General features: G+C 71.2%; 48 protein-coding genes and 1 pseudogene (2 of these 49 running past the window's edge). 17 read left to right on the top strand and 32 right to left on the bottom strand.

The annotated features are described in order from the left end of the window. The 3 genes in view from ABEA24_RS40175 to ABEA24_RS40165 are tightly spaced (at most 5 nt apart) and all read left to right on the top strand, a layout consistent with a single transcriptional unit that may run on beyond the window. Positions 1–51 carry the 3' portion of an HTTM domain-containing protein gene (locus ABEA24_RS40175; RefSeq protein ID WP_345438471.1) on the top strand. 846 nt of this gene lie to the left of the window's left edge, so the window shows 51 of its 897 coding nt (coding positions 847–897); its start codon lies beyond the left edge, outside the window; it ends in the stop codon at positions 49–51. A 5-nt stretch (positions 52–56) separates the two neighbouring features. Continuing rightward, positions 57–530 (top strand): hypothetical protein, encoded by a 474-nt coding sequence (locus ABEA24_RS40170; protein ID WP_345438470.1) that lies wholly within the window; start codon positions 57–59, stop codon positions 528–530. Next, on the top strand, positions 515–1429 hold the full coding sequence (locus tag ABEA24_RS40165; protein WP_345438469.1) for a hypothetical protein: 915 nt from the start codon (positions 515–517) through the stop codon (positions 1427–1429). The genes ABEA24_RS40170 and ABEA24_RS40165 overlap by 16 nt, the downstream gene beginning before the upstream one ends. A gap of 70 nt (positions 1430–1499) precedes the next feature. Here ABEA24_RS40165 and ABEA24_RS40160 read toward each other — a convergent pair whose 3' ends face one another. Then, positions 1500–1910: a thiol-disulfide oxidoreductase DCC family protein gene (locus ABEA24_RS40160; protein ID WP_345438468.1), complete on the bottom strand. Its 411-nt coding sequence runs from the start codon at positions 1908–1910 to the stop codon at positions 1500–1502. A gap of 80 nt (positions 1911–1990) precedes the next feature. After that, positions 1991–3205 (bottom strand): hypothetical protein, encoded by a 1215-nt coding sequence (locus ABEA24_RS40155; RefSeq protein WP_345438467.1) that lies wholly within the window; start codon positions 3203–3205, stop codon positions 1991–1993. 326 nt (positions 3206–3531) lie between these two features. Here ABEA24_RS40155 and ABEA24_RS40150 point away from each other — a divergent pair, with 326 nt between their 5' ends. Then, positions 3532–4080 carry an RNA polymerase sigma factor gene (locus ABEA24_RS40150; protein WP_345438466.1) on the top strand — a complete coding sequence of 183 codons (549 nt, stop codon included), beginning with the start codon at positions 3532–3534 and terminating at the stop codon, positions 4078–4080. Next, positions 4077–5204 carry a TolB family protein gene (locus tag ABEA24_RS40145; protein ID WP_345438465.1) on the top strand — a complete coding sequence of 376 codons (1128 nt, stop codon included), beginning with the start codon at positions 4077–4079 and terminating at the stop codon, positions 5202–5204. The genes ABEA24_RS40150 and ABEA24_RS40145 overlap by 4 nt, the downstream gene beginning before the upstream one ends. Before the next feature lie 64 nt (positions 5205–5268). On the opposite strand, the gene ABEA24_RS40140 is transcribed toward ABEA24_RS40145, so the two are convergent. Then, positions 5269–5820 carry an HIT family protein gene (locus tag ABEA24_RS40140; protein WP_345438464.1) on the bottom strand — a complete coding sequence of 184 codons (552 nt, stop codon included), beginning with the start codon at positions 5818–5820 and terminating at the stop codon, positions 5269–5271. Positions 5821–5911: 91 nt separating this feature from the next. On the opposite strand from ABEA24_RS40140, the gene ABEA24_RS40135 reads away from it, so the two are divergent. The 3 genes from ABEA24_RS40135 to ABEA24_RS40125 all read left to right on the top strand — a co-directional run bounded on the left by ABEA24_RS40135 (position 5912) and on the right by ABEA24_RS40125 (position 8016). Beyond that, the gene (locus ABEA24_RS40135; protein WP_345438463.1) at positions 5912–6931 is read left to right on the top strand and encodes an aminotransferase class V-fold PLP-dependent enzyme; all 1020 of its coding nucleotides are present in this window, start codon (positions 5912–5914) and stop codon (positions 6929–6931) included. Between the two features lie 81 nt (positions 6932–7012). Continuing rightward, positions 7013–7819 (top strand): hypothetical protein, encoded by an 807-nt coding sequence (locus ABEA24_RS40130; RefSeq protein WP_345438462.1) that lies wholly within the window; start codon positions 7013–7015, stop codon positions 7817–7819. After that, positions 7801–8016, top strand: a complete 216-nt coding sequence (locus ABEA24_RS40125) for a hypothetical protein (RefSeq protein ID WP_345438461.1) — start codon at positions 7801–7803, stop codon at positions 8014–8016. The genes ABEA24_RS40130 and ABEA24_RS40125 overlap by 19 nt, the downstream gene beginning before the upstream one ends. A 73-nt stretch (positions 8017–8089) precedes the next feature. Here ABEA24_RS40125 and thrS read toward each other — a convergent pair whose 3' ends face one another. Together thrS and ABEA24_RS40115 are read right to left on the bottom strand one after the other, a co-directional pair. After that, positions 8090–10051 (bottom strand): threonine--tRNA ligase, encoded by a 1962-nt coding sequence (thrS, locus tag ABEA24_RS40120; RefSeq protein WP_345438459.1) that lies wholly within the window; start codon positions 10049–10051, stop codon positions 8090–8092. Positions 10052–10284: 233 nt separating this feature from the next. Next, positions 10285–12186 carry a PIG-L family deacetylase gene (locus tag ABEA24_RS40115; RefSeq protein ID WP_345438457.1) on the bottom strand — a complete coding sequence of 634 codons (1902 nt, stop codon included), beginning with the start codon at positions 12184–12186 and terminating at the stop codon, positions 10285–10287. Positions 12187–12503: 317 nt separating this feature from the next. On the opposite strand from ABEA24_RS40115, the gene ABEA24_RS40110 reads away from it, so the two are divergent. Beyond that, positions 12504–13568, top strand: a complete 1065-nt coding sequence (locus ABEA24_RS40110) for a sodium:calcium antiporter (RefSeq protein WP_345438455.1) — start codon at positions 12504–12506, stop codon at positions 13566–13568. Between the two features lies 1 nt (position 13569). On the opposite strand, the gene trxA is transcribed toward ABEA24_RS40110, so the two are convergent. Continuing rightward, positions 13570–13929 (bottom strand): thioredoxin, encoded by a 360-nt coding sequence (gene trxA / locus ABEA24_RS40105; protein WP_345438453.1) that lies wholly within the window; start codon positions 13927–13929, stop codon positions 13570–13572. A 451-nt stretch (positions 13930–14380) separates the two neighbouring features. Between trxA and ABEA24_RS40100 the strand changes: the two genes are divergently transcribed. From ABEA24_RS40100 to ABEA24_RS40090, 3 genes are all read left to right on the top strand, one after another. After that, on the top strand, positions 14381–15679 hold the full coding sequence (locus tag ABEA24_RS40100) for a helix-turn-helix domain-containing protein (RefSeq protein WP_345438451.1): 1299 nt from the start codon (positions 14381–14383) through the stop codon (positions 15677–15679). 113 nt (positions 15680–15792) lie between these two features. Then, positions 15793–15936, top strand: a complete 144-nt coding sequence (locus tag ABEA24_RS40095) for a hypothetical protein (protein WP_345438449.1) — start codon at positions 15793–15795, stop codon at positions 15934–15936. Positions 15937–16108: 172 nt separating this feature from the next. Continuing rightward, a complete protein-coding gene (locus ABEA24_RS40090) occupies positions 16109–17362 on the top strand; it encodes a glycosyl hydrolase family 8 (protein ID WP_345438447.1) in 1254 nt (417 codons plus the stop codon). On the opposite strand, the gene ABEA24_RS40085 is transcribed toward ABEA24_RS40090, so the two are convergent. The 3 genes from ABEA24_RS40085 to ABEA24_RS40075 form a co-directional block, all read right to left on the bottom strand. Further along, complete coding sequence (locus ABEA24_RS40085; RefSeq protein ID WP_345438445.1) at positions 17328–21608, bottom strand: nSTAND1 domain-containing NTPase; 4281 nt, start codon at positions 21606–21608, stop codon at positions 17328–17330. The two genes, ABEA24_RS40090 and ABEA24_RS40085, sit on opposite strands and share 35 nt — an antisense overlap. Beyond that, positions 21605–21970 carry a CU044_2847 family protein gene (locus ABEA24_RS40080; protein WP_345438444.1) on the bottom strand — a complete coding sequence of 122 codons (366 nt, stop codon included), beginning with the start codon at positions 21968–21970 and terminating at the stop codon, positions 21605–21607. The genes ABEA24_RS40085 and ABEA24_RS40080 overlap by 4 nt, the downstream gene beginning before the upstream one ends. A 242-nt stretch (positions 21971–22212) precedes the next feature. Next, on the bottom strand, positions 22213–24321 hold the full coding sequence (locus tag ABEA24_RS40075; RefSeq protein ID WP_345438429.1) for a glycoside hydrolase family 31 protein: 2109 nt from the start codon (positions 24319–24321) through the stop codon (positions 22213–22215). 312 nt (positions 24322–24633) lie between these two features. On the opposite strand from ABEA24_RS40075, the gene ABEA24_RS40070 reads away from it, so the two are divergent. Next, positions 24634–27771 carry an alpha-N-acetylglucosaminidase gene (locus ABEA24_RS40070; RefSeq protein ID WP_345438427.1) on the top strand — a complete coding sequence of 1046 codons (3138 nt, stop codon included), beginning with the start codon at positions 24634–24636 and terminating at the stop codon, positions 27769–27771. A gap of 70 nt (positions 27772–27841) precedes the next feature. On the opposite strand, the gene ABEA24_RS40065 is transcribed toward ABEA24_RS40070, so the two are convergent. Together ABEA24_RS40065 and ABEA24_RS40060 are read right to left on the bottom strand one after the other, a co-directional pair. Then, entirely contained in the window at positions 27842–28762 is a 921-nt protein-coding gene (locus ABEA24_RS40065) for a DUF1963 domain-containing protein (protein ID WP_345438425.1), read from the bottom strand. A gap of 250 nt (positions 28763–29012) precedes the next feature. Next, on the bottom strand, positions 29013–30089 hold the full coding sequence (locus tag ABEA24_RS40060) for a hypothetical protein (protein WP_345438423.1): 1077 nt from the start codon (positions 30087–30089) through the stop codon (positions 29013–29015). 448 nt (positions 30090–30537) lie between these two features. Between ABEA24_RS40060 and ABEA24_RS40055 the strand changes: the two are divergent. Next, positions 30538–30630, top strand: a pseudogene (locus tag ABEA24_RS40055) (glyoxalase/bleomycin resistance/dioxygenase family protein); the annotation flags it as partial. Positions 30631–30763: 133 nt separating this feature from the next. On the opposite strand, the gene ABEA24_RS40050 reads toward ABEA24_RS40055, so the two are convergent. The 14 genes from ABEA24_RS40050 to ABEA24_RS39985 form a co-directional block, all read right to left on the bottom strand. Continuing rightward, positions 30764–31072, bottom strand: a complete 309-nt coding sequence (locus ABEA24_RS40050) for a 3'-5' exonuclease family protein (protein ID WP_345438421.1) — start codon at positions 31070–31072, stop codon at positions 30764–30766. Further along, on the bottom strand, positions 31069–31875 hold the full coding sequence (locus ABEA24_RS40045) for a hypothetical protein (RefSeq protein WP_345438419.1): 807 nt from the start codon (positions 31873–31875) through the stop codon (positions 31069–31071). Before ABEA24_RS40045 ends, ABEA24_RS40050 begins: the two co-directional genes overlap by 4 nt. 179 nt (positions 31876–32054) lie before the next feature. After that, entirely contained in the window at positions 32055–32561 is a 507-nt protein-coding gene (locus ABEA24_RS40040) for an NUDIX hydrolase (RefSeq protein ID WP_345438417.1), read from the bottom strand. 215 nt (positions 32562–32776) lie between these two features. Further along, positions 32777–33712 carry a Ppx/GppA family phosphatase gene (locus ABEA24_RS40035; RefSeq protein WP_345438415.1) on the bottom strand — a complete coding sequence of 312 codons (936 nt, stop codon included), beginning with the start codon at positions 33710–33712 and terminating at the stop codon, positions 32777–32779. A gap of 10 nt (positions 33713–33722) precedes the next feature. After that, positions 33723–34574: an HpcH/HpaI aldolase/citrate lyase family protein gene (locus ABEA24_RS40030; protein WP_345438413.1), complete on the bottom strand. Its 852-nt coding sequence runs from the start codon at positions 34572–34574 to the stop codon at positions 33723–33725. A 111-nt stretch (positions 34575–34685) separates the two neighbouring features. After that, positions 34686–35873 carry a CaiB/BaiF CoA transferase family protein gene (locus ABEA24_RS40025; protein ID WP_345438411.1) on the bottom strand — a complete coding sequence of 396 codons (1188 nt, stop codon included), beginning with the start codon at positions 35871–35873 and terminating at the stop codon, positions 34686–34688. Further along, positions 35873–37222 (bottom strand): ADP-ribosylglycohydrolase family protein, encoded by a 1350-nt coding sequence (locus ABEA24_RS40020; protein WP_345438409.1) that lies wholly within the window; start codon positions 37220–37222, stop codon positions 35873–35875. The genes ABEA24_RS40025 and ABEA24_RS40020 overlap by 1 nt, the downstream gene beginning before the upstream one ends. Beyond that, positions 37219–38355 carry an ADP-ribosylglycohydrolase family protein gene (locus ABEA24_RS40015; RefSeq protein WP_345438407.1) on the bottom strand — a complete coding sequence of 379 codons (1137 nt, stop codon included), beginning with the start codon at positions 38353–38355 and terminating at the stop codon, positions 37219–37221. Before ABEA24_RS40015 ends, ABEA24_RS40020 begins: the two co-directional genes overlap by 4 nt. Continuing rightward, a complete protein-coding gene (locus ABEA24_RS40010; RefSeq protein WP_345438405.1) occupies positions 38352–39377 on the bottom strand; it encodes an ADP-ribosylglycohydrolase family protein in 1026 nt (341 codons plus the stop codon). The genes ABEA24_RS40015 and ABEA24_RS40010 overlap by 4 nt, the downstream gene beginning before the upstream one ends. 18 nt (positions 39378–39395) lie before the next feature. Beyond that, positions 39396–40451 (bottom strand): ADP-ribosylglycohydrolase family protein, encoded by a 1056-nt coding sequence (locus ABEA24_RS40005; protein WP_345438403.1) that lies wholly within the window; start codon positions 40449–40451, stop codon positions 39396–39398. After that, positions 40448–41746, bottom strand: coding sequence for an ABC transporter substrate-binding protein (locus ABEA24_RS40000; protein WP_345438401.1), 1299 nt, complete (start codon positions 41744–41746; stop codon positions 40448–40450). The genes ABEA24_RS40005 and ABEA24_RS40000 overlap by 4 nt, the downstream gene beginning before the upstream one ends. A 13-nt stretch (positions 41747–41759) precedes the next feature. Further along, positions 41760–42578 carry a carbohydrate ABC transporter permease gene (locus ABEA24_RS39995; protein ID WP_345438399.1) on the bottom strand — a complete coding sequence of 273 codons (819 nt, stop codon included), beginning with the start codon at positions 42576–42578 and terminating at the stop codon, positions 41760–41762. Then, positions 42575–43516, bottom strand: coding sequence for a carbohydrate ABC transporter permease (locus ABEA24_RS39990; RefSeq protein WP_345438397.1), 942 nt, complete (start codon positions 43514–43516; stop codon positions 42575–42577). Before ABEA24_RS39990 ends, ABEA24_RS39995 begins: the two co-directional genes overlap by 4 nt. Next, positions 43513–44520 carry a LacI family DNA-binding transcriptional regulator gene (locus tag ABEA24_RS39985; RefSeq protein WP_345438395.1) on the bottom strand — a complete coding sequence of 336 codons (1008 nt, stop codon included), beginning with the start codon at positions 44518–44520 and terminating at the stop codon, positions 43513–43515. The genes ABEA24_RS39990 and ABEA24_RS39985 overlap by 4 nt, the downstream gene beginning before the upstream one ends. A 524-nt stretch (positions 44521–45044) precedes the next feature. Here ABEA24_RS39985 and ABEA24_RS39980 point away from each other — a divergent pair. Together ABEA24_RS39980 and ABEA24_RS39975 are read left to right on the top strand one after the other, a co-directional pair. Continuing rightward, positions 45045–45860, top strand: a complete 816-nt coding sequence (locus ABEA24_RS39980; RefSeq protein ID WP_345438393.1) for an SAM-dependent methyltransferase — start codon at positions 45045–45047, stop codon at positions 45858–45860. 79 nt (positions 45861–45939) lie between these two features. After that, a complete protein-coding gene (locus ABEA24_RS39975; RefSeq protein WP_345438391.1) occupies positions 45940–46812 on the top strand; it encodes an ADP-ribosylglycohydrolase family protein in 873 nt (290 codons plus the stop codon). Between the two features lie 437 nt (positions 46813–47249). On the opposite strand, the gene ABEA24_RS39970 is transcribed toward ABEA24_RS39975, so the two are convergent. From ABEA24_RS39970 to ABEA24_RS39940, 7 genes are all read right to left on the bottom strand, one after another. After that, positions 47250–48407: a glycoside hydrolase family 5 protein gene (locus ABEA24_RS39970; protein WP_345438389.1), complete on the bottom strand. Its 1158-nt coding sequence runs from the start codon at positions 48405–48407 to the stop codon at positions 47250–47252. Between the two features lie 162 nt (positions 48408–48569). Further along, positions 48570–50279: a glycoside hydrolase family 6 protein gene (locus tag ABEA24_RS39965; RefSeq protein WP_345438387.1), complete on the bottom strand. Its 1710-nt coding sequence runs from the start codon at positions 50277–50279 to the stop codon at positions 48570–48572. Between the two features lie 118 nt (positions 50280–50397). After that, entirely contained in the window at positions 50398–53319 is a 2922-nt protein-coding gene (locus ABEA24_RS39960) for a glycoside hydrolase family 48 protein (protein WP_345438385.1), read from the bottom strand. 80 nt (positions 53320–53399) lie between these two features. Further along, the gene (locus ABEA24_RS39955) at positions 53400–54425 is read right to left on the bottom strand and encodes a LacI family DNA-binding transcriptional regulator (RefSeq protein ID WP_345438383.1); all 1026 of its coding nucleotides are present in this window, start codon (positions 54423–54425) and stop codon (positions 53400–53402) included. Between the two features lie 242 nt (positions 54426–54667). Beyond that, on the bottom strand, positions 54668–55453 hold the full coding sequence (locus ABEA24_RS39950) for a CPBP family intramembrane glutamic endopeptidase (RefSeq protein WP_345438381.1): 786 nt from the start codon (positions 55451–55453) through the stop codon (positions 54668–54670). Next, the gene (locus tag ABEA24_RS39945) at positions 55441–56193 is read right to left on the bottom strand and encodes an enoyl-CoA hydratase-related protein (RefSeq protein ID WP_345438379.1); all 753 of its coding nucleotides are present in this window, start codon (positions 56191–56193) and stop codon (positions 55441–55443) included. Before ABEA24_RS39945 ends, ABEA24_RS39950 begins: the two co-directional genes overlap by 13 nt. A 159-nt stretch (positions 56194–56352) precedes the next feature. Further along, on the bottom strand, positions 56353–56973 hold the full coding sequence (locus ABEA24_RS39940) for a class I SAM-dependent methyltransferase (protein ID WP_345438377.1): 621 nt from the start codon (positions 56971–56973) through the stop codon (positions 56353–56355). Positions 56974–57198: 225 nt separating this feature from the next. Between ABEA24_RS39940 and ABEA24_RS39935 the strand changes: the two genes are divergently transcribed. Further along, positions 57199–57671, top strand: partial view of an MFS transporter gene (locus ABEA24_RS39935; RefSeq protein WP_345438375.1) — the start only. 796 nt of this gene lie beyond the right edge of the window; only the first 473 of its 1269 coding nucleotides appear in the window; the start codon lies at positions 57199–57201; its stop codon lies beyond the right edge, outside the window.

Raw genomic sequence — 57671 nt, 5'->3', positions numbered from 1 at the left:
GTGTCCCCTGAGCCGGTCACACCGGTCCCCTCCTCCGATTCGGCGACCTGACACCCATGAACACACCCCCGGATCCGCCGGTGACATGGCACGAACGCCTGCGCCCCGGCTCACGCGCCGCCCGCCTCCTGGTCACCGCGGCCGCCGTGACGCTGCTGCTGACCGGCACCGCCTTCGGCGACGATGACGCCTTCCCCTTCGGGCCGTTCCGGATGTACTCGACGAGCACGCCGCCCAACGGCGACGTCCACGTCCTCGCGCTCGCCGCCCGGCTGCCGGACGGCACCTGGAAACCGGCGCAGCTGGACGCGGGCGTCGTGGGCATCACGCGGGCCGAGGCCGAGGGACAGGCTCCACGCTTCCAGGCCCATCCGGAGCTGCTGCGCCCGCTCGTCGAGGCGCACGACCGCCTGCGGCCCCGCGAACCGCGCTGGACCGGCGTCCGGCTGATCCAGCAGTACTACATGCTCCGGCACCGCCTGTACGTCGGCAAGCGGGAGTTCACGATCGCCGAATGGACCCGCTCATGACCGTCCAGCAGGCCGGCAAGGGGGCGGCGAACGCCTTCCTGCGCTGGTGGTTCAGTCCCGTCCCGAAGGCCCGCATCGCGGTGTTCCGTACGGCGGCCTACCTGTTCATCCCGCTCGACGTGCTCGTACTGCGCCCGGTCAGCAGCGCGCACGCCTCGGCGACGTCGCTGTACCAGCCGCTGATCGTCGGCAGGCTGCTGCACCTGCCGCACCCGACGGCGGCGCTCATCGAGGTGCTCCGGTGGGCGCTGCTGGTCCTGTCGGTGGCGGCGGCGACCGGCCGGCTGCCCCGGCTGCTCGGCGTGACGGTGGCGCTGCTGTACTTCGAGTGGATCGTCATCGCCTTCTCCTTCGGGAAGGTGGACCACGACCGGTTCGCCTATCTGGTCGCCCTCGCCGTGCTGCCCACCGTCGGCAAGGCGGCGTTCCGGGACCGTACGCCGTCGGAGGCGGCCGGCTGGGCGATGCGCTGCGTCCAGCTCGGGGTGGTGGCGACCTACTTCCTCGCCGCGTGGGCCAAGGTGCGGTTCGGCGGCTGGGAGTGGGTGAACAGCGCGACGCTCGTCCGCGCCGTGCTGCGGCGCGGGACGTTCATCGCCGATCCGCTCCTGCACCACGCCGAGCTGCTGCACTGGGCGCAGTGGGGCATCATGGCGTTCGAGCTGGGCTCACCGCTGATCCTCTTCGTCAAGCCCCGGCACCAGTACCTGATGGTCGTGGGCTTCGTGCTGTTCCACCTGTCGGTGCTCGCCACCATCACGATCATGTTCTGGCCGCACGTGCTCTGCCTGATCTTCTGCTTCCTGCCCACCGAGCGGCTGGTGCGCGGCGGCGGGCGCGTCGCGGCGCCGGACGGGCGGACGAAGTCGCCCGACGCCGCCGCCGTGTCCTCCGGATAGGCCCGCGAACGGGCGAGCGCGGCGACGGCCGCGATGCCCGGCGCGCTCGGCGGCCGGGATCAGCCAGACGTCACCCGGCCGCGCCGGGCCGCTCGGCCACGGGCAGCGCGCATGCGGGGGTGCCACCGGGCAGCCGGTGCCGGTTGTTGGCGATGAGGCGGTACATCCCGTGCGCGATCCACCGGAACGGCGGGACCCTCGTGATGAGGCCCAGCGGCCGCCAGAACCCTCCGGCGTCGATCAGCAGCTTGGCCACCGCCTGCGCCCCACCGTAGATCCGCCCGTCCTCGACCCACAGCAGTTCGTACTCGGCGCGTTCGGCGGTCGTGCCGAGCGCGGCCAGGTCCGCGAACTGGAACGCGACGACGTCGGCGTCAGCGGGGACCCGCAGGCGCCGACCCACGGCCCTGTCCCCTATCAGGCGGACGGCCTTCGTGCAGATCCCGCAGTCCCCGTCGTACACAAGAGTCGCTCGCTTCATGATCCCATCCTCCCGCATGGCACAACCGCGCCCGCGCCCGAGTGCTTCCCGTATGGGGTGAAGATCACGGGCGAGGTCCGTCACCAGGCGAGGTCGTAGGTGTCCTCGGCCCCTCGGGGGACGGGGATCGCGTGGAAGCGCCCGTCGTCGATACGGCCGTATCCGCCCAGGTCCGACGGCGCACTGGCAAGGCTCGCGTCGTGGTAGAGCAGATGACGCCCGGAGGTGTCGCTTCGCAGGGCGACGCCGGGGCCCAGGCCGGGCACGGCGGAGATCGCCTCGTTGTCGGACCCCTCGCGGTGCAGCATCCGGAGCACGCGCCCGTCGGCGAGGGAGACCTGACAGACCGCCAGCGCACCGCCCGCCCGGGAGTACTCCGCCACCACGGCCACCCGTGTCCCGTCGCCGTTGATCACGGCCGCCCAGATGTTCGTGAGCTCCCGGGACCGGCGCAGCAGGACCTTGGCGGCGCCCAGATCCGTGGACCGCTTCGATCCGATGTCCAGGAGCCGGACGACGCCGTTCCTCGACGGCAGGACCGGACCGTCCGCCGGTGTGTGGACCGGCTCGCGGAGCAGGAAGGCGACCTGGCGGGCGTCGGACGTCCACGAGAGGCTGGAGACGATGCTCTCCCGCGAGTCCGTCCACTCGCGCTGCGCGCCGGTCACCGTGTCGGCCACGCCGAGCTTGTAGTACGTCCGGTCCGCGGGACCACCGCAGCGACGCACCGCGTACGCGACCTTGGTGCCGTCCGGTGAGGCGGCCAGTCCTCCGGGCGCCCCCTCCCTGCCCGCCGTCGCCCCCTGGATGCGCGCTCCGAGCGCGGAGAAGGCCGTGATCCTCCCCTTGCCGGACACCTTCATGCGGTAGACCCACAGGGTGTCGCAGGCCGTCCGGCGGGCCGGCGCCGCCATGACGAAGAACACCCTGTTCGCGGCGGCGGCGACGTACTGGAAGGCCAGACCGCGTGACGCGGCTCTCGTGTCGTACACCCGGCCGCTCTTCGGGTCGCGGACCTCCACGCGCGACTCGCCCGCCGAAGACCTCCCGAATCCCGTCGTCGCCACGACGAACGCCGGGGCTCTCCCCGTGGCCGGCGGCCCCGAGAGCGCGGTCCGGCCGACCAACGCCGTCAAGGCGACCGAGACGGCCACCGCCGACGCGGCGATCACCGGCATCAGCCAGCGCAGTCGCCTGCCGCGCGCCGGGAGGGTCAACCGGCGCGCCGACCCGGACCGCGCCGTGCGGGCCTCTTCGGCGAACGCGTCCCGGAGACGCGGTTCGGTCGCCGCCATGCGTCCTCCCCCAGTTCGTCGGCGAGCGCGGTGAGCGCCCGGGAGGCGGTCGACTTCACGGTGGCGCGGCCGCCCCACCACTCGGCGATTCGGTCTCGGAGCCGTGGTCCGCGGCCGACGCGACGTCCTCCGGTGTCGCCGTGCCGCCGGAACCACCGGCGAGGGCGTCGCACCCCTCCGCGATCTTTGCTCTCCTATCTTTTACATGTCATGAGGGCCTGTTTGGTTGCCCGCCGAACGAAAACTTATCCGGAAGGAAAGACGCCGGCGCCGTAGGAAGGCCCTCGGACGAGGCAACCGATCGGCCGCTCGCGCATTCAAGGAGCGTGGAAATCAACATCGTGAGCGTCCTGACCGGCCGGTCGGCCGACCCTCCGGAGCCCGCCGATCCGACGGAGGATCTCACCGCGCTCTTCCGGGATCACCACGCGGGGTTGGTGCGTCTCGCCCTGCTCATGGTCGGCGACCGGCCCACGGCCGAGGACGTCGTCCAGGACGCCTTCACGGCCCTGCATCGCCGGATGCCCCGGCTCGGCCCGGACGTCCGTCTCCTGCCCTACGTCCGCGCGTCCGTGCTGAACGGCTGCCGGATGGTGCTCCGGCGGCGGAAACTGGCGAGCCGGTTCCGTCCCGAGCCGGAGCCCGCCGTCTGGTCCGCGGAGGCCGCCGTCCTGCTCAGCGAGGACCGCCGCGAGGTGTTCGCCGCGCTGCGCACCCTGCCGCGCCGGCAGCGGGAGGCCCTCGCGCTGCGCTACTTCCTCGAACTGTCCGAGGCCGAGACCGCCGAGGTGATGGGCGTCAGCCGCGGCACCGTCAAGTCGACCACCTCCCGGGCGCTCGCCGCGCTCGCCAAGAAGCTCGGAGGCACCCCATGACGGAGATCGAAGATCGGCTCCGCGACGCGTACACGGCCGCGACGAGCACCGTACGACCGGAAGCCCTTCGCCCCCTGACCGCTCCCCCGGCCCGGCGCGCGAGGTCGCTGTGGGCGATTCCGGTCGCCGTGGCCGCCGCCGTGGCGCTCATCGTGACCGGTGCCGTCCTTCTGGGCAGTGAGGAACAGAAGTACCGCACCGATCCGGCCGCGGCGGCCGGCGCACCGGCGTACGCCGTCGCCCTCGTCGACAAGGGTGAGGACAAGCCGTACCGCGCCGTGGTGCTGAGCACCGCGACCGGTCGCCAGGTCGCCACGATCGCCGGAGCGTACCTGCAGGCATCGGTGGCCGCCGCCGGTGATCGGCGCACCTTCTTCCTCACCTCGCGGGTGGGCGACTGCGCCACCCGGATCTACCGGGTCCGCATCCGGGGTGACGGCTCGGTGACCTCGCCCGAGGCACTGCCCGGAGCTCCGATACCCGCCGACGGCGGAGAGGGCCATGGTCTCGCCGCGAGTCCGGACGGGCGGCGCGTCGCGTTCGGTGGGGACTGTGGGGACCTCGGGCGTCTCGTCGTCGTCGACACCGAGACGGGCCGGCAACAGGTCTGGACCTCGCAGACCGGTGACCCGGCGGATCGTGGGGTGAAGCAACCGACGTGGGCGCCGGACGGCCGCACAGTGGGCTTCCGGTACCACGCGCCGCCGAACGGCGAACTCCGCCTGCTCGACACGGATCACGCGCCGACCGGGGACCTTCTCACGGAATCCCGCGTGCTGCGGTCTCAGGACATGACGAAGGATCTCAGAAACGGTCACTTCGAAGACGGGCAGATCGAGTCGTTCATCTTCAACCCGGACGGCTCCCTCACCGCCATCGTCCAGCGGACGAATCACTCCTCCGGCGACGACCAGTTCGGGTTGATCCGGCTCACGGCAGCGGGCGTGCCCACCGGCCACGCAGACTGGCTCCCATCGTCGGCGCTCGTGTTCTACCTGCGCGTCGATCCGTCCGGCGAGCACTTCCTCGGCGGCGAAGGCGGCCGGATCGCGCGGGTGGACAACGGCCGGTTCTCCTGGCTGCATCGTCCTTCGGAGCCCTACTACTACGACGTCGCCTGGTAGTCCTCCACACGCGATCGTGCCGGTCGGCCCGCGCCATCGGCGGTCGACCGGCACGGATCGACGTTCAGTCCTGGGGCCAGGCGTCCGCGATGATCTGGCGGGTCTCGCGCAGGAGCTGGGGCAGGACCTTGGTCTGACCGATGACCGGCATGAAGTTTGTGTCCCCGCCCCAGCGGGGGACGACGTGCTGGTGGAGGTGCGCGGCGATGCCCGCGCCGGCGACCGTGCCGAGGTTCATGCCGACGTTGAACCCGTGGGCGCCGCTCGCCTTGCGCAGCGCGGTGATGGCGCACTGGGTGAGCCGGGAGAGCTCGGCGGTCTCCGCCTCGTCGAGCTCGGTGTAGTCCGCGACGTGCCGGTAGGGGCACACCATGAGGTGACCGGAGTTGTACGGGTAGAGGTTGAGGACGGCGAAGACGCTCTCCCCGCGCCGGACGATCAGGCCGTCCTCGTCGCTCATCTTCGGAATCTCGCAGAACGGGCACCCGTCGTCCGCTCCGGCGCCGGTGGGCTTGCTCTCGCCCTTGATGTAGGCCATCCGGTGAGGCGTCCACAGGCGCTGAAACTGGTCGGGATCCCCGACTCCGTACTGTTCCTCATGGTCGGACTCGGTCATGCCAGCAGCATAGGGCCGAGCCCCCGCAGGGCCCGCGTGCGGGTGCCGAACGAGCGCTAGGTTGCCGACGGCCACCGCTAGTCTCACCAGGATGAATCTTGACGAGGCGGTACGGCTCTGGGACCCGGAGCCGGGATGGCTGAACACCGCGAGCTACGGCATACCGCCGGAGCCGGCGTTCGAGGCGCTGCAGAGCGCGCTGGCCGAGTGGCGTCGCGGGGCCAACGGCTGGGACAAGTGGGACCGGTCCACCGATCGCGCGCGCAGCGCGTTCGCGCGTCTGGTCGGCGTCGCGGCCGACGACGTCTCCGTGGGCGCCTCCGCCTCGCAGGTGCTGGCCCCGGTCGCGGCCTCGCTGCCACCCGGCTCGCGCGTCGTCGTCCCCGACATCGAGCAGACGTCGAACCTGTTCCCCTGGCTCGTGCACGACCTCGACGTGCGCACGGCCCCGCCCGCCGACCTGCCCGGCGCGATCGACGAGCGTACGGACGCGGTCGCCTTCAGCCTGGTCCAGTCCGCGACGGGTGAGGTCGCCGCCGTGGACGAGGTCGTCACGGCGGCGCGGGCGCACGGCGCGCTCGTCGTCGCCGACGCCACCCAGGCGGTCGGCTGGCTACCGGTCGACGCGACGCCCTTCGACGTCCTCGCCGTCTCGGCGTACAAGTGGCTGATGTGCCCGCGCGGCACCGCCTTCTGCTACGTGAGCCCGGCCGTGCGCGACCGCATCCGGCCGATCGCCGCCAACTGGTACGCGGGTGACGGCGACGCCTCGTACGGGCCGCCGCTGCGGCTGGCGAAGGACGCCCGGCGATTCGACATCGCCGCCCCATGGTTCTCTTATGTCGCGGCCGCTCCAACGCTGGAACTGCTCCTGGAGATCGGCATCGGTCCGATCCACGACCATGACGTGCGGCTGGCCAACCGGTTCCGGGCCGGCCTCGGCATGCCGCCCGGCGACAGCGCGATCGTCAACGTCACCCGCCCCGGCGCGGCCGAGCGGCTCGCGGCGGCCGGCATCCGCGCATCCGTCCGCAACGGCGCGTCACGCCTCGCCTTCCACCTCTACACGACGGAAGCCGACGTCGACACCGCCGTCGCGGCGCTGATCTGAGCCCGACGATAGATGATCATCTGTCGGCGGACACTGTTACCCTCCCCGGCATCTCATTCGATCGTGCGGTGGAGGCGGTTCATGGACGTGGAGTCGGCCGGATCGGTTTCGGCGGATGCCGCCCTGGAGAGCGAGGACGTCGCCGAGGCGAGCTGCTACCTGCTGGAGTTCTCGGTGGGTTCGGGCGGCTCGCGCCTGGGAGATGTCTTCGTCGCCGCCGACCTCGCCGGGGTGCGGGAGATCTTCGAGCGACGCTACAAAGGTGCGACCGACCTGATCCCCTACCACGTGATGTGGTACGGAGCGGTCCTTCACCTTTGGGTGGTCCAGGGCGGCTCGATCGTGGAGGGTATCGATCTGCGGACGCAGCTGCGCAGTGGCGACCCCGCGTGCGACCGAACGCTGGCCCGGGTCGTCGCCCTCCAGGAGCGTGACCATGACGACGAGCGTGCCGAGGAGATCTGGGAAGACGTGGACGCCGTCATCGAGGAGAACAACTGGGACGCGGCCCCGACTCTGCCGCTGCTGGGCCGGGTGTTCGAGTTGCACGACCGGATCGACGAGGATCCCGATGGCGCGGAGACGGCACAGGACGAGCTCGATGCCATCAGAGAGGCGATCGACGAAGGCACCCTGCCTCGCCCCGACGGGTCCGCGCCCCAGACGCTGACACTGGACTGGGACGCCATGGCTGCGTCGGCTCCCGCACTGGCGGATCCGCTGCTGGCCTCCTCATGGGTGACCGTGGCGTGGGCCGGCGATCCGATTCGGGTCAAGGACAGCTATCTGTGTCATGACCTTCGCGGGAGCGACAGCGGCCGCATCGCCCTCCACGTCGGCTGCAACGACCTGGAGAGCGGCGAGGACGAGTGGCCGCAGGACGGCTGACCTCGGCCGCAGATCGGCAAGAGGAAAGAGCAGCGTTCGCACTCGTACGTGAGGAGGCAGACGGCACCGAGCACGTCGCCTGGGGCATGGCCCTGCCCGACGGGCGGGCGGTCACGTTCGGCACAGACAACGTCGGGGAGTGGTCGAGTCCGGCGGGCGCCGCCCGCCTCATGTTCGCGGATCTACGGTGGCTGTGATCGGCGAAGACGAATGATCCCCGGCGCGTGCTGTGTGCTCAGGCACGGCACGCGCCGGGGATCATGGACGGTCTCAGACCTGGACGCGGCTCTCCACGGCCTTGACGATCTCCTCGACGGCCTCGTCGATGGGGATGCCGTTCTTCTGCTCGCCATTGCGGTAGCGGAACGACACGGCGTCCTTGGCGACGTCGTCGTCGCCGGCCAGCAGCATGAAGGGCACCTTCTGCTTCTGCGCGTTGCGGATCTTCTTCTGCATCCGGTCGCCGGAGGTGTCGACCTCCACCCGGATGCCCCGGTCGCGCAGCTTGGAAGCGATCTTCTGCAAGTGCGGGACGTGGTCGTCGGAGATGGGGATGCCGACCGCCTGCACCGGGGCCAGCCACGGCGGGAGCGCGCCCGCGTAGTGCTCGAGGAGCACGCCGAAGAACCGCTCGATCGACCCGAACAGCGCGCGGTGGATCATCGCCGGGGTCTGACGGGTGCCGTCGGCCGCCTGGTACTCCAGGCCGAAGCGCTTGGGCTGGTTGAAGTCGAGCTGGATGGTCGACAGCTGCCAGGTCCGGCCGATGGCGTCCTTGGCCTGCACGGAGATCTTCGGGCCGTAGAACGCGGCCCCGCCCGGGTCGTCCACCAGCTCCAGCCCGGACTCCTCGGCCGCCTGGCGCAGCGCCTCGGTCGCCTCCGCCCAGTCCGCGTCGTCGCCGATGAACTTGTCGGAGTCGTCCTTGGTTGACAGCTCCAGGAAGAACTCGGAGAGGCCGAAGTCGCGCAGCACGCTGAGCACGAAGCCCAGCAGCGACTTGATCTCGTCGCCCATCTGCTCCTTGGTGGTGTAGATGTGCGAGTCGTCCTGGGTCATGCCGCGCACGCGGGTGAGGCCGTGCACCACGCCCGACTTCTCGTACCGGTACACCGAGCCGAACTCGCACATCCGCAGCGGCAGCTCTCGGTAGGACCGCCCGCGCGCCCGGAAGATCAGGTTGTGCATCGGGCAGTTCATCGGCTTGACCCGGTACTCGACCTCGTCCACCTCGAAGGGCGAGAACATGTCGTCGCCGTAGTACGGCAGGTGGCCGGAGATCTCGAAGAGCGACGACTTGGTGATGTGCGGGGTGTTGACGAACTCGTAGCCCGCCTCCTGCTGCCGCCGCCGCATGTAGTCCTCCATCTCCTTACGGACGATGCCGCCCTTGGGGTGGAAGACGGGCAGCCCGCTGCCCAGCTCAGGCGGGAAGGAGAACAGGTCCAGCTCGGCGCCGAGCTTGCGGTGGTCGCGCTTCTCGGCCTCCTCCAGGAAGCTCAGGTACTCGTCCTGCTTCTCCCGGGACTCCCACGCGGTGCCGTAGATGCGCTGGAGCTGAGGGTTCTTCTCGCTGCCCCGCCAGTACGCGCCGCCGGACCGCATCAGCTTGAACGCGGGGATGACGCGGGTGGACGGCAGGTGCGGGCCGCGGCACAGGTCCTTCCAGCGCAGCTCGCCGCTCTTGGCGTCGAGGTTGTCGTAGATGGTCAGCTCACCGCCGCCGACCTCCACGCTCTCCTCGTCCGCCGCGGCGCCCTTGAGGCCGATGAGCTCCAGCTTGTACGGCTCGGCGGCGAGCTCCTCGCGGGCCTCGTCGTCGGCGACGACCCGGCGCGAGAACCGCTGCCCCTGCTTGACGATCTCCCGCATCTTCTTCTCGACGCGCTTGAGGTCCTCGGGCTGGAAGGGGTGCTCGACGTCGAAGTCGTAGTAGAAGCCGTTCTCGACGGGCGGGCCGATGCCGAGCCTGGCCTCGGGGAACAGCTCCTGCACCGCCTGCGCCATGACGTGCGCGGCAGAGTGACGCATGATGGCGCGGCCCTCGGGCGAGTCGATCGCGATCGGCTCGACGACGTCGCCGTCGCGCAGGACGTACGCCAGGTCGCGGGCCTGGCCTCCGACACGGGCGGCGATCACGGTGCGGCCGTCGGCGCCGAGCGCTTCTCCGGCAGTGGTGCCGGCCGCCACCACACGCTCGCTTCCGTCGAGGGTGATGCGCAGCTCAGACACGGAAACTCCTCGATGGTCAGGGATATCGGGTTCGAATGCTATCGACTGTGCGGGTCCAGGGGACGCCATCGACTCCATGGTCGCTCCTTTCGCGTGGCGGGAGCGAGCCGGGATACGCGAAGGCCCCGGGATCGCTCCCGGGGCCTCGGCTGTGAAGATCAGTGCAGACAGCCGTCGCGCCGGGGCTTGCCCGGCGTCGTCGTCTCGAATATGGCCGCCATGGGCGCAGTGTATCAGCGGCCTATCGCCCGCCAGGCGACTTTCGTGCCGCCGGAGCGGGACGCCACGTGCAGCCGTCCGTCGGCGCCCAGAGCGCACAGTTCCCCGCCGCCCGGCAGCGGCGCCGGGACCCCGACCAGCTGTACCCGGGGCGGTCTCCCGGTGACGGGCGGCTCGCCGTCGAGGCCTCGCGCGGCGCTGACGACCGCCGGGCTGTCCCAGAGCTTCGCCGCGACCTGACGGGAGATCGTCAGTGTCCGCGCGGTCCACGGCTCGCGGAACAGCACTCTGATCCGGCCGTCGGCCTGCTCGGCTGAGAGCGGCGCGATCGCCCCGGCCACCGGGAGGGCGCCCGCGAAGACGAGGGGCTTGCCCTGCGCGCGCTGACGCCACCACAGGATCTGCGAGCGGGTCGCGGCGAACAGCTCGATCAACCCGCCGTCGGTGACGACCGCCGCAAGTCCGTCCTGGACGTCCCCGTACCGCAGGTGCTTCTTCTTCTTCGGCTGAGGGGAGGCGACCTGCTTCAGGTCGATGCCCGGCAGGTCCGTCCACGCGTGGCTCCAGCCGCTCGCGCCGAGGAAGCGCGCGCTGACGCCCCCGCGCCCGTTGCGGACGAACGCCGCGACCATGCCCGAGCCGTCGACCACGGCCACCGGGGTCCCGGCCTGGTTGCGGATCTTCGCCGGGTCCGGGCGGCCGAGGGACCGCCAGCCCCGCTGGTCGTACGCGACGATCTCCCCGGTGTCGGAGCGCAGGCCGAGCACCACCGGCCCGGCGGTGGCCACCGCCGGCGCCAGCGGGCCGCCCGGATCGCCGAGGAACCGGGGTGCCGACCAGCGGCCGCCCGTGCGCCGCCAGGCGACCAGGCGGCCCCCTCCCACCGCGTACACGGTGTCCGTCGCGGTGAAGCCGGTGCCGCGCGGCCACCGGTAGACCATCCGCGCCTCGTAGGCGTCCCAGTGGGGGTTCTCGGCGTTGATGCGGTAGTCGTGCGCGGAGTAGGCGGCGAACACGCGCTGCTTGAACTTGTTGTCGGCCTCGCTGAGGTTCACCGCCAGGTTGCGGATGTTGTAGTCCCGGTAGTTGACCTGCAGCACGAGCCGGTCGGGGTGGCGTGCGACGTAGCGGCGCACGGCCTCGCCGGCGAAGCGCGCGGCGGCGATGTGATCGGGGTGGTCCGCGCTGTACCGCTCGTCGGGGGCGGTGTCCTGGGCGCGTACGACGGTCGGCCGGAAGCTCTGGATCAGGTCGGTGAGCGCGGTGAGGACGTCCTCCCGGCTCAGACATCGCCGGTACGGCGAGCCCTCGGGCGCCTGCGTCCAGCCGCACCGCTCCGGATGGCCCTCGGCGCTCCACAGCTTGCCCAGGGTGTGCCAGCTAAGGCTGGCGCGCGGGTCGCGCCCGTCCGGCAGGAGCATGAACACCAGCCGGATGTCGGGCCGGTCGACGAGGGAGTACGACTGCAGCCGCAGCGAGCCGGCCGTGAGGGTCTCCTGCCGCCACCGGTCGCGGACGCCGAGCATCAGGGCGTACGCCGTCCGCAGGCCGGTCTCGCGTTCGGCCACGTAGGCGTTCACGTCGTGGGTGTCGGGCGGGACTCCGGCCTTGCTCTCCCCCGCGCTGAGGTAGACGGTCAGGTGCGCCGATCCGGCGCGCAGCGACTCCGACAGGTCCGGCGTCATGAACAGCAGGTCGTCGTCCTCGTGGGCGACGATCTGCAGGTAGCGGGAGCGCGCCGCGGGCGTTCCCGGGGCCGCCGCGCCGTGGCGGTTCACCGACGCGCGCGTGTTGCTCTCGGAGAGCAGGCCGATGCCCGTGCCCAGCCCGGCCGCGGCGACCGCACCGACCAGGAAGAACCGCCGCCGATCGGGTCCGAACAGCGGAGCTCCGGACGCGGACGGTTCGTTGGACATGCGGCGGACACTCCCATGTTCGGCGCGGATGAGTGGGAACCAAATGAGTATCGCGGAACGCCGGACCTGTCCGTGCGCGGAAACGGGACACCGGACCTGTACGTGCGGAAACGGGACGTCGGTCCGTCAAGTAAGCTGGACCCGGCGAAGGGGAGTAGTCCCGCCTGCCGGTCGTCGACATGCTGGAGCGCTCAGCGCTCCCGGTGCCCGGGCCCCGTGACAGGGGTGGACGAGACCTTCGGCTGTCGGTGACCGCTGATCACCGTGAGCCGAGGTCTCTTTTTCTTGTCTCACGGTGCCCGATCGATGAGGAACTCATGCTGCACGTCGTGATCCTGCTGGCATGCGCCGTCGCGATCTACTTGTCCTGCGAGTGGTTCGTCAACGCCGTGGAATGGCTGGGCGTCCGGCTGAAGGTCGGCCCGCTCGCCGTCGGGACCCTGCTCGCCGCGTTCGGCACGGCGCTCCCGGAGAGTGTCGTGACGTTCGTCGCCGTGGTGTTCGGCTCCGGCGGGGCGCAGAAGGACATCGGTGTCGGAGCCGCGATGGGCGGCCCCCTGGCCCTGGCCACCGTCGCCTACGGCGTGACCGGCTTCATGATGCTGACCAGCCGCCGGAAGGTCCAGGCCGCCGCCCGTACGGCCGCCCCCGTCGGCGGCGGAGCCGGAGCGGCCGCCGAGGACACGACGGGCGGCTCACCGGGCGACGACCTGGGCGACACCGGCAAACTCGCGCGCGACCAGCGGTGGTTCCTCGCCATCTTCGTGGTGAAGGTGGCGCTGGGCCTGGTGGCCTTCGCGTTCAAGCCCTGGCTCGGCCTGCTCTTCTTCGCCGCGTACGCGGTCTACTTCTGGCGGGAGCTGCGCGACGGCGGAGAGCACGGCGACGGCGCGGACCTGGAGCCGCTGCTCCTGCAGCGCCGCCGCCAAACGCCCGCGACCTGGGCCGTCATCACGCAGAGCGTCGTCACCCTTGCGATCATCTTCTTCGCGTCACAGCTGTTCGTGCACCAGCTCGACGCGATCGGCCCCATGATCGGCCTGCCCGCGGCGGTCACCGCGCTGCTGCTCTCCCCCATCGCCACCGAGCTGCCCGAGATCATGAACGCCGTGATCTGGGTTCGCCAGGGCAAGACGCCGCTCGCCCTGGCCAACATCAGCGGCGCGATGATGATCCAGGCGACCGTGCCGTCCGGGCTGGGCATCCTGTTCACGCCGTGGCGGTTCGACGGCGCCCTGCTCCTGTCGGGCGTGGTCACGATGGCGGCCATGGTGTTCCTGCTGGCGATGCTCAGGACGGGCCGCCTCACCGCCCGGACCCTGACCCTGGCGGCCGGTTTCTACGCCGTCTTCGGGCTCTGCCTGATCCCGATCCTGGCCTAGGTCAGGCCTTCTTGGCCAGGCGGGTGCGCACGTCCTCCATGTCGAGGGCGCGGACCTGCTCGATGAGGCTCTCGAGGGACTCGGCGGGGAGCGCGCCGGGCTGGGCGAACACGATCACCCCGTCGCGGATCGCCATGATCGTCGGGATGGACCTGATGTCGAAGCGCATGGCCAGGTCCTCTTCGGCCTCGGTGTCGACCTTGCCGAAGACGATGTCCTCGTGGGTGGCGGACGCCTCCTCGTAGATGGGCGCGAACATCTTGCACGGCCCGCACCAGCTGGCCCAGAAGTCGACCAGCACGATGCCGTCGCCGCTCGCCGTCTTGTCGAAATTCTCGGAGGTCAGCGTCGTCGTCGCCATGTCACAGCTCCTCGATGTCGGGGTCATCGGGTCCCGTCAGGTCACCCGCCCCCAGCACAACAGAGGAGTCACCCCGGTAATTCCGGTGGCATGCCGGCGCTCGGCCCGGCGATGTGGCCACGACCCTCGGCGTCGCATCCCGGCTCCCGGTCATGCCGGGGGCATCCGGGATGTGCGGCTCCTCGAGGGTCATCGCCGGACCGGCCGCGGAACGCGCCTGTCCCGGCGCGCCGCGGAGTCGGGACGGGTCGGTCAGCAGCACCTGATCGTCGTGTCGATCTCAGAACCCGGCGAGGCGGTCGAGGCGGAGGCTGAGACGACGCTGACGGCCTGCACGCTGACGAGTGAAGTGACTATAGCCAACAGGAACAGGGCGATGGCCCTGCGAAGATGTGACATTGTTTTCTATCCTTTCGCATGGTTCTGTCATTTTCTTGTAGAGGCGGGCGGGATGCCAGGTCAAGAATCGCTCGGGGAACGGGTTCGTAACTTGCGGCTGCGCAAGCAGCTTTCTCAGGCCCAGCTGGCCTGGCCGGAACTCTCCGACAGCTACGTGTCACTCATTGAAAGCGGCAAGCGCACCCCCGCACCGAGCATGGTGGCACTTCTGGCGCGCAAGCTCGGCTGCTCCGAGTCGTACCTGCTCACCGGCGTCACCGAGGAGACGATCAGCGGGCTGCGGGAGACGCTGGGCTATGCGGAGATCGCCCTGCAGAACGGCGCCGCCGCCGAGGCCCGCATCCGCTTCGCGGAGGTCCTCACCGACCCCGCCCTCGCTGATCTGCCCGCGCTCGCGCACGAGGCCCGCTGGGGTCACGCGCTGGCCCTCGAGGCGACCGGAGCGCTCGAGGAGGCGATCAGCGACCTCGAACTCGCGACCGAGACGCTCTCGCCGCTGTCGGAGCCCGAGCGCTGGGCCGAGGTCCACACCGCGCTCAGCCGATGCCACCGCGAACGCGGGGATCTGGCCCACAGCATCCGGGTCGGCGAGGACGCGCTCGATCAGCTGACCGCGGCGGGCGGGCCGTGGACCGACACGATGGTGATGCTCGGCTCCACCATCCTGGCGGCCTACGAGCAGCGCGGCGATCTGGCGTACGCGCGGCAACTCGCCGAGATGCTCATCGAGCGCGCGGAGGCCATCGGCAGCCCGCGCGCGCTGATGGCCGCGTACTGGAACGCCGCCTGGGTGGCGGACCTGCGCAGCGAGGCCCGGGAAGCGCTCAGGCTGTCCGAACGCGCGATCGCGCTCCTCGGCGAGGAGGACGATCCCCGCAACCTGCCCCGGTTGCGGGCCGTGTACGCGCACTTCCTGCTGCGCGTCCACCCCGACCAGGCCGAGCGCGCCCTCGAGCTGATGCACCGGGCCGAGCGCGAGATGGACTCCAGCTCCGCGAGTACGGTCGACATCGCCTACTGCCTCATGTACCAGGCGCGGGCCGAGATCGTGCTCGGGCGGCCGATCGAGGCCGCGGCGCTGGCGCGGCGGGCGACCGACATGCTCACCGACACGGCCGGCATGGCCATCGCCGAGGCCTACACCGTCCTGGGCGACGCGCAGGTGCGCCTCGGACTCCGAGAGGAGGGGGTCGCCGCGTTCTCCCAGGCGGTGGAGTACCTGGAGAAGATGGAGGCGCACCGGCCCGCCGCCCGCGCGTGGTTCGACCTGGCGGAGCTGCTCGGGGCCGCGGGGCAGGCCGACGGGCAGAAGGCGGCCTTCCAGCGGGCTCTCGCCTGCATGGGGCTCTGAGTCCGAGTTCGAGGGAACCGATCGGCACCGCCTCGCGTCTGTCTTGTCGTTCATGGAAGGCTTGCTCCAGAAAAGCTGGATAGAGCCTGAAGTACGACTCTCGGAGGAATGACGTGACGGTTCGGCGGATCCGACTGGCGGCGGTCGTGGCACTCACCCCCGCGCTGCTGACGCTGTCGGCCTGCGGTCACTCTCATCACCACGTGGTGCACCACCACGTCGTCCACCATGTCGTGGTGCACCACCGCCATCACTGACCGGAGCCCGCCGGCCGGAGTCCCCGGCCGGCCACCTCCACCGATTCGCCGACCCCTCTTGACTCGCGCGCGAAGCGGACTCATCCTCGGAGCTTGTTAGGAAACCTTCCTAACACCCGTCGGGTGTCGGCGTGCCGCCCCGGCGGCGCAGTCCCCCGCCGAGGAGGCCCGCATGTTCCACAGAAGGGGCCGGTCGACTGCCCTCACGACCGCGGTCGCCGCCGTCTCGCTCCCCCTCGTCGCCGCGACCGGCCAGGCCGGCGCCGCTCCGGCGGCCATGGCCCGGCCGGCCCTTGCGGCCGCCGCCCCCGCCCACCCGTTCCCGGCGCACGTGACGTACAAGACGGGCGTCATGCCGTCCGCGAGCCAGTCCGCGCGGGACGCCGCCGTCACGAAGCAGTACGACTCCTGGAAGAGCAAGTACCTGCGTGCCGCCTGCGGCGGCTACCTCGTCTACGCGACCGGGGACGCCCCGAACAAGGGCACGGTCTCCGAGGCGCAGGGCTACGGGATGAACATCGTGCCGCTCATGGCCGGCTACGACTCCGACGCCAAGGCGGAGTTCGACGGGCTGTGGCACGTGGTGTCCACCCACCGCGACTCCCAGGGCATGATGCAGTGGAAGATCGACGGCAAGTCGTGCAAGTACGCCGACTCCGGCACGCCCGACGGCGCCACGGACGGCGACCTGGACGTCGGGTACGGCCTGGTCCTCGCCGACAAGCAGTGGGGCGGCTACACCAGCGCGGCCAAGGACTGGCTGGCCAAGCTCTACGCCGCCGACGTCGCCTCCGACGGGCACCTCAAGTGCGAGGACGACGGGCCGAACACCGACACCCGCCCGTCCGACCACATGCTCGACCACCTGCGCGCCTTCGCCGCCTACGACACCGCCCACGACTGGAACAAGGTCGTCACGCGCACCGAGGCGGTCATCCAGGCGTTCACCGCGAAGTACTCCCCCACCGCGAACCTCCTGTCGGACTTCGTGGTGAACGCGAACACCAGCAGCCCGAAACCGGCACCCGCCGACTACCAGGAGAGCCAGCCGGACAACATCGTCGGCTACAACTCCGTGCGCGTGCCGTGGCACATGGGCACCGACGCCCTGGTGTACGGGTCGTCCGTGAGCACCGGCGTCGCCACGAAGGAGTCGGCGAGCTACAAGAGCCACGCGGGCGGCGACCCGGCGAAGATCTACCCGCACACCAAGCTCGACGGCACCCCCACCCAGACCGACGACCAGTCCGAGGCCGCCAACGACCCGGTCGGCGTGGCCGCGATGGCCGCCGGCGACCAGGCCTGGACCGACAAGCTGTGGAACTTCCTGGCCACGAACCCGTACGGCGACACGTACTACGGCGAGACGATCAAGATGCTCGTCTACATCGTCATGGCCGGTGACTACTGGTCCCCCGCGAGCTGACGTCGGCGGCGCCACCCGTGGAGGGGCACGCGGGCCGGCCGGGCAGGGGCACCGGCAGGCCCGCGCGCTCATCGGGGGTGAAGTCGCGGTAACCGATGACCTGGCACAGCCGGCGGGCCCAGGCCTCGGGATCGAGCACGAGCGGTCCGCCGGCGTCGTCGCCGTTGGCGTACAGCACCGTCCGGCCGTCCCTCGACGCGTCGATGAACTGGTAATGCGGGCCGGAGATCGTGTCCGACGCGCCCCCGAAGTCGTACGACTGCTCGTAGGCGCGGGCGCCGACCCGGTAGACGCGTACGGCGTTGTTGGAGGCCAGCAGAAACCGGCCGTGCGTGCCGAGGAACCGGGCGACGAAGACGTCATCGCCCAAGCTGGGCAGTGGACCGAGTTCCCGGCGGAGGGGATGGCGCCGCCACAGTTCGACCACGCTTCCGTGGCGGAGCACGGCGAAGTAGCGTCCGCTGGGGTCGTACAGGATTCCGATCGTGTCCGTTCCGATCGTCATGTCGGGCCTGAGCCGGCCGGTCCGCAGGTCGAGGACGCGGACCGTCCGGTCGCCGCCGGCGAGGACCATCACTTCGTCGCCGGTCGTGTATCCGCTGACGTAGAGCTGGGGAACGCCCCCGGCGACCGTCGGATGCAGCGACGTGGCGTCGAACTCGGCCAGTCGCCGCCCGTCCCGGGGGTCCCACAGCTGGATCCGGGTGCCCGACACGGTGACCAGGCGATCCGCCCGGTCGAAGAAGTACGTCAGGAGGCTCGAGGACGCGGTCCCGGCCGGCGGTGGCGGGACGGTGATCCGCGCCGTCGGCCGCAGCGAGGCGGCGTCGCGCACGGCGATGAGGGATTCGCCCTCCCGGTCCGCCAGCAGCCTCCCGGCCCGGTCGAACCGGATGACGTCGGTCTTGTCGGGGACGTGGTACGGCTTCGCCAGGGCGGCGTCGGCCAGCAGCCTCTCGGTTCCCCCGGTGGTGCGCAGCTGCAGGCGGGACCCGTCCTTGGCGACGTAGACGATGCGACCGCCGTCGGGTGTGAGCGCGGCACCGCCGACGTCGAGGCTTCCCGGCCCGGACGGCAGGAGCGTGTAGCTGATCTGCGTGTCGGCGGTGCCGATTAGCATGGGCCCGCGGGCGGTCGCCGCCAGGCGCGGGTAGTAGGAGGCGTACACCCCGTCGGGCAGGTGGATCTGTGAGATCTGCCGGCCCTCGTCCAGGTCGATGAGGCTCATCGAGGAGGCCCCTCCGATCGCGACGCGGTGCCCGGTCACGTCGGTGGCGGCCAGCTGGCAGACGCTCTCGCCCTTCTGCGTGTACGGCCGGCCCAGCGGCGCGCCGTCGGAGACGCGCCGCGCGGCCACGGCCGCCCCGCCGCTCCCGGTCCGGCAGAAGGACACGACGCCCCCGTCACCGGACACGCCGAAGCCGCTGACACCGGTCGCCACGGTCCGCTTCGCGCCCGTCAGCAGGTCGACGGCGACGACGCTCTCGGTGTGCGACGAACCCGAGTCGTACACGCCGGTCAGCACCGTCCGGCTGTCGGGACCGAACCACACCGTGCCGTCGTTGTGCGCCGGGGCGGGCACGCGCCGGGGCCCGCCGCCCGTCCGCAGGTCCCACCAGACGACGTGGGCGCTGGACTCCGAGGCGAGCAGCTCGCCGTCCGCCGACATGTCCGCCCTGTTGTCGGCGAACGAGTCCTCGGCGACCTCGGGCGCCGCGGGCAGCCGATGCGGCCCGCCGACCTGGCCGCGGCCGGCGTCGCGCACGTCGTACCACTCCACTGAGCCGTCGATATTGACGAACGCGACCCGCTCACCGCCGGGGGCGACCACCGGGAAGTCCACCTGGGTGTCGGAGTCCAGCCGCCGCTGCCGCACGCGGCCGTCGGCGGCGTGGGTGAACAGCGTCGCCGTGCCCTGCCGCGTGCGCGCCAGCAGGACGCTGCCGTCGCGGCTCGCGTGGATCCTGCCGACCTGCCCGAGCAGCCCCGAGAGGGTGCGGTCGGACCAGGAGTACTTGAGGTACGCCCGCAGCAGCGCGTTGCGCGCCTCCTGCGTGGGCGAGGTGCGGTACGCGGCGAGCGCGAGCATCACCGACTGCGCCGGATCCAGGTAGGCCTCGTCCGCCGAGGCCTGCACGAGCGCCCGCGAGTCGGCCAGCGCGTCCAATTCGGCGCTGACATGCCGCTGGTAGGCGAACAGTGACCCCAGGACCAGGGCCAGCGCGACCAGGCCCGCCAACCCGGACAGCAACGCCCGGCGCCGGCGGACGCGCGTACGGCGGTGCAGCCGCCCTTGGCGCAGATAGTCGCGTTCGGCGTCGCTCAGGTAGGCCGCGCGTTCGCCCGGCCAGCGATCAGCGAGCTCGAGGGCGGACGACGTCGGCAGCAGGTCAGGCGTCCGGCCGGCGCCGTTCCACCGGTCCACGTCATGCCGGAGCGATTCACGCCAGGCGAGGAACGAGCGGTCGTCGGCGACCCAGGCGCCCAGCCTGTCCCAGCCGCTGATCAGCGCCTCGTGGGCCAGCTCCACGGTTTCGACGCCCTCGCCGTCCCGGTCGGTCACGAGAAGCCGGGTCGCGGCGAGCCGCCGGGCGATGTCCCATTCCTCCGCGCTCATCTCGGAGCGCAGGGCGGTCCTTCGCGTCGCGGTGGTGGATCCGATCGGGAGGCCGATGAGGCGGGTGAATAAACGCTTGGCGTCGGGTTCCTCCGACACGGGAACGCTTTCGGCCCATACCCTCTCGGCGTACGCGCTCAACGCTCCGGGGACTTCGCCGAGCTCCTCGTAGGCGGCGTGGGTGAGCCGGCCACCGCTCTGCTGTCGCCACAGCAGATCGAGGGTGAAGCCGAGCAGGGAGAGCGCTCCGGGCTCGGCGCCGGTGTCGGAGAGGATGCGGTCGACGAGCCGGGCCTCATAGGCGACTCCGGGAATCGCCGCGACCGGTGCGGTGACGACCCGCCGGAGATCCTCCTCGGACATCGCGCCGAGGACGTAGACCGGGCTCCGTACGACGGGGGCGATCCGGGGGTGGGCGAGCGCGGTCTCCAGGAAGTCGGCGCGCAGGGTGGTGAGCACGCTGACGGCGTCCGGCAGCGCGCCGGTGAACAGCACGTCGGCCAGCGCGTCCACCGCCTCGGTCTCCTGGGCGAGCAGTTCCTCGAACTGGTCGACCACGATCAGCAGACGGTTCCGCCCCGTGTCCCGCAGCACCTGTGGCACCAGATCGGCCAGGCCGCCTTGGGCCAGCGCGTCCCTGAGCCCCGGGAGCCGCAGGAGGCGTTCGGTGGCGCCCAGGTCGGGCTCGATCAAGGGCAGGAGCGCGGACGCCAGCGCGGACAGCGGACTGCTGCCGGAACCCGGCCGCAGCACGGCCACCGCGAAGCCCTCCGCCCTCAGCCGCGGGACGACGCCCGCCAGCGCCAGTGAGGACTTGCCGGAGCCGGACGGGCCGACCAGGCACACCCGGCGTTCGGCGCGCACCATGGCCGCGAGGTCGTCGCTCTCCTTCTCGCGGCCGTGGAACACCCCGGCGTCGGCCTCCTGGAACGCCGCCAGGCCCCGGAACGGCGACGGCGGGAGGACGAGCCCGCGAAGCGGCGGCCAGGCCGCCATCAGGGCCTCGGTCGGGATGAGGTAGCTCACCGGCGGCTCACCCGCTTCGGCGACCGCCATCATGCCGACCGCGCCGACCAGGCTCTCGTCCCACACCGCGCCGCCGCTGAAACCGCCGGAGATCCGGTAGCCGGCCCCGGCGAGGTCGACCTGCACCCAGCCGTCGGCCTGCCGCGACCGGAGTACGCCCGAGTGCCACACCCCGCCGGGACGCCCGAGGGGAAAGCCGAACGCACGCGCGGGATGCCCCCACAGGTCCCGGGCCTCCACCAGGCGGATCGGCCGGGCACCGGGCGGCGATCCGTGGAGCCGGAGCACGGCGACGTCCCCGGGCGTCCCCGTCGCCCTGCCCTGCTCGGCCGCCGGCACCCAGTGCTCGACGCTCGCCTCGGCCGACGGCGCGGTTGGCAGCAGCGGCAGGTCCAGCCGGAGGCGGGCGGACGCGTCGGGCCGCGTCCCATCGTCGGTGCCGAGGGCGGCGGAGACGACATGGGCGCAGGTCAGCGCGAGCTCGGGGGTGACCAGGAAGCCCCCTCCGACCGGATCACCGTTCGCGTCGTGGATCCGGAGCATCGCCGCGTCCAGGGCCGTGGGCCCCAGCCCCGTCGCCGCCTCCGGGCCCACGGAGGTCATGAGGAGACGGCGGCCGGATCACCAGGGTCGGAGCCTGCGGGTCTCCACTTCAGCGACACCGAGAAGGCCGCCTCCGCGGCCGTACTGGTGATCATCACGTCGGCCTCCGCGGACAGCGACAGGCCGAACTCGACGGCGATCTCATCGGGGGCGTCGACCATCTCGCGGAAGCTGCTGACGAAATTCTCCGCGACGGGCCGGATGCCGGCGAGCATCTCGCCGAGCGAGCGGGTGGCCCGCGCGACGACCTGACCCGGCCGGGCCGCCTTGACCAGGCCGTCGGCGGACTCGGCGATCTGGACCTTGACCACTTCCGCCGGTTCGCCGTTCACCGTCACGGGCAGCTCGACCAGATACGCCATGATCCTCTTCCGCTCGTCACCGCTCTTCGCGGCATCCCCGTACCCATCCGGGACATCCGCCCCGGACCGCCGTACATACGGCGCCGCGCTGCCGAACGTACAACAGGAGCGGCCGATGCAGAAGGTGATCGCGGGATGACCGTTCCATCGCCGGAACGCCCACTGGCCGCCGCGGGCCCGGAGCCGCGAAGGCCGCCCGGCCGGTCGTCTCGATCACCGGCCGGGCGGCCTTCGCGTCGGCCTCAGCCGGCCGCGGGTGCGGTGCCCGTGCGGTTGAGGGCGCGGATCGCCGCGGCGGCGCCCGGGGCCTTCAGGTCGACGAACGCCGGGGTGACATCCAGGGGCGTGCGGTAGCCGCGGAGCGTCTTCGGGCCTCGGATGACGGTGCCGTGGTTGACGTCGAACCACTTTCCGGACGGCAGGAACACGTCCCGGGCCGTGCCGCTGGTCAGCTGGGGCGCGGCCAGCACCGCCGGGCCGAGCATCCACTCGTCGTTCACCGTGTAGGCCGGGGCGTCCTTCGGGAAGTCGAAGAACAGCGGGCGCATGATCGGATCGCCGGTGGCGACGCTGTGCTTCACCTGCTCCCAGATGTAGGGGGCGAGCCGGCCGTGCGCTTGGACGGCGTCGCGGTAGCGGTCGATCGTCTCCTGGTCGTAAGAGACGGGTTTGCCGGTCTTCACGTCATTGGTGCCGGCCGGCGACGCGGAGGAGTACATCAGCGGCATCAGCGCGGCCGACTGCGCCCAGCGGATCAGGACGTCCTTCTTGGGCGCGGGCTGGCCACCGGAACCACCGATCATGTCGGTCTCGACGAACGGGTAGCCGATCGTGGAGATGGCCAGGTTCTGGGTGACGGAGGCGGCGAGGGAGTTCCAGCCCGTCCCCTTGTCGATCTGGCGGATGACGAAGCCGGTCTTCTGCGATCCGCTCCAGTGCGTCCGGATGCCCGCGCCCTGCAGGTCGAAGCCGTCGGCCAGCTCGGCCCCGAGCCGCTGGTAGTCGGCGCGCTTGTAGCCCTTGTCGGGCGCGCAGCTGTCGTCGAAGAAGCGGGTGTCGAACTTGAAACCGTCCACCCGGTAGGTGCTCATCAGCTTCTTGAGGTTCGCGACGTACCACGCCTTGGCGTCGGGGTTGGCCAGGTCGACGATGCCGGCGGTGCCGTTCCACCAGGTCACCTTGCAGGGCTTGGTGCCGTCGGTCTTGTCCTTCAGCAGGTAGCCGTGGTCGGCGGCGTACTGGTAGTTCGTGGAGTCCAGGTTGATCCACAGCGTGACCCAGATGCCGAAGTCGTAGCCCATCGCATGGATCTTGTCCGACATCGCCCGGGCGTCGGGGAAGGTCTTCGGGTCGAAGGTCAGGTTGCCGTAGTTGGACTCCCACTTGTCGTCGAGCTGGATGGTGTGCCCGGGGATGCGGTTGTCGTGCAGCTTCTGGGCCCAGTCGAGGATCTTGTTCTGGTCGACCTTCGTGTAGAACTGCGCCCAGGAGTTCCACAGCGGCTTGGTGTACTGCTCGTAGGTGGCGTCGCTCTTCGCGGGCTTGCCGACGACGCCGGTGTGGTCGCGGTACACGTCACGGGGGTTCGCCTCGACGAACACCGTCGCGTTGTACGTGCCGCCCGAGTCGACCGTGAAGCGGCCGAGACCGTCGCCGCCGTCGTTGATGGCCACGTCCATGACCTCGCCGGTGTCGACGAGAAGGCCCGTGGCGCTCGAGGTGTACCAGAACGGATCGACCATCTCGTACGAGGCGGGGCCGAACGCGTTGTCGTGCACGTGCCCGGTCTCCAGCGGCCAGGGTTGGTCGACGCCGGGGCCGCCCTGCGGGGTGGCCGTCTCGCCGTGGCCGTACCAGTGCCCGCCCGACTTCAGGTCGTACGCCAACCCGAGCTGATCGGGGCTGCCGCCCTTGACGCTCCAGGACAGAGAGTACCGGTCGGCCTTCGGAGTGAGCAGCGCCTCGGCCGTGACGCCGTTCTGCGTGGTGGCCGCGTGGAGGCGCAGGACACCCTTCTTCCAGGTCCAGCCGGTGACCTTGGTCGCGCGCTGCCAGGCGCCGCCCGCGTGGAAGCGGAGGCCGCCGGTGGCGCCGCCGGCCGTGGCGAGCACCGTGCGCCCGCCGCGCGCGGTCGTGACGGTCAGGGACGCGGTGGCGATGTCGACCGAGTAGCCCGGCGCCCCGGACGACGCGGGCACGGTGACGGTCACGGAGTGAGAGTTGTGGGTGACGCGCGGGCCGCCGGCCGATCCGATGTCGGCCTGGGCCGGTGATACGGCGACGATCGCGCCGAGCGCCGGCGCCGTGAGGGCGAGGCCGATTCCGGCCATTCGATCATGCCATGACAGCACGCGATGCCTCCTCGTGAGGTTCAGCAGGGCTGGCACCCCGAATCCCGGCCCGTGCAACGCCATGATTTTTTCTGCTCATACTTGGATCCAAGCGAGCACATGTCAACACCCCTCACCGGGATCGTCGCCCACGCCGGTGGCTCGTTTATGCCGACCACCTCCCAAAAAGCGCCAAATACGGCGATTTGAGACTCTTCATGGTTGACGGCATGGTTGCTCAGCGGCGTACGATCGTGCGCGATACGGCGCTACATCAATCACATATGAGCACGGCAGCGGGGGGCCGGGCCCTGAGACTCCACAGGAGCTTCGATGCGTGCGTCACCGTCCCCCTCGCGGACCGCCGTCGTCCTCACGGCCCTGCTCGCGCTGCTCCTCGGAGTCTCGTCTCCCGCCGCGCGCGCCGCGCCGCCCGGGCGCACCTCCACCACGTCCGTGGCGCCCACCGACGGCTCGTTCGACGTCGGCCCCGCCCGCGCCGCGCTGGCCCGCCTCATCCCCGGACGCGACCGGCAGGTCGAGCTCATCGCCACGGCGCGCGCCGGCCAGGACGCCTTCCGCGTCTCCGGACGGACCGGGCACGTCGTGATCGAGGGCACCAGTTCCGCCGTCCTGCTCACCGGCTTCGGCTGGTACCTCAAGAACGTCGCCCACGCGGACATCTCGTGGAACGGCGAGCAGCTCACCCTGCCACGCCTGCTGCCCGCGCCGTCCGCGCCGGTCACCCGTGCGGCGAACGTCCCCCACCGGTTCGCGCTCAACGACACCGACGACGGCTACACCGGGCCGTTCCGGACCTGGGCGGACTGGCAGCGGGAGATCGACGTGCTGGCCCTGCACGGCATCAACGAGGTGCTCGTCTACACGGGCGCCGACGCGACGTACTACGACACCTTCCGCGACTTCGGCTACTCCGACGCCGAGATCCGCGCGTGGATCCCGGCTCCGGCGCACCAGCCGTGGTGGCTGCTGCAGAACATGTCCGGCTTCGGCGGCCCCGTCTCCAAGGGCCTGATCGAGCGGCGCGCCGCCCTCGCCAAGCAGATCGTCGGACGGCTGCGTGAGCTCGGCATGACGCCGGTGCTTCCCGGCTACTACGGCACCGTGCCGCCGGGCTTCGTCGCCAAGAACCCGGGCGCCCGGGTGGTTCCCCAGGGCACCTGGGGCGCCTTCACCCGGCCCGACTGGCTCGACCCGCGCAACCCGTCGTTCGCTCAGGTCGCCGCGGACTTCTACCGGCACCAGAGCGAGCGGTACGGCGACAGCACGATGTACAAGATGGACCTCCTGCATGAGGGCGGCCTGCCCGGTGACGTTCCGGTCGGCGAGGCCGCGCAGGCGGTGCAGGCGGCGCTGGAGAAGGCGCACCCCGGGGCGATCTGGACCCTGCTCGGCTGGCAGTCCAACCCGCGCCCCGACATCCTGTCCGCGGTCGACCGGAGCAAGGTGTTCATCGTCGACGGGCTGTCGGATCGGTTCCCGTCGGTCACCGACCGGGAGAAGGACTGGCAGGGCACGCCGTACGCCTTCGGCAGCATCTGGAACTTCGGTGGCCACACCACCATCGGCGCGAACACCCCCGACTGGGTGAGCCTGTACCCGCAGTGGCGCGGCAAGCAGGGCAGCAGGCTGTCGGGGATCGCGATGATGCCGGAGGGCGCGGACAACAACCCCGCGGCGATGGCGCTGTTCACCGAGCTGGCCTGGACGACCGACCCGATCGGACTGGACGCCTGGTTCGCCGGCTACGCCAGGGCGCGATACGGCGGCGACGACCCGCACGCGGCCGCCGCCTGGCAGGTGCTGCGCCGGACGGCGTACGGCACGACGCGCGCCGACTCCTGGAGCGAGGGTCAGGACGGTCTGTTCGCGGCGCGGCCGAGCCTGAGTGCCGCGACCGCCGCGGCGTACTCGCCGCAGCAGATGCGCTACGACAGCCCGGCGTTCGACCGGGCGCTCACCGAGCTGCTGCAGGTCGCGCCTGCGCTGCGGAACAGCTCGGCCTACCGGTACGACCTCATGGACGTCACGCGGCAGGTGCTGTCGAACCGCAGCCGCCTGCTGCTGCCGCAGATCAAGGCCGCGTACGATGCCGGGGACCGCGGCCGGTTCGAGGAGCTGACGTCGGTCTGGCTGCGCTGGATGACGCTGATGGACCAGGTGGTCGCGACGGACGGGCAGCACCTGCTGGGCCGCTGGCTCGCCGCCGCCCGCGCGGCCGGATCGACTACGGCGGAGAAGGACCGGCTGGAGTACGACGCCCGCTCGATCATCACGACCTGGGGCGGCCGCGACAGCAGCGAACAGGGCCTGCACGAGTACGCCAACCGCGAGTGGGCGGGCCTGGTCGGCGGGCTGTACCGGCAGCGCTGGAAGACCTACTTCGGCGAACTCGACGCCGCCCTCGCCGCCGGACGCGCCCCGAAGAGCATCGACTGGTTCGCGATCGACGACGCCTGGGCGCACGGGCACCAGCGGTACGCCACCCGGACGACCGGCGGCATCGGCGGCGTCGCGCGGACGGTGGCGGCGACGCTCGCCCGAGACCCGCACCAGGCGGCGCTGACCGCGTCGGCCGACAGGACGGCCGTCGCCGTCGGACAGACGGTCACGCTGACCGCGTCCTTCACCGATCGCAGCGGCTTCGCCGCGGCCCAGAACGTGAAGCTCTCCCTGGCCCTCCCGGCCGGGATGACCGCCGAACCGCTCGGCGCGGTCACGACGGCCTCGGTCGGTCCCGGCGAGACGTTCACCGCCCGCTGGAAGGTCACCCTGACCGGCGCCGGCGACCAGGTGGTCGCCGCCCTTCCGGTCACCGCCACCTACACCACGGGTGGGACCAGGGGCTCGACGTCGGGGGCGGCGAAGGTCATGACGGCCACCGGCGTACGACCGCCGCTGAAGACGGTCTCGTTCAACGACGCGGTCTTCGGGCAGGCCGGCGACGATCTCGCGATCGAGGGCACCGGGGCCGACCTGTGGGGCGGCACCAACGAGTTCGGCGCCGCCTACCTCAACGACTCCCTCGGCGCGGACGGCACCGTCACCACGAAGGTCGTCACTCAGGACCGGACCGGCGGCTGGGCCCGCGCCGGGATCATCGTCCGCGACGACCTGACCCAGAACGGCGCGGCGGGCTACCTGAACCTCGCGGTGACCCCGGACAACGGCTGCGTCCTGTCCTGGGACTCCGACGGCGACGGCCGGTTCGACTCGGTGAAGCAGGACACCTCCATCGCCGCCCCGGCCTACCTGCGGCTGGTCCGCAAGGGCTCGGAGTACACCGCGCAGTGCGGCACCGACGGGACGACGTGGCGGACCCTCGGAACGGTCACCGTCGCCGGCGCGACCGCGACGCAGGACGCCGGAGTGTTCATGACCGCCGCCAACGGCTGGACGGGCACCCGCGGCATGGCGCAGTTCCACGGCCTGAGCGTCACCGGCGGCTGATTGCGCCCGCCCGGGCTCTGTCGTGGCGCGTCGCCGGCGTGCGTCGGGACGTACGCCGACGACGCGCCGCCTATTCGGTGAATGCGGTGAAGGAGAGTGCTTTGTCGAATCGACCGGCGGCGAGGTCGTCATGGCGGATCATGAAACGCCCGAGGTAGACGTCGTCCGGCACGAACTGGGCAAGCGGCACCCACTCGCGCATCACCCGAAGAGCCTCCTCCTCCAGGCGCAGATCCCGCCCGTCCGGCGAGATGAGGAGTTCGCCGGCCTTTTCGCGTGCCTCAAGAATGTCCTCCGCCATCCTGGTCTCCGGGGTGGTGTACATGTAGTCGGTGGAAAGCTCGCCGGTGCCCATGGAGTACCCGCCGAGGTAGACGGCGGCGCCGTTGCTTTCCGGCCAGAGCTCTCCGGCCAGGGCGCGGAGTTCCTTTATGTGTGGCAGGTTGCGAGCCAGGTGCTCCTGGTTGTCGGACCGCGAACCCTCGTCCTCATCGTCGTCCTCGAACCAGCTGGGCAGGTCCGCGTTGACCGTGGCGAAGAGGTCGTACTCCCGGCCGACGAAGTCGAGCGTCATATTGCAGAACATCTCCTCGTCGTGGTCGGGCTCCTCCGCTGTTGCGGTGTTGGTGCCGGCCGGCACATGTACAACCCGCGCGAACTCCTGCTCGTCGGCGATGGAACAGGTGTCGTCGGCCCACTCGTGGTGCAAGAAGAAGAGCAGCGAGCCGTCCGCCGGCAGGGCGAGGCCGTCGACTCTGGGAAGCGCCACACAGTCGAAGGAGGCGACGAATGGCAGCGGCCCGTACTCGGAGGACGGCCACCCCATGCCCACCGGCAGCCGGGGCAACCCGCCGCTTCGCCCGACCGGAACGCCGTTGGGGCGCCCACTTGTCCAGATCGCGAATCGCAGGAACTCGGTAAACTTGCTGACCTCATCCTCCGGGATGCCCCGTTCGATCGCCGCGCGATGGAATTGCCGGTGATAGTCCATGGCGGGCATGATGCCAGATCAAGGCAAATGGCGGGCCGTGGAACTCACCCCCGCCGGGAACGTCTCGCGTTTCGCCCCCGATCATTAAGGATGGAACTCGGCCGGCGCACTCTCATGCCGCCTACCGAGCACGCGAGAGATGCGGCCCAAGATCCTCGCGGAGGGACGCCAAGATCCCCGCCGCAGTGCCCCCCGCGAGGGGGAACGGGGACACCCTGCCCCGCTGCAGCAGCAGGCTGCCGATCATCCACTACCAGCGGGCAAAATCGTTCTTCACACTGGACACCTTCATGTCCCCGTAGCTTCTCGTCCCGTCCTCATGCATATGTATCACGCATACCTCTGCGCCATCTGACATAGCGATCCACCGATTCTCCTCTCCTCCAGAGAAGGATTGGTTCCGAAATATACCCTCCTCGGTGAACACACAGCCCATTCGTGGAGTGTCATAGTTCCCACTGGATACCTGTATGCCACCCGCAGGAAAGCTGATCCATCCGTCGGTCGTGCTTTTTCCCTGGACCCGTTCGGCGTTCACCCGGTTGACTTCGATCTTGTCGGCGAGGAGCCTTCCCTGGCCGCCGGAGTTGTTGGAGACCTTCACCCCGTCGGCGGTGAAGGTGAGGCCTCCGGTGTTCGCCGTCCCCTGGACCTGGGAGGCGTGGATGCCGGTCTCGAAGGTGGGGTTGCGCAGTTGGACGGTGGTGGTGAGGAAGTGTTGCCGCGTGGTGTTGGGGTCGGTGGCGATGAGGGTGTAGGTGGTGTCGCGTTTCGGGCCGGTTCCGGGGTCGGGTTTCCACTCGCCCTTGGTGGTGACGCCGGGTGCCGGATTGCCGTCCGACGACCTGATCTTGTAGTCCAGGTCGCCGGGTCCGTCCCAGCGCAGGACGATTTTGTCTCCGTCGTCCACCATGGCCTTGTCGGGGTGGAAGTTACTGGGCGCCGGGGCTTGCTTGGCGGTCTTCACCAGCGGCACCGCCGCGACGGTGGTGCTCGGGCTCGCGTTCTGTGTTCTGCTGGCGGCCTCTGTCACCCTCAGCACGGCCAGCCCGGCGGCTGCGGCGACCGGAACGTCCTCCAGTTTCAGCACCAGGTAGTCACCGGGGGCGAAAGGGATTCTGTGGCCGGCCGGGTCGGTGACCTGGAAGGACCCGGTAGTGACCTGGGGCTGGACCTTCAGCTTCCGCACGCGCGACTGGTCGTGGTACTCGCCTGTGGCCTTGATCTTGGTGATGTCCGGCGTGAGGTGGTCGGCGCCGTCGCCGACGGGCACCTTCACCTCGTTTTTGGACCAGTACGCCTTGTCCCTGCCGGTGTTGGTGACCATCAGGTACACCGTCCCGATGGAGCGGGACTGCCCGGCCCTTGACGCCTCCAGGGGGGCCGGGTCGGTGAGCAAGGTGTAGGTCAGCAGGGTCATGGTCACCACTCCTTGGCTGGGAGAACGGCACCGGGCGACGACACACCCGCCACAAGCGGGCCGGGCCGGGCGGGAACAGGCCGGGCAGAACAGACGGCGACACCGGCGAAGTTCCTGAAACCCGCCCACCCATAGAAGAGCACCACTAGATCCAAACAATGGCGGCAAAGCGCGCCAAGAGCTTAAAGGAGCCCATAAAAGGGCGATCCGGCAATATAGTCAGCGTCTTGACGAACAGTTGAGCTACGCGTCCCAGCCGCTTTCCGCCAGCCCTTGCCGCGATCTGCCGCTCGGCGTCATGCACACCCCGGCCTGCGGCGGGCGTTCTGCGCGCCGGCCGCGGCGAGCACGCGCCGAGCCCGCCAAGCGCCGCCCTGGCTACGCCAACTTCGCCATCGCCGAATCCCCGCTCAAGCTGGTCCTGACCGAGGGCACCGGCGCGGAGTCCCGGGAGCAGGCCCTCCGCTCCCGAAGCTACGGCGAAGTGAGAAGTAACTCAGCGTGTCGTTAGGGCTTTGGCCTCTGTGCGGGATTCAGGAACTTCGCCGCCGGCGAGGGCGACAAAGTTCGCGTGCGCCTGCTCAACGGCTTCGGGGTACGCCGCGCGCTTGGCGTGCTCCGAGGGCGGCCGGCTCGATGACGGCGTTCGGCTGCACGTACTCGTTGAAGACCAGGGCACCGCGGCGGTCGACGGCGGCGATCTGTACTGCGTACGCGTTCTCCAGTCCCGTCGTCTCCACATCGACGACCAGAACCAAGTCGTCGGTGAGCAAGCGGCGGGCCCAGCGGGGGACCTGCTCGCGCTCGCGCGACCGGGAGGCCGGGCGGCGCAGGGCGCGGACTGCGCCGGCGAGGGCGAGCAGGTCGCCCGTGGTGGTCGCGTGGCTCACTCGTCGGTCTTGCCGCCATACTCGGAGGCGACGGTCACCGCCGTGACCGTGAAACCGGTGTCCAACCCCACGCCCGCGACGGACAGCGCCTCTACCGCCTCATCGGCGTCGTCCGGGTACCAGACGAGGGGCTCGTCGTTTTGCCCACCGCGTGCGTAGTCCTCGCAGTGGGCGCGGGCGGCCTCCCGGTTCGTGTACAGACCGAGAATAGCCCTCCCGTGCCCGGCGTCGGCCCGGTAAATCGTCAGTTCGGAAGGAGCCTCGGTGGCCGCCGTGTCGCCCTCAAGCTTCTTTTCCACGAGTTGCCTCTTCTTCTGGTGTCGCGGGGCTTTGGTGATTCGGGGGCGGCCCGCCTCGCGGGCATAACCCTGTACAGCGCCTGGGGCAGGAAGAGCCGTCGCGGAAGGCCGTTGAGCAGCCGACCTGCCGAGCCAGCCCTCACTGACGGCGCGGTCGCGACGCTGGCGCAGATCTGCCTCGAGCTCATCCAGGCGAGGCAGCATTTTCGGGTTCATCTGGAGCATCGGGCATCGGATGCTGGCGTGTTCGTGCTGGCAGGGGGTCTGATACGGCCGGCCGCAGGAGCCGAGTTCGACCTTGCGTTTGTCGAAGTGTTCCTCGAACTCCGTCATCTCCTGCTCGGTCGCCGGGCGGTACTCCGCGTGCGGGCGGCCGGTGCCGCGCCCGTCGTCGCCACTACGGCCGGCGGGCTTGCCGAGCTCGTCACAGAGCGCACCGGCTACACCGACCGACCCGCCATCCTTGGCCGCCGCGATCGCACACGCGCTGGCCGCCGACACCACCCAGCGCGCCCGGCTCCGTGCGGCGGGGCGTCGCCTGGCTCTGACCCACTACAACTACGACACCACCGTCCGGCGATTCCTGCATCAGGTAGCGCCGTGGGCGATCAGCCCGACCCCGGCAGCGGCCGGGCAACCCATGGCTCACTCGGCCACACCACCGGCGATATGAGTTCCACCTGTCAGTCCACGTAACCGGATGGTTCGGGAGAGGCAACCTGCAGATCCCACCTCTGCTCGGCGGTAAGAGCCGCGGCCTTGGCCTGAGCGACAGCGGGTTCACCCCAACCCAGGACTCCCGGTGCGGCTGCCAGCGGCGTCATCAGTCGACGGTACGTTCGCCCGCCATCCGGATCTGGCCGACGTTCCTTGAACGAGCCGATCAGGCCGACCATTCGAACCTGGGCGTAGGGCTCGCGGTGCGGCCGATTAACCTCCTGGTATCCGAGGTACACGGCGTCGCTGACCACGACCTGGCTCTCCTCGAACGCCTCCCGTACCAGTGTGTCCGTAAGGTCGGCGTCGAACGGCTCGGGCGTGCCCCCCGGCAGATTGAACTTCCCGTCGTCATCCTGGATCAGGACTCGGGCGGTCCTGGGGCAGAGCAAGAAGCCATAGACCTGGGTGACTTCCAGTCCGCCGGGGACGGGTGCCTCATGCCAGAAGTACTCCACCGCCTCTGCAGTCACGCCAGGCACGTTAACCACCCACTGGCTGAAGTGTCTGTGAATACCAGAGGCCGGACGTGAACGTTACATCCCTGGTGCGCCCTCGCACCGAGTAAGGCGAGACCCCAGACCGGAGACGAAGACTCGCGCACGTGTGCTTTCGCGGCTCGTCCTGCGCCTTCACCGAGCGCACCGGCTACTACGATGGCACGCTCGGTGAAGGCTCGGCGGCCGGGTCAGGACGGGTCGGGCAGCGCGTCCAGGTGGCGCAGGATGACGCCCTCCCGCAGCGCCCACGGGCAGATCACGACCTCCGACAGCTGGTACAGGTCCATCGCGGCGTCCGCGACGATCGCCCCCGCCACGAGCTGGGGCGCCCGGCCCTCCGAGACGCCCGGCAGCTCGGCGCGCTCCGCGACGTCCATCTCGGCCAGCCGCCCGGCCCACTCGGTCAGATCGCGGTGACTGAGCACACGCCGGACCAGAGTGCCCTGGCCGGTGGGGGCTGCGCCGGCGATCCGCGCAAGCTGCTTGAACGTCTTGGAGGTCGCCACCGCGTGGTCCGGCATGCCGCGCCGGGTCACCCCGGACACCTCGCGGGCGATCGTGGCGCGGACGTACTTGCGCAGGGCCCGGACCTCGTCGGGTGGCGGCGGGTCGGCCGTGAACCAGTCCCGGGTCAGCCGCCCCGCACCCAGCGGCACCGACGTGCAGAAGTCCGGGTCCTCGTCCGCGCCCGCGGCGATCTCCAGGGAGCCGCCTCCTATGTCCAGGACGAGCAGGCGCCCGGCCGACCAGCCGAACCACCGGCGGGCCGCCAGGAAGGTCAGCCGCGCCTCCTCCTCCCCGGACAGCACCTGAAGGTCGACACCGCTGTCGGCGCGTATCTTGGCGAGGACGTCCTCGCCGTTGGCCGCCTCGCGCACGGCCGAAGTGGCGAACCCGATGAGCCGCTCAACGCCCTTGTCCTCGGCGATCCGCATGGCCTCGTCGACGAAGCGCCCCAGCAGCCCCGCCCCCTCCTCGGACAGCCGGTCGCCGTCCTCCAGATGCGCGGCGAGCCGCATCTCCTCCTTGTGGGAGAAGGCCGGCAGCGGCGCGGCTCCGAGGTGCGCGTCGACCACCAGCAGATGGACCGTATTCGATCCGACGTCCAAGACACCCAGTCTCATGGTCCGCACGCTATCCAACCGTCGAGGCGGTGTGTCGCCCGCCGTTCACAATGCGGTCATCTTCGGCCAACACGGCCCGCGCCTGGCGGACGACGGCGATGTCGACGAAACCGCCGTCGGGGAGGGCGACGGCCCCTGTTCCCGTGGCCTGTCCCTCCTCGTAGGCGGCGACGATCCGCCGGGCGGCGGCGACCTCCTCCGGGGTCGGGCGGTACGCCTCGGCGATCACCGGCAGCTGGGCGGGGTGGATCGCCGCCCGGCCGCGGAAGCCCAGGGCGCGGCCGAGCCGGCAGGAGGCCGCGAGCCCGTCGAGGTCCCGAACGTCGGGGTGGACGGACTGGACCGGGGCCGGCAGGCCGGCCGCCCGCGCGGCGACGACGATCCGCGACCGTGCCCAGGCCAGGCCCGCCTCGTCGGTCACGCCGAGGTCCGCCTTCAGGTCCGCCTCGCCGAGCCCGACGCTCGCCACCGCCGGATCGGCGGTCGCCAGCTCGTGAGCCCGCTCGACGCCCAGCGCGGACTCCAGCAGCAGGTGCAGGGCGGTGCCCGGGACGAGGGCCGCGATCTCCCGTACCTGCTCCATGGACTCGATCTTCGGCAGGCGGACGCCCTCCGTCGCCGGGAGCAGCTCACGCAGGGCCGCCAGGTCGGCGCGGCCCCAGAGGGTCCGGACGTCGTTGACGCGGACCTGGACCGGGCGCGGCGGGTCCGCCAGCAGATCGGCGACATGCTGCCGCGCCTCGTCCTTGCGAGCGGGTGCGACGGCGTCCTCCAGGTCGAGGATCACCACGTCGGCGTCGGTGGCGAGCGCCTTGGCCACCCGGTCGGGCCGGTCCGCCGGAACGTACAGCAGCGTCGGCACCTCAGACCGCCCCCGGTCCCACAGCTGGGTCGACCCCTCGATCGCACGGCAACGTTGGCATCTCAGATCACTCCCGATCCCACAGCGCTCGGTCGCGGCAGGCTCGGCATCTCAGATCACCCCGCGGGCGCGCAGCGCGTCGATCTCGTCGGTGGTCAGGCCGGCCGCCGCGAGGACGTGGTCGGTGTCGGCGCCGTGCGCGCGCCCGGTCCAGCGCAGCGACCCCGGCGTGGCCGACAGTCGGAACAGGACGTTCTGCATGCGCAGCGGCCCGAGGTCCGGGTCGTCCACGGTGGTGATCGCGTCCAGCGCGGCGAGCTGCGGGTCGGCCATGATGTCGCGCACGTCGTAGATGGGCGCGATCGCCGCCTCGGCCTTCTCGAACGCGGCGAGGACCTCGTCCCGGGTCCGCGCACCCACCCACCCGGCGACCGCCGCGTCCAGCTCGTCCGCGTGCTCCGCCCGCCCGGCGCCGGTGGCGAACCAGGGCTCGTCGACGACCTCCGGCCGGCCGACGAGCCGCATGACGCGCTCGGCGATGCTCTGCGCGGAGGTGGAGACGGCGACCCAGGAGCCGTCCGCGCACCGGTAGGTGTTGCGCGGCGCGTTGTTGACCGAGCGGTTCCCGGTGCGCGGCGGGACGATGCCGAGCTGGTCGTACGCTGTCGGCTGGCCGCCGAGCACCGTCAGGATCGGCTCGAGGATGGACAGGTCGACGACCTGGCCCCCGCCGGTCAGGTCGCGGGCCCGCAGCGCCGTCATCACCGCGTACGCCGTGGCCAGCGCCGCGATGCCGTCGGCCAGCCCGAACGGCGGCAGCGTCGGCGGGCCGTCCGGCTCGCCCGTCATCGCGGCGAACCCGCTCATCGCCTCGGCGAGCGTGCCGAACCCGGGGCGCCGGGCGTACGGGCCGAACTGGCCGAACCCGGTGACCCGGGCCAGGACGAGGCCCGGGTTGGCCTCCCGGAGCCGCTCGTACGGCAGGTTCCAGCGTTCGAGGGTGCCGGGCCGGAAGTTCTCGATCACGACGTCGGCGTCGCGGACCAGGCGGAGCAGGACCTCCTGCCCCTCGGGCGCGGACAGGTCGAGGGTGATCGTCTGCTTGTTGCGGCCGAGCATCTTCCACCACAGGCCGATGCCGTCCTTGGCCGCGCCGTGCCCGCGCGCGGGGTCGGGCCTGCGGGGGTGCTCGACCTTGACGACCTCGGCGCCGAAGTCGCCGAGGAACATCGCGGCCATCGGCCCGGCGAACAGCGTCGCCAGGTCCAGCACGCGGACTCCGTCCAGCGGGCGGGTCATCACCGGTCCCTTCGTGTCGGTGCGAGCGCGGCCGTACGGGCGGCGAGGTCGCTGAGGCGCACGCCGTCGAAGCCGGTCAGGCTGCTGGCCACGCGGTCGCGCAGCGGCCGGGTCCACTGGCCGGGCAATTCCCCGGCGCCGAGCAGGGCCCCGGCGACCGACCCGACGGTCGCGCCGTCGGAGTCGGTGTCCCAGCCGCCCGCCACCGCCGCCGCGATCGACCGGGTGAAATCCCCGTCTCCGTGGACGAGGGCGGCCGCGACCAGGGCGGCGTTGTTGATCGTGTGGACCCAGTGCAGGTCGCCGTGGCGTTCGTGCAGGCCGTCGGCGACCCGCTCGAAGTCGGGCTCCGCGTGGGCGGACGCGACGGCCTCCCGTACGGCCCGGGCCAGGCGGGAGCCCGGCGGCACCACCGCCAGTCCCGCCTCGATCACCTCGTCGACGCTGCCGGCGACGAGGGCGGTCGCGCACATCGCGGCGGCGAACATCGCGCCGTACACGCCGTTGGCGGTGTGGCTGAGCCGCGCGTCCCGGTGCGCCATCGACGCGGCGGCGGCCGGGTCGCCGGGATTCACCCAGCCGTACACGTCCGCGCGGATCTGCGCGCCGATCCACTCCCGGAACGGGTTCCGGTACGACGCGGTCCGGGGCGGCGCGACGCCGAGCAGCAGGTTGCGGTAGGCGACCCGCTCGGCGGTGAACACCCGCCCGCCCGGCAGCTCGTCCAGCCAGGCCTGCGCGACGTCGTCGGTCGTGAATCCGCGCCCGTACCGCTCGAGGATCGCCAGGGCGAGCATCGGGAAGTTGAGGTCGTCGTCCTCCGGGGTCCCGTTGAGGTTCTCGGCGAGGCTGGTGGCCGCGCTCCGGCGGTTCCACGGCCAGCGCTCGGCGACCTCCGCCGGCAGTCCCTTGGCGGTGAACCAGCCGTGGATCGGCCAGTTCCCGGTCGCCTCGGCGATCTCCCGGATGCCCTCGCGCGGGATCTTCTCCACGGGCTTGCCGAGGACGCACCCGGCTGCGCGGCCGAGCCACGCGCCGTGCACCCGCTCGTACGGGGCGGGGCACGGGTCGCCCGCGGGCCAGTCCGGGCACGCGGCGACGATCTCCGCCAGCTCGGTCGGCTCGTCGTACGGCGACGGCACCGCCGCGAGCTCGTCGAGCAGCTGCTCGGCCAGGGTGCGCAGCTGCGGTGACGCGGGCTCCGGCGAGGCACCGGCGCGCGGCGGCGCGTCGTGGCCGCCGGCGGCGTGCCAGCGCGCCGCGATCCCGGCGACGTCCCGGCCGTCCTGGGCGGCCTGGCGGAGTTCGTGCCCGATCAGGTCCTCGGGCTGGACCCAGGTCAGCCTCATGACAGCAGCTCCGCGAACGCCTGCTCGTGCGCACGCCGCCGGGCCAGGTCGGCCGCGTGCACGCGCTCGGCCACGGCCGCGATCGCCAGGCCGGGCGCGTCCAGGTCCAGGCGGCTGGCGACGGCGACGTCCTTCCGCCAGTCGGCGGGCACGGCGGCCGCGCCGCCCAGCGCCCCGGCGATCGCGCCGCCCATGCTCGCGATCGAGTCGGCGTCGCGGCCGTAGTTCACCGCCCCGAGCACGGTGTCGCGGTATCCGCCCTCCGCGATCAGCAGGAAGGCGAGGGCGAGCGGCAGCTCCTCGATGCTGTGCGTGCGGCTGGGCCGCCGCGCGCCCAGGCCCTGGTCGCGGTAGGTGTCGGCGACCGTGTCGAACGGCCGGACCGCGTCGCGCAGGCCCTCGAACGAGCCCTCCCAGTGCGCGAAGCCGCGGGCCCGCTCGCACACCGCCTCGATCGCCGCCTTGGTGCCGTCCTTGGCCAGCCGCACCGCCGTCGCGGCGACGGAGTCCGGTGTCGCCCCGGGCCGCATCGCCTCCGCCACGGCCGCCGCGAGAACCCCCGCCGCCTCCCGGCCGTAGCTGGACTGGTGCGCCCCGGCCAGGTCGATCGCCTCGGCGTACGCGCCGTCGGGGTCGGCCGCGTTGACGACGCCGACCGGGGCCATGTACATCGCCGCGCCGCAGTTGACGATGTTGCCGACACCCGCCTCACGCGGGTCGACGTGGCCGTAGTGCAGCCGCAGCGCCAGCCACTTCTCGGCGAGGAACACCCGCTGCAGCGGCAGCGCCTCCGCCTCCAGCTCGGGGATCCAGCGCTTCTCCCCCATCATCTCCGGCACGAGGTGCTCCGCGGCCGAGTACGCGTCCAGATGGCCGCCCGCCCGCTCGTACACCCGGACCAGGGCGTGCGTCATGAGGGTGTCGTCGGTGACGTGCCCGTCGCCCTTGTGGTACGGCGCGATCGGGCGCGCGTTGCGCCAGTCGGCGAAGTACGGCGGCACGATCCCGGTGACCCGGCCGTCATAGCGCTCCCGGATCTGCTCGGGGGTCCATCCCTCCGTCGCCCCGCCGAGCGCGTCCCCGACCGCCGCGCCGACGAGCACGCCGACGGCCTTGTCCTGCAACGGAGTCATCCCAGTCCTTCCTCGGTCCCGGCCGGTCCGGGGTCGATGAGTCGATCGGCGATGGCGACGAGGTCGGCGCCCCGCAGCTCCGGCAGGCAGCATCCGGCCAGGTGCCGGGCACGCTCCCGCCAGGTCTCCGGCAGGTCCGCCCAGCCGGTGGCCGCGCCCGTCAGCGCGCCGGTCAGCGCGGGCGCCGAGTCGGCGAGCGAGGCGAGGCAGGCGGCGGCCGGCACGGCCTCGGCCAGGTCGCCGCCTGCGGCCCGGGCGAGGGCGAGCGCCACCGGCACGGTCTGCGCGGCCGCGACGCCGTAGCTGTACACGTGGTCCTGCAGGGCCGCGTCCAGGCCCGGGACGAGCGCGAACGCGTCACCGGGCAGGTCGAGCGCGAGGGCCGCCGCCCGGTGGATCGCGGTGCCCTCGGGCAGCTCCGCCAGCGCGGCCGCGACGGCGTCGCCGACCGGCACCCCCGCCACCGCGACGGCGACCGCGGCGGCCATCGCCCCGGCCCCGTGCACCCCGTCCTCGGCGTTGGTGATCTCCGCGTCGGCGCGGGCGGCCCTGGCGGCCTCATCCGGATCTCCCGGGTGCGCGGCCCCGAACGCGACCGCCCGCACGGCGGCGGCGTCGTCGAAGAAGTGCGGGTTGTCGTGGCCGCTGGCGGGCGGGCCGACACCGCGTGCCAGGTTGTCCAGCGCGGTGCGCACCGAGATCCTCGCCCGCACGTCCTCGCCCAGCGCCGCGAACGCCGCACGGCGGTCGGTGCCCAGCGTGCGCGCGGTCCAGGCCAGCCACTCGGCGTCGTCGGACGGGCCGATCCCGAGGGCGGCCACCGGCTGGTTCAGTGCGAACGGCACCGGCAGCGTCGTGACCCGATGGTCCTCGGCGAAGCCGTCGAGCTCCCGGCCGAGCCGGCGGGTCCACGGCGCCAGCAGCGCCCAGCGGTGACGCCCGGCGGGCCAGCCGGCGGCGTCGCCGATGGCCAGGCCGGCGAAGGCCCCACGGATCCGATCGCGTCGATCCCCCGATGACATCCGTCTCCTCCGTTTCGTCTAGCCGTTCCGCCTGCGGGAGTCCGCCTGCGCGTCGGCGACCTTCCGGGCGTACGCGGGCGTGTCGGCGGCCTCGCGGGCGTCGGCCAGTTCGTCGGCGACCTCGCGGACGTCCCGGCCCGCCACGAACGGCAGGCAGGCGCCCCGGACCGGGCCGATCGCCCGCGCCCAGCGCTCCGGGACCCCGCCCTCGCCCCGGCCCGCGCCCGCCAGTGCCCCGGCGATGGCGGCGGTGGTGTCGGCGTCGCGGCCCAGGCTCACCGCCGTCACCGCGGACTCCTCCACGTCACCGCCGCCCGCCAGGTACGCGGCGAACGCCAGGGCGACCGCCTCGGGGGCCAGGTCGGTCCAGGGGTAGTGGCGCGCGACCACGGCGTTGTGCAGGTCGGCCGCCAGCCGGTCCCGGTCGGGGTCCGCCGCGATCCGCACGGCCGTGCGAACGCTGCGGGCGGTCCAGGAGTCGTCCGGGACCGCGGCCAGGCCGGCGGCCACGACCTCGCCGGGCGCGGCGCCGGTCATCGCGACGGCGACCGCCGCCGCGACGGCCCGGCCGCCGTGGACGCCCTCGCCGCTGTGGCTGACCGCGCCGTCGACGGCCACGAGACGGGCCGCCTCGGCCGGATCACCCGCCGCGAAGATCCCGTACGGCGCGGCGCGCATCGCCAGCCCATCGGACCAGCCGTGCTGATGCCAGCGTCCGGTCAGCGGCGGAAGCAGGCCCCGCCGCAGCGCTTGGACCGTTCCCAGCTCGGAGAAGCCCGCGCCCTTCATCGGCCCGTCGATCGGCAGGACGTGCTCCCGGTAGGCGGCGACGACGTCCTCGCCGGTGAGCGCCGAACCGTGCGCCCGCAGCAGTGTCGCCGCGAAGATGGCGTACTCGGTGTCGTCGGTGCCCGCCGGGCCGCCGTCCGGCCCTGGTTCGAGCTCGGTGAGGCGGCCCCAGCGCCGGGTGATCTCCTCGGGCGTGAGGTTCTCGGCGGGCCGCCCGAGGGCGTCGCCGGCCGCCAGGCCGAGCAGGCACCCCCGGGCGCGATCCCGGAACTCCCCGTCGCTCACTTGTTGTAGCGCTCCAGGACCTTGTTGCCGTCGTCGGTCAGCTTCTTCGCCAGGTCATCGATGCTGATCTTGTTGGCGAAGTAGGACTGCAGCGCCGGCGTGGCGACCTTGCTCTTGAACTCGTCGTACCCGTTGACCTTCAGGTAGGGGGCCAGGATGAGGCTCTTGGCGGAGGCGGTCGCGATGTTCCAGCCGTCCTTGTCGGTGGTCAGCGACGGGTCCTTGGCCGCCGTCAGGCTCGTCGGGATCAGCCAGTCGCCCTTGGCCAGCTCCACCTGGTGCTGCCCGTTCAGGAACCAGGAGATGAACTTCATCGCCTCCTTGGGGTGCTTGCTGTCGGCGGCCACCGAGAGCGTCTGGGAGATCGCGCCCTGCTGCGTCGTCTGGCCCTTCAGCGGCGGGATCGTCACCCACTGGAAGTCCTTGGGCGCCTGCTCGACCACCTGCTGGCGCAGGTAGATCCCGGCGGGCACCATCGCGTACTTGCCCGCGTAGAAGCCGGGCAGCGGGTCGGTGGTGCCCATGCCGAGCGTCGACGGGTCGGCCGTCTTGTCCTTGTACAGCTGGTCGTGGATCCGCTGCAGGACCTCCTTCTCCTGCGGCCCCACCTTGACGGTCGTCTTGCCGCCGGAGGTCTGGAAGAAGGTGCCGCCGAAGTTCAGCGACAGGTTGAGCACCTTGTTCACGGGCGCCTTCAGCGGCCAGGCGATGCCGTACCGCTTGCCGACGGTGAGCTTCTTGGTGATCTGCTGGAACTCGTCCCACGTCCACGGGTTGTCGACGGTGGGGATGCGCACCTTCGCGTCGTCGAGCATCTTCTTGTTGGCGAGGATGACCTGCGACTCCTGCAGGAACGGCACCCCGTAGATCCCCTGCCCGCCCTTGCCGTCGAAGGTCGCTGTGCCCCAGGCGGCGTCCGGGATGTCGCTCTTCAGCTCCGTGGGGATGAGCTTGGTCAGGTCCGTGAGGTACCCCTGACCGGCGAAGCCCGCCAGCGCGGAGGAGTCGTCGTGGATGACGTCCGGCGGGTCGCCGCCCTCGAAGGACGTCACCAGCTGGTCGTTGACGTTGTCCCAGCTGCCCTGGACGTACTGCACCTGGATCTTCGGATTGGCCTTGTTCCACTCGGCGACGAGCCGCTTGTTGGCGGCCAGGGAGTCCTTCTGCCAGGCCAGGCTCAGGAACTTCAGTGTGACCGGCTTCCCGGAGTCGTTGCCGCCCCCGGAACACCCGGCGGCCAGGCCGATGACGGTGGCAGCGGCGACCGCGAGCGCGGAGCGTAGACCGCGACGCATGGGTACCTCCTGACTAACCCTTGACGGCGCCGGCGGTGAGGCCCGAGCGCAGCCGACGTTGGATGATGGCGAAGAAGACGAGGCTGGGGATCGTGGCCAGCACCGAGGCGGCGGCCAGCGGACCGAGCCGGGCGGCCTGCTCCGCGCCGGTGAACTTCACCAGCGTCAGCGGCAGGGTCGCCTGGTCCGGGTCCTTGATGATCACGAGGGCGAAGAAGAACTCGTTCCACGAGGAGATGAAGGAGAACAGCAGGGTGGCGACGACCCCGGGCGCCAGCAGCGGCGCGATCACGCCGACGAGGGTCTTCAGCCGCCCGGCACCGTCGACCGCGGCGGCCTCCTCCAGCTCGCGTGGCACGTTCCGGACGTAGCCCTGCAGCATCCACAGCGCGAACGGCAGCACGAAGGTGGTGTGCACGAGGATCAGCCCGAGCAGGGTGTTCACCAGCTCCAGGCGGCGCAGGATGATGAACAGCGGGATGACGGTCAGCACCACCGGGAAGACCTGGCTGACCAGCACCCAGCCGATCGCGATCCGGTTCAGCACGGAGCGGCGGCGGGCCAGCGCGTACGCCGCCGGCAGCGCGATCACCACGGTGAGCACCGCGACGGAGACGGCGACGACGAGGCTGCGCAGGGCACTTCCGGTCAGGTCCTGCGCGGCGAACGCGTCGCTGAAGTTCCGCAGCGTCGGGTGGTGCGGGATCCAGCGCGGATGCAGGTTCGCCATCTCGCGCGGCGTCTTGAACGCCGTCGACACCAGCCACAGCAGCGGGAACGCCAGGAAGACGAGGTAGCCGAGCAGCGCGAGGTACTTCAGGGATGTTCTCACCGGGCGCTCTCCCTCATCTGGCGCCAGAGGTAGAAGCCGAGGACGACGAGCACGACGAGGGTGATCGCGACGCCGAGCGCGGCCGCGTACCCGAAGAACCCGTAGCGGAACGCCTCCTCGTACGCGAACAGCATCGGCAGGCGCGTACGGCCGCCGGGGCCGCCCTGCGTCAACGCGTAGACCATCGCGAACTGGTTGATGTTCCAGACGAAGTCCAGCGAGGTGATCGAGACGACCACCGGCCGCAGCTGGGGCAGCGTCACGCTCCAGAAGCGCCGCCACACGGTCGCGCCGTCGACGGCGGCCGCCTCGTGCAGCTCCTTCGGCACGCTCTGCAGCCCGGCCAGGAGGACCACGGTCGTCTGCGGCATTCCGGTCCAGACGCCGACGACGATGATCGCCGGCAGCGCGGTACTGAAGCCGTTCAGCCAGTCGACGTTGTGATTCAGGAGGTGCAGGTTCTGCAGCGTCGCGTTGAGGATGCCGGCGTTGGGGTGGTACACCAGCCGCCACATCAGCCCGATCACGATCGGCGGCATCGCCCACGGGGCCATCGCCAGCACACGGGCGAGCCCGCGGAGCCGAAGGTTCTGGTTCAGCAGCAGCGCCAGGCCGAGGGCGGCGAGGAACTGCAGCACGGTGACGCCGACGGCCCAGATCAGGCCGATCTTGAACGAGGACCAGAAGTCCGTGTCGGCGAGGACGTCGCCGAAGTTCTTCAGGCCGACGAAGGAGATGACGGCGTTCCGGCCGCCGCGCGCGTCGGTGAACGACAGGTAGATGCCGTAGAGCAGCGGGCCGACGCTGAACAGCAGGACCGGCACGAGCGCCGGAAGCAGCAGGATCAGCGTCCCTCGGTCCCCGCCGCCGCGCGGCCTCGTCCGGGGTCCCGGGCGCCCGGCCCGCCCCGGGCGGACCGCGGCCTGCGTGGCGGTCACGCGGCTCCCTCCGTCGATGCGCGAACGGCGAGCGTGGGCTCGACCGTGACGATGCGGGGCTCGGCGACCCCGTTGTCCAGCCGGTCGAGCAACAGCTCGGCGGCCCGCCGGCCACGCTCGGCCGACCCGAGTCCGACGCTCGTGAGCGTCGGCCAGGCCGCGGTCGCGAGCTCGGTGTCGTCCATCCCGACGAGCGCGACGTCCTCCGGCACGCGCAGGCGCTCCGCGCGCAGCACGTCGAGCGCGCCGAGCGCGATCAGGTCGTTGGCGCACAGGATCGCGTCCGGCCGGGATCGTTCGAGGAGGCGGCGTGCCGCCTCGGCGCCCTCGGCGCGGTAGAAGTCGCCGACCTCCACCAGGTCCGGGTCGTACGGCAGGCCGAGCCCGTCGAGGGCGTCGGCGTACGCGGCGTCCCGCGCCGCGCCCGGGACCGTGTCGAGCGGGCCGTTGAGGAAGCCGATGCTCCGCCGCCCGAGGCCGTACAGGTGCTCCAGGGCCAGCCGCACGCCGGCCCGCGAGTCGGTCCGTACGTTGTCGACCGGCGTCCCTTCGGGGATCGAGCCGATCACGACGGTGGGCGCGGGCGCGGCGGTCAGCAGGTCGAGGTGCTTCCCGGTGATGCCGCGCAGCGGGCTGATGATGAGCCCGTCGGCGTAGCGCTCGCCCAGCCGCCGGAGCACGTCCACCTCGTCGTCGACGTCGCCTCCGGTCGAGTGCAGGACCAGCCGGTACCCGGCGGTCTTCAGCACCGGCTGGACCTCCCGCACCATCGCGACGTACGTCGGGTTGCCGATGTCGGCCATCGCGAACGCCACCTGGTGGGTGCGGTTGGACTTCAGCGAGCGGGCCACGGCGTTCGGCACGTAGCCCAGCTCGTCGGCCGCGGCCATCACCTTCCGCACGGTGTCCTCGCGGGTCGGCAGCCCGTTCAGCACGCGTGACACCGAAGCGATCGAGACCCCCGCACGTGCGGCGATCGTCGTGATCGTCGGCCCCTGGGCCACGGTGTCCTCCCGCCTCGTACGTGAGCCCGCGAAGCGCTCACGAAGTTCGATCTCGTTGCCGTAAACGTTTACAGACAGCCGGTACGGGAGCCGTAAACGTTTACGGGAGTGAGGAGCATGAAACCTGCCGGAAACGGTCGCCGTCAAGAGGCCGACGCCGGATGAACGACACGGCGTCGCCGGGCGGCGGCGGACGAGGGGCCTCGGCCGCCCGCCTTTACACAGTAAGTTTCGAGTCGGCCGCCCGGACGCCGCGGGGTCGGCGGCCGACGCCGGCGAGCGCGTCGACGCGCCCGGGCTCGACCGGCATGACATCCGGCCGGACCGCCTGGCATGGTGCTCGAAAAGCTCGGCGAATCGCAGCGACTCCGCCCGATGAGCCGCGTTTCTCGGTGGCAGATCTTCGCCGCTCGGGCACTGTTCCCGAGCATTCCGTAACAGACCGCGAGCTTTCCATCGCGGTGAATGTGGAGGAACCGGCAGGATGGGGGCTCCGCCCGTCGAACGGCACCGAGGAAGGGCCCGTGAACGACAGCTCACACGGCACTGGACCAGCCCCCACGCCGGAGATCGACACCACCGTGCCGCACTCGGCGCGGGTGTGGAATTACTGGCTGGGCGGAAAGGACAACTATCCGGTCGACCGGGCCGCCGGGGACCGGTATCGGGAGATCTTTCCCGGGATCATCGACACGGCCCGCGCCTTCCGCCATTTCCTCGCCCGCGCCGTCCGGCACCTCGCCGGAGAAGAGGGAATCCGGCAGTTCCTCGACGTGGGGACGGGACTGCCGACGGTCGACAACACCCACGAGGTCGCCCAGCGGGTCGCGCCCGAGTGCCGCATCGTCTACGTCGACAACGACCCGCTGGTCCTCGCGCACGCCCGCGCGCTGCTGACGAGTTCGCCCGAGGGCCGGACCGACTACATCGACGCCGACATGCGCGAACCCGAGAAGATCGTTCAGGCGGCGGCCGAGACCCTCGACCCGACCCGTCCCATCGCGCTGATGCTCATGGGCGTCCTGGGCCACATGGCCGACTATGAGGAGGCACGGTCGATCGTGCGGCGGCTGGTGGACGCCCTGCCATCCGGCAGCTTCCTGGCGCTGGCCGACAGCATCGACGTCGGAGCCGCGCACCGCGAGGCGGCCCGCGGCTACGAGGACAGCGGCGCGGTGCCCTACCACCTGCGGACACCGGAGCAGATCACCGGCTTCTTCGCCGGGCTCGAGCCGGTCGAGCCCGGCATCGTGCCGATCCAGCGCTGGCGCCCCGAACCGGACCCGTTCGGCCCTCCTGCGGAGGTCGCGACACTCGGCGGTGTCGCCCGCAGGCCGTGACGGCGGGGTAGCCGCGACCCGTGACACCGGCGTCGCCCGGAGGCCGTGACGGCTGCGAGGTCCGCTACCGTGGCGGGCGATGACCGCTCTGGACTCCCTCGCCGGGCTCTCCGTCGGTGACGCGTTCGGCGCCCAGTTCTTCGCCACCGAGAACCGGCCGCTGCTCCTCGACGAGACGGCGGTGCCACCCGGCCCCTGGCCGTGGACGGACGACACCGAGATGGCCTGCAACCTCGTCGACGTCCTGCACCGGCACGGGGAGGTGGACCGCGACGCCCTGGCCGCCGCGTTCGCCGACCGTCACGACCCGTACCGCGGCTACGGGCCGGGAACCGTCGTCCTGCTGCGCGCCCTCCGGGACGGCGAACACTGGCGTACGGTCTCCCCCGCGCAGTTCGGGGGCCGCGGTTCGATGGGAAACGGGGCCGCCATGCGCGCCGCACCGCTCGGCGCGTACTGTCCCGGCGATCTCGAACGGGTGACGCTGGAGGCCACGGCGTCGGCCGTCGTCACGCACGCGCACCCGGAGGGCATCGCCGGCGCGGTCGCGGTGGCGGTCGCGGCCTCGTACGTCACGCGCGGTGACGCGGACGGGCTGATGGACGCCGTCCTCTCGCACACCCCGCGCGGCGCCGTGCACGACGGCGTCCGCAGAGCGGCCGGTCTACTCGACCGGACGCGTGAGGAGGCGGCGTACGAACTCGGCAACGGTTCGCGCGTCCTCGCGCACGACACCGTGCCGTTCTGCCTGTGGGTCGCCGCCCGCCATCTCACCGACTACGAGCGGGCGGTGCGCACCTGCGTGGCCGTCGGCGGGGACATCGACACGACGGCGGCCATCACCGGCGGCATCGTCGCCGCCCACACCGGCGCCGGCGGCATCCCCGAATCCTGGCTGGCGGCCCGTGAGCCCCTGCCCGGCTGGATCGCGGAGTCCAAGGCGCGTCGCTGAACCGCCCTGGCCGCCACCACCCCGCGTGGCCCAGGCCAACCTCGCCCGGGGCGGTGCGACGGCGGAGGCCGCCCGCCCGCCGTCAGACGCGGCACGCGGCACCGCCGTTCGGGGCGTACCGGGTGCCAGGGTCCGCAGTCTCAATCTGACCGCTCCGCACTGGGCTCGCAGACCCAGCGACCGGCGCGGCGGGTCGTGAACGGGACGCCGGGGTCGCCCGGCGCTCCCACACCGTTCGGTGGCGACCCCGGCGTTCCACTCGTCCAGTCGTTCCAGGTGCGCGGAAGGTTGCCGTCGGATCGCGATTTTTCGGGCACGACGAAAGGGCGCCGGGATCGCGGCGCTCCCACCGTTGGGTCGACCCCGGCGCCCCGTCTGGCGGTCGCCTCCCGGGAGGGCGCGTCACCGCCCCCGGGAGGCGAGCCCCCGGCCTCCGGTCAGCTCGGAGGGATCAGGTAGGGGGTGAGGTAGGCCTGCTTCGTGGTGTTGACCGTGGCCCAGTCGTCGTTCAGGATTCCGCCGGTGTCACCGGAGTTGGGGTTCCAGCACCAGTACGTGAAGCTCATCCCGCCGGCGCCCGTGCCGAGGTAGGCGAGCAGCGTCCTGAGCCAGGTCTGGTCGCGCGGGTCCTGGAGCGTCGTGCCGAACTCCCCGAGGAGGACCGGCGCGACGCTCTTCTTGTACAGGTAGCCCCAGTTCTTGTCCCAGATCGCGGCCAGGTTGTTCGGGAAGGTCGGGTCGGAGAACCACGGCTGCGGGTAGACGGAGGTCGCGTAGTCGTGCGCGGAGTAGACGAGGCGGTTCGCGACGTTCAGCCGTACGGGGGCCGAGGCGGCGCCCTGGAGGTTGCCGCCCCACCAGTAGCCGTCCCCGTTGTAGCTGTCGACGCCCTCGACGATGATCAGCCAGTTGGGGTTGACCCCCAGGATGGCGTTGCCGGCGCGTTCGGCGGCGAGCCGCCAGTCGGTGGACTGGTCGCCGCAGCCCCAGCAGGCGGGGCTGTGCGGCTCGTTGTGCAGGTCCGCGCCGATGACCGTGCTGTTGCCCGCGTAGTGCTGGGCGAGCATCTTCCAGTCGGAGATCCACCGGGACTCCGGGTAGGCGCTGGTGTACCAGAGCGCGGACTGGCTGCCGGAGTCGGGCCGGTGCCGGTCGAGCACGACCTTCAGGCCGAGCTGCCCGGCGAAATCGATGATCTTGTCGAGGATCTGCAGGCCGCCCAGGCCGGCCAGGTCGGCGTTCTTGGTGAAGTCGATGCTGTTCGGCGTGGATCCGGGATCGAAGAGCTGGTTGGAGTACGGCAGCCGGAGCGTGTTGTAGTTCAGGCTCCTGATCTGCTCCAGCATGTCCTTGTAGTTGCGGCTCCACAGGCCGTGCGGCGCGTACGTGTTGGTCTCGGCTCCGAACCAGTTGATGCCGGTCATCCGAACGGGCTGGTTCTGCGAGTCGAGCAGTTGCCGGCCGCTGGTGTGCCAGTAGCCGGTGCCGGCGGCGCTCGCCGGGCCGGCCCGTCCGACGATGGGCACGAGGGCCAGGGCGAGCAGGGCGACGATGGTGGTCACGACGCTGGGAACGCGTCTGAGCGGCGAGGTCAACGAGACTCCCTCCGGCGGTTCGAGCACGGGACGAGGCTGCGTGGTCTGTCCTCGCCCGTGGAAGCAGGTCCCCCGTGGAGGGCCGGGCGGAGGCGCCATGAGGCATCGCCTCCGCCCGGCGTCGGTGGCGCGGGTCAGACCCGCGTGACGGTCACCGGCGTCTTACGACACCGACGGGTAGGCGTTCTGCATGAGCTGGTGGAACTGCGCGGAGAACCAGTGGCCGGACAGAGGCGCGTCCGGCAGGGCGCCGCTCGGGCTGTTGCCGTTGCGCACATTCCCGCCATAGTTCGGGTCGCACATCTGGTCGAAGCCCTTTCCCTCGTCGTTCGGGATGGACTTGCTGGAGCCGTCGGACTCCCCCGGCGGCTTGACCCACGCGTAGGCGTCGAAGCCGGCGGCCGGAGAGGCGGTCGGCCGTGCCCCGAGGCCCGCGCCGGACTGGTTGCACCAGTCGCCGACGTGCGGCCGGCGGTCGACGCGCTCGGCGTTGACCTGCGTGTTGATGTCGCTGGCCGAGCTCGGCCCGGTCGGGCGGGCCGCGCCGCCCCAGCCGTTGCGGGAGGTGTCGATGACCATGCCGATGGACGAGGAGAAGCCGTCCGAGATCAGCTGCTGGCGGAACGCCGCCCCGAAGGTCGACTCGTCGACGTACCAGTTCCAGTCCACCCACTTCGACTGGCGGGTCTGGCTGTTGACCGGCAGGTACGGCTCGGTGGTCGGCGAGTAGTTGGCGGTGTTGATGACGAAGCCGTCGACACTGTTCACGCCGGCCGTGGTGCCCTTGGCGACGGTGGCGAACAACTGCGCGGCGGGGCCGAAGTTGCTGTCCCAGCCGAGCCAGCCGTGGTGCCCGGCGTCGAGGTAGGTGTAGACGTTGCTGATCGCGTGCAGCTTGTTCAGTGCGTACTGGACGCCCTTCACGTAGTTGCCGTTCTGCTGCATCGTCTGGCACGCGGTGGTCGCGGTGTTGCCGCTGACATTGGTGACGAGGTTCGGCAGCGAGTCCGGCTCGATGTAGGTGATGATCTTGAGGTTCGCGTACTTCGAGTCGCTCATGATCGACGCGATGGGGTCGATGTACTCGGTCTGATAGCGGCCGAGATCCGTCGCGCCGAGCTCGCCGTTGGAGGCCAGAGCGGCGCAGTCGCGGCCGGGCAGGTCGTAGATGACGAACTGCGCGTAGCTCGCGCCCTGGGAGACCGCCGCGTCGAGGTGGGCGCGCAGCCCCATCCCGCCGTTCGCGCCGTTGATCGCGGCGATGCGGTCCAGCCACACCGCGGTCGGCTGGTTGGCGATCGCGGTGCCGCCGTCGGCCTTGGCCTCAGCGGACCACTCGGTGTCCACGTAGCCCTTGCCGCCGACGTACGGGTTGTCGACATGGGATCCGCTCTGTGGCGGCGTCGGGGTCGGGGTGGGCGTCGGGGTGCCGCCGCCGGAGGACCCGTTGCAGGTGGTGCCGTTCACGGAGAACGACGTCGGGGCGTCGTTCGTCCCGGAGTAGGAGGCGTTGAAGCCCAGCGACGTCGACGCGTTGGTGCCGAGGCTGCCGTTGTAGGACAGGCTCTTGACCGTGACGTGCTTGCCGGACTGGGCGAACGTGCCGCTCCAGCCCTGGGTGACCTGCTGGTTGCCGGCGAAGTCCCACTCCAGGGTCCAGGAGCTGAGCGGGTCGCCGAGGTTGGTGATGCCGATGTTGGCGGTGAAGCCGTTGTTCCACTGGTTCACCGAGTAGGTGACCTGGCAGCCGACGGCCGCGTGGGCCCGGCCCATGCCGAACAGCACTGATACGAGGCCGAGCAGGAGCGCGGCGATCGCCACGCCCGCCCGGTCCATCCGCAGCGCCAGGCCGCGGTGGGGGTTGGATCTCATCGGGGTGTGTCCTCCTCGGACGGTTTGGGAGCGCTCCCACTCGCCGGGGTCGCTCCGTGGCCATCGGGGCCGTCGGTCGGGGCCCCGGGGACGCGGGCCGCGTCCCCGGGGCGCTCGTTCACTGGTCGAACAGCTGGCCGTAGGTCGCCATCGCCATGGCGATGTCCGCCTGCGCCCAGAACCGGTGGTAGTTGAAGCTCGGCGCGGCTCCGCCGTTCAGGTACGACTGGACCTTCGACCAGGCGGGGTCCTGCTTGTACCAGGAGCGGATCGACAGGAACGTCGCACTGCTGTCGATCTTGTCGCCGTTCGGCATCGTCCCGGTCCAGCCGGACGGCACGTAGACGCCGTCGTGGTTGGGGGTCGAGGTGCTGTAGGCCTGGTTGAACCGGTTGTAGTCCGTACGGGTCTCGGGCACCGAGATGCCGATCCCGTCCTGGTTCTTGCTCCACATGTCGTCGAGCAGGGTCTGCGCGGTCGACTTGGCCGTGGTGTCGCCGGACTTGGCCGCGTAGTACGCCAGAGTCTTGGCGTACGCCGCCGTCACGCCGACGTCGTTGGTGTAGTCGGCGATCGTGACGTGCAGGCCCGCGTTCGAACCCGGGCTGGAGGCGTTCCAGGTGTCGGGCTGGCCGCTCCAGTGCAGCGTCGAGGGGATCTGGTAGGTCCCGTCGGCGTTCAGCTTGGTGTTGGCCGTCGCCCACGCCGCCCACTTGCTCAGCAGCGTCTTGGCACTGCTGTCACCGGTGACGTAGTAGTACTCGGCGACCCGCTCCATCGACCACGCCTGGAAGCCGAACCACTGGTTGCTCGGCGGGTCGTGGTAGACCGGCTGCCAGTCGTAGGCCATGCCGTAGAAGGTGGAGTCGCCGGCCGGCGGCGTGCCGTACGCCCCGCCCCAGCTGTTGGTCGCCCCGCCCGCGATCGCGCCTTCGGAGGACTGCAGCCAGCGGTAGAACTCCAGCTGCCGCTGCAGGCTCTTCTTCCAGTCGTCAACGCCCGTCGCGGACTTCGGCGCCATCGCCGAGTCGTTGGTGAGGGCGTACGCCGCCATCGGGTTCTGGTAGCCGGAGTGGGAGGAGCCGTCGCCGATCCGCCACGCCCAGCCGGCGTTGGTGTCGGTCGCGCCGCCCCAGGCGTAGTACCACGACAGCAGGTAGTGCTCGCTGTCCTTGCCGGTGCCGGCCGGGCAGCTCGGGCTGGTGCAGTTACCGATCTTCTTGAAGTACTTGTCGAAGAAGGAGTACCGCAGGTAGTCGCCCATCTTGCCCGCCTTGGCGACGGTGGCGGACACGTCCGAGCCCTTGCCCTGCTGCTTGGCCCAGGTGTCGGCCCAGTACGCGGCCTGGATGGCGCGCGCGTCGGCGTCCGGGGCGTCGGTGTACTTCCACTGCTTGGCGTAGCTGGAGTCCTTGATGAACAGGTCCAGGTAGCCGTTCTTGCCGCCGTAGGCGAACTTGTCGCAGGTCGGCTGCGGGATCGTCTCCCAGACCGACTCCTGCGGGCCGCGCTGGTAGCTGTTGATGTAGGACGGCGCCTTGGTGTTCGGGCCCTCCTCGCAGCCGCCGCCGGGGGTGTCGCCGTAGCCGTAGGTGTTGTCGACGTCCTGCAGCCAGTGCATGCCGTACACGTCGTCGGTGCCGTACGCGGACTTCAGCTCGGCGGCGATCGGGTCCTGGCCGACGGAGACGCCGGAGTCGATCTGCGACGGGTACTGCTCGGGCAGGTCGTGCTCGGCCGCGTACGTCGCGGGCTTGCTCGCGTTGTAGAAGCTGTTGGTGGGCTGGTCGGCGTGGGTGGGGATCATGTACTTCTCCATGAGCGCCCACGCGTTGTTGAACTTGCTCCAGTCGCCGGTGACCTTCCCGTACACCGCCTGCATCCAGATCAGGTAGCTGTAGGCCTCGGAGGTGGTCTCGTGCCCCTGGTCCGGCGCCTCGACCATCAGCGTCTCCACCGAGTGGTACGGGATGCCCTCCTTGCTGAAGTAGCCGTTGGCCGGGTCGGTGATCTTGTTGTAGAGGGTGAGGAAGCGGTCCTCGTACGCGCCGTTCGACTTGGTCTCGGTGACGGTGACGCTCGCCGTGTCGTACCCGGTCGCCTTGGCGGTGAAGGTCGCCGCGCCCGTGCTGGATGCATCCGCGGTGACCGTGACGTTCTGCGCGGTCGACCAGTTGGACGAGGTGAAGGTCAGCGTGGCGCCCGCGGAGACCGTGAGGCCGGTGTTGCCGCTCGCCCGCGCGACCGTGACGGTGACGTTTCCGGACGGCTGGCTGGAGAGCTTCACGCCGAACGTCCCGGTCTTGCCCTGCTGGACCGCCAGGGCGGTCGGGCTCGCGACGACCGCGGGACCGCTGGCGACGTGCACGCCGACCGGCGTGGACTCGGCCGTGGCGCCCTGGCTGTCATAGGCCTTGGCGTACAGCGAGTAGTCCCCCGCCGGCACGCTCGCCCAGTCGAAGGAGTACGGCGCGGAGGTGTCGGTGCCGAGCAGGGTCGTGTCGTTGTAGAACTCGACCTTGCTGATGGTCGCGCCGTCGTTCGCGCTCGCCGTGGCGGCGAGCGGGATCGTCGCGCCCGAGGTGTACGTCGAGCCGGCCGCCGGGCTGGTCAGCGCCACGGTCGGGGCCTTGTGCGCGCCCGTGCACGTCGTCCCGTTGAGGGAGAAGGACGTCGGGTTGGCGTTCGTGCCGCTGTAGCTGAAGTTGCCGCCGACGCTGACGGTGCCGTTGGTGGCGATCGCGCCGTTGTAGCTCAGGCTGGTGACGGTGACGTCCTTGCCGGACTGCGACCAGGTGCCGCTCCAGCCCTGCGTCAGGGTCTGGTTTCCGGTGTAGGAGTACTTCAGGGTCCAGCCGTTGATCGCCGGACCGAGGTTGGTGATCGTGATGTTGGCGGTGAAGCCCGAACCCCAGTCGTTGACCGAGTAGTCGACCTTGCACTGCACATCGGCGGCGCGCGCTCCGGGACCGGCGACGAGCACGCCGGCCAGGAGCGACAGGACGACCATGAGCGGTCGCCACCTCTGCCGTCTCTTCATGGGCGGTTTTCCTCCTGACGGGGGGCACCACCGGCCCGCCGGGCCGGCTGCTGAGGGGGTCCGGCCGTACGGGGCCGGGGTCACGCGGAGTCGCGGATGATCAACTTGGTGTTGAGCACGACGCCCTGGCCGACGGGCGCGTCCCCGGCGATGCGGCCGAGCAGCTCGCGGGCCATCCGGACGCCCATGTCCTCGATCGGCCGGCGTACGGTCGTCAGCCGTGGACGGACGCGCCCGGCGATCGGCGAGTCGTCGAAGCCGACGACGGCCACGTCGTCCGGGACCCGGCGGCCGGTGCGGCGCAGGGCGCGCAGCGCTCCCACGGCCATCTGGTCGGAGGCGCACAGCACGGCGTCGATGTCGGGCCTGCGATCCAGCAGGCGGTTCATCGCGTGCTCGCCCGACGCCTGATGCAGGTCTCCGTAGGTGATCAGTCCGGAGGTGGGCAGGCCGGCGTCGCCGACGGCCGCGCGGTAACCGGCCAGGCGGTCGACCCCCACGGCCCGGTCGGGCGGACCGGCGATCGTCCCGATCGTCTGGCGTCCGCACTTGAGCAGATAGTCGACCGCCGTACGGGCGCCGCCACGGTTGTCGGCGTCGACGTACGGCAGCGGCGTCGTCCAGAGGGGACGCCCGGCCAGCAGAACGGGGACCCCCGTCTGCCGGAGGGCCATGGCCGGGGCACCGTGCGCGCTGATGAGGAGCACGCCGTCGGCGCGGCCGCCGCGCAGGTACTCCGCGACGGTGCCCCAGCGGCCGGACCGCCCGACGATCAGGACGACGAGCTCGCGTTCGTCGCCGAGCTCGCGCCGGACGCCGGAGAACAATCGGGCGAAGAACTGGTCGGTGAACACGCGGGCGTCGTCCTCACAGACGACCGCCGCGATCGACCCGCTGCGGCGGTCCGCGGGGGCGGCGCGGTGACGCACGTAGCCGAGCCGCTGAACGGCCTCTTCGACGCGGGAGCGGGCGCGCGGGCTGACCCGGGCGGTCCCGTTGATGACACGTGAGGCCGTGGCGGGTGAGACTCCGGCGAGGGCGGCGACGTGGGCGAGCGTCGGCGTCTCGACGGTGCAGGAGGGTGCGGAGAGTTCCCTTCCGTTCACGGAAATGACTCCCTTCGGGCGCTAATGGCTCGAGTGGCGGGGGTGTGGGAGCGCTCCCACCATCCAAGGCGCGCGAAAGGGTTGTCAAGAGGAATGTATCAACCGTGTAAACGGGGAGTTTCCTGGCCGAGATCGCCGCACGTCCGGCCCCGCATCCGAGCAGGCGGGTTGCCCGCGGGGCCGTCCGACCGGCCCGGTGATCGGCCGTGAAAACCCATGAAAGAGGAAGAAAGACGTGGCGCTCAGGGCAGCCAGGACACGTGTCCGTGCAGGAGCGTGTAGCCGACGAACGTGACGGCGTCGATCAGGGTGTGGGCGACGATGAGCGGCGTGGCACGGCCCCATCGCCGGTACAGGACACCGAACAGCAGCCCCATGATCAGGTTCCCGGCGAAGCCGCCGAACCCCTGGTAGAGGTGGTACGACCCGCGCAGCACGGCGCTCAGCGTCAGGGCCCGGGCCGGCGACCAGCCGAGCTGCGACAGCCGGTGCAGCAGGTACCCGGCGACAATGACCTCTTCGAGCACGCCGTTCTGCGCGGCGGACAGCAGCAGCACCGGGATGCGCCACCAGACCGCCGGCAGCTGGGCCGGGACGACGGCGAGGTTGGCCCCCGAGTAGTACGCGGCGAGGTAGAACGCGAGGCCCGTACCGCCGACGACGGCGGCCAGCGCCGCGCCCCGCAGGGTGTCCCGCAGCGGTTCGCGCCGGTCCACGCCGAGCGTCTTGAGGGACTCGCCCGAGCGGGCCAGCAGGTAGGCGACGAGCGCGACCGGCGCCAGCGCGCTCGCGATGCCGAACAGCTGGAACGTCAGGTCGATCCAGGGCCGTCCGGGCGCGTACGAGCCGACGATCAGCGCCTTCTGGTGCGACAGCGCCTTCGGCCGGGTGAGCGAGGCGATCAGCTGCAGCAGCGCCTGGACTCCGCTCGCGCCCAGAGACACCGCGAAGACGACCCAGATCTCGGCGGTGAGCAGCCGCCGGCTCAGCGGCTCGGCGCGGACGTCGGCGACGGTCACGGGATCCACCGCGGGTCGCGCTTCTCCAGGAACGCCGCGATGCCCTCCCGCGCCTCCTCCGAGGCGAACCGCTCCGCGGACAGTTCCCCCATCCGGGCGAAGTCCTCCTCCACCGACGGGCCCGGGACGGTGCGCGGCACCCGTTTGGCGAACGCGAGGGCCTCCGGCGCGCCGCGCAGCAGCATCCCCGTGTAGTGGGCGACGGTCGCGTCGAGCTCCTCCGGCGGCACGGCGCGGTTGAGCATCCCGATCTCCTGCGCCCGCCGGGCGTCGAAGACCTCCCCGGTCAGGAAGTACTCGGCCGCGGCGCGCGGGTTCATCCGGCGCAGGCAGGTCACCGCGATCATGGCGGGCACGACGCCGAGCCGCACCTCGCTGAAGGCGAACGTCGCGGTGTCGGGCGCGATCGCGATGTCGCAGGCGGTGACCAGCCCGAGCCCGCCGGCCCGCGCGGGCCCGTTGAGCCGCGCGACCACCGGCTTCGGGCTGTCCCAGATGAGCGCCAGCAGCCCCGGGACGTCCGGCGGGGGCTCGCCCGCCGACTGCTCCTTCAGGTCCAAGCCCGCGCAGAACACCGGCCCGGTGCCCGTGAGCACGACGACGCGCACGGCGTCGTCGGCCGTGACGTCGGTGAGCGCCTCGCGCAGCTCGGTCACGAGCCGGCGGGACAGCGCGTTGCGGTTCCGGGGCGAGTCGAGGGTGACGGTCGCGACGCCGCCCTCGGCGGCGAGACGGACGAGCGGTTCCATGGATCACATCCTGGTGCATCGCCGGGCCGGACGCGCCACGGGGTACGCGGGCCGACGCCGGGGTGTGGCCACCGAGGGCGACTTCGGGAATCGACATCCAGAGGAGCCCCGCGCGGCTCTCAACGCGTTTCAGCTCTATGAGCCTTCCGGCCCTTGGGTTCAGGGTCGGTGTGCCCAGAAGAGTGCGTGGCCGCTGTCGCCTTCGGCGATGAAGTCCTGGTCGATGATCTGCAGGCCGGTCTGCCGAAGCCACGAGCGGTAGGTGGCGGCATCGGCCTGGCTCCACCACATGGTGGCGGGGCCACCGAGCCAGTTGTCCTCGGTACCGGTCCAGGCGTCTTGTCCGACGGCCGCCAAAAGCCATCCACCGGGGCGTAGCCATTGGGCGATGCGCCGCAGAATGCCGGGCTGTTGGTCGAGCGGCATATGGATGAGGGAGTAAAGACAGATCGCAGCGTCGAAGGAACTATCCGGAAAACGTAGCTCTGTGGCATCCGCTCGGATGAAGGTGGCCTCAGGGACGAGACGACGGGCGCGTTCGATCTGGACATCGCTGATGTCCACGCCGGTCACACGGTGGCCGGCCGCGGTGAGGAAGCGGGCGACCGGGATCCCGCATCCGCATCCGACGTCGAGCACGTCCGCTTGTGCGGGGAGACGAGTTCGCAGGTCGGCCAGCCAGGCGTCGTACCGTTCTGTCGGATCGTCGTCGCCGCGGTAGTGGTGGGACAGGGCGTTGTAGCCCGCGCGGACCAGGTCACTTCCGCTTCCGGCGTCCATGACGGCAGGCTATGGGCCGACCGGGCCGTCGGCCGAGTGGTTTTCTGACGGTCGGGTCCGAGCAGCATGCGGTGGTCGGCGCCGCGGCCCTGGAGGTCCTCGGCGAGCTCGATGGGATTCTCCAGGGGGCGGCCGAGCCGGTCGGGCTTGGTGACTGCGGTCTGGTCGCCTTCGCGGGCGACGAAGATCCTTGTCGAGTTCGGCGGCCGCACCCATGATGTTTACGTGAACATCCGACAGGACGGCGACGCGCGGCGGATGCCCGCCGGGTTGGTCGCGCTCGCGCTCGGCGGCTTCGGGATCGGCCTGACCGAGTTCGTGATCGCCGGTCTGCTGCCTCAGGTGAGCCGTGACCTGGACGTCTCCGAGGCCGCGGCCGGGTGGCTCATCTCGGGATACGCCCTGAGCGTCGCGATCGGCGCGATCCTGCTGACCGCCGCCACCACCCGCGTCCACCGCAAGGCCGTCCTCGTCGGGCTGGTGGCGTTGTTCGTCATCGGCAACCTGCTGTCCGCCGTCGCGCCCACCTACGCCGTGGCGCTGCTCGGCCGCGTCGTCGCCGCTCTGTGCCACGGCTCCTTCTTCGGCATCGGCTCGCTCGTCGCCCGCCGCATGGTCCCGCCGGAGCGGGCCTCGCGCGCGGTCGCCGTGATGTTCGCCGGGCTGACGGTCGCCAACGTGCTGGGCGTGCCGTTCGG

This window comes from Actinoallomurus vinaceus (genome assembly GCF_039542055.1).
In the GTDB taxonomy this organism is placed as follows: Bacteria; Actinomycetota; Actinomycetes; order Streptosporangiales; family Streptosporangiaceae; genus Actinoallomurus; species Actinoallomurus vinaceus.
The sequence above is the reverse complement of the archived record's forward strand: the minus strand, read 5'-3'. Positions and strand labels throughout refer to the sequence as shown.

Excerpts from the sequence above, each read along its gene's own strand:
- ABEA24_RS40170 (WP_345438470.1), top strand. The coding sequence starts at position 57 with ATGAACACACCCCCGGATCCGCCGGTGACATGGCACGAACGCCTGCGC.
- ABEA24_RS40165 (WP_345438469.1), top strand. The coding sequence starts at position 515 with ATGGACCCGCTCATGACCGTCCAGCAGGCCGGCAAGGGGGCGGCGAAC.
- ABEA24_RS40160 (WP_345438468.1), bottom strand. The coding sequence starts at position 1,910 with ATGAAGCGAGCGACTCTTGTGTACGACGGGGACTGCGGGATCTGCACG.
- ABEA24_RS40155 (WP_345438467.1), bottom strand. The coding sequence starts at position 3,205 with ATGGCGGCGACCGAACCGCGTCTCCGGGACGCGTTCGCCGAAGAGGCC.
- ABEA24_RS40145 (WP_345438465.1), top strand. The coding sequence starts at position 4,077 with ATGACGGAGATCGAAGATCGGCTCCGCGACGCGTACACGGCCGCGACG.
- ABEA24_RS40140 (WP_345438464.1), bottom strand. The coding sequence starts at position 5,820 with ATGACCGAGTCCGACCATGAGGAACAGTACGGAGTCGGGGATCCCGAC.
- ABEA24_RS40135 (WP_345438463.1), top strand. The coding sequence starts at position 5,912 with ATGAATCTTGACGAGGCGGTACGGCTCTGGGACCCGGAGCCGGGATGG.
- ABEA24_RS40130 (WP_345438462.1), top strand. The coding sequence starts at position 7,013 with ATGGACGTGGAGTCGGCCGGATCGGTTTCGGCGGATGCCGCCCTGGAG.
- ABEA24_RS40115 (WP_345438457.1), bottom strand. The coding sequence starts at position 12,186 with ATGTCCAACGAACCGTCCGCGTCCGGAGCTCCGCTGTTCGGACCCGAT.
- ABEA24_RS40110 (WP_345438455.1), top strand. The coding sequence starts at position 12,504 with ATGCTGCACGTCGTGATCCTGCTGGCATGCGCCGTCGCGATCTACTTG.
- trxA (WP_345438453.1), bottom strand. The coding sequence starts at position 13,929 with ATGGCGACGACGACGCTGACCTCCGAGAATTTCGACAAGACGGCGAGC.
- ABEA24_RS40100 (WP_345438451.1), top strand. The coding sequence starts at position 14,381 with ATGCCAGGTCAAGAATCGCTCGGGGAACGGGTTCGTAACTTGCGGCTG.
- ABEA24_RS40090 (WP_345438447.1), top strand. The coding sequence starts at position 16,109 with ATGTTCCACAGAAGGGGCCGGTCGACTGCCCTCACGACCGCGGTCGCC.
- ABEA24_RS40085 (WP_345438445.1), bottom strand. The coding sequence starts at position 21,608 with ATGACCTCCGTGGGCCCGGAGGCGGCGACGGGGCTGGGGCCCACGGCC.
- ABEA24_RS40080 (WP_345438444.1), bottom strand. The coding sequence starts at position 21,970 with ATGGCGTATCTGGTCGAGCTGCCCGTGACGGTGAACGGCGAACCGGCG.
- ABEA24_RS40070 (WP_345438427.1), top strand. The coding sequence starts at position 24,634 with ATGCGTGCGTCACCGTCCCCCTCGCGGACCGCCGTCGTCCTCACGGCC.
- ABEA24_RS40065 (WP_345438425.1), bottom strand. The coding sequence starts at position 28,762 with ATGGACTATCACCGGCAATTCCATCGCGCGGCGATCGAACGGGGCATC.
- ABEA24_RS40060 (WP_345438423.1), bottom strand. The coding sequence starts at position 30,089 with ATGGTCACCAACACCGGCAGGGACAAGGCGTACTGGTCCAAAAACGAG.
- ABEA24_RS40035 (WP_345438415.1), bottom strand. The coding sequence starts at position 33,712 with ATGAGACTGGGTGTCTTGGACGTCGGATCGAATACGGTCCATCTGCTG.
- ABEA24_RS40025 (WP_345438411.1), bottom strand. The coding sequence starts at position 35,873 with ATGACCCGCCCGCTGGACGGAGTCCGCGTGCTGGACCTGGCGACGCTG.
- ABEA24_RS40020 (WP_345438409.1), bottom strand. The coding sequence starts at position 37,222 with ATGAGGCTGACCTGGGTCCAGCCCGAGGACCTGATCGGGCACGAACTC.
- ABEA24_RS40015 (WP_345438407.1), bottom strand. The coding sequence starts at position 38,355 with ATGACTCCGTTGCAGGACAAGGCCGTCGGCGTGCTCGTCGGCGCGGCG.
- ABEA24_RS40010 (WP_345438405.1), bottom strand. The coding sequence starts at position 39,377 with ATGTCATCGGGGGATCGACGCGATCGGATCCGTGGGGCCTTCGCCGGC.
- ABEA24_RS40000 (WP_345438401.1), bottom strand. The coding sequence starts at position 41,746 with ATGCGTCGCGGTCTACGCTCCGCGCTCGCGGTCGCCGCTGCCACCGTC.
- ABEA24_RS39975 (WP_345438391.1), top strand. The coding sequence starts at position 45,940 with ATGACCGCTCTGGACTCCCTCGCCGGGCTCTCCGTCGGTGACGCGTTC.
- ABEA24_RS39965 (WP_345438387.1), bottom strand. The coding sequence starts at position 50,279 with ATGAGATCCAACCCCCACCGCGGCCTGGCGCTGCGGATGGACCGGGCG.
- ABEA24_RS39960 (WP_345438385.1), bottom strand. The coding sequence starts at position 53,319 with ATGAAGAGACGGCAGAGGTGGCGACCGCTCATGGTCGTCCTGTCGCTC.
- ABEA24_RS39945 (WP_345438379.1), bottom strand. The coding sequence starts at position 56,193 with ATGGAACCGCTCGTCCGTCTCGCCGCCGAGGGCGGCGTCGCGACCGTC.
- ABEA24_RS39940 (WP_345438377.1), bottom strand. The coding sequence starts at position 56,973 with ATGGACGCCGGAAGCGGAAGTGACCTGGTCCGCGCGGGCTACAACGCC.